Source organism: Undibacterium sp. RuTC16W, from assembly GCF_049339445.1.
Lineage (GTDB): Bacteria > Pseudomonadota > Gammaproteobacteria > Burkholderiales > Burkholderiaceae_D > Undibacterium.
Map to the genome: position 1 here is coordinate 288358 of NZ_JBMPPE010000006.1, position 41193 is coordinate 329550.

At 47.4% G+C, this 41193-nt stretch carries 35 protein-coding genes and 2 tRNA genes; 15 read left to right on the forward strand and 22 right to left on the reverse strand.

All coding sequences use genetic code 11. The features are described from left to right. Positions 1-9: 9 nt before the first annotated feature. The 4 genes from gltX to ACO0K4_RS13760 all read left to right on the forward strand — a co-directional run bounded on the left by gltX (position 10) and on the right by ACO0K4_RS13760 (position 2829). Entirely contained in the window at positions 10-1419 is a 1410-nt protein-coding gene (gene gltX, locus ACO0K4_RS13745; RefSeq protein ID WP_422957237.1) for a glutamate--tRNA ligase, read from the forward strand. Positions 1420-1491: 72 nt separating this feature from the next. Next, positions 1492-1567, forward strand: a tRNA-Ala gene (locus ACO0K4_RS13750). Positions 1568-1713: 146 nt separating this feature from the next. After that, positions 1714-1789 (forward strand) — tRNA-Glu (locus ACO0K4_RS13755). 488 nt (positions 1790-2277) lie between these two features. Continuing rightward, on the forward strand, positions 2278-2829 hold the full coding sequence (locus ACO0K4_RS13760; RefSeq protein ID WP_422957194.1) for a fasciclin domain-containing protein: 552 nt from the start codon (positions 2278-2280) through the stop codon (positions 2827-2829). Between the two features lie 126 nt (positions 2830-2955). Here the strand turns inward: ACO0K4_RS13760 and ACO0K4_RS13765 are convergent, their stop codons facing one another. From ACO0K4_RS13765 to cyoA, 7 genes are all read right to left on the reverse strand, one after another. Beyond that, entirely contained in the window at positions 2956-3492 is a 537-nt protein-coding gene (locus ACO0K4_RS13765) for a response regulator transcription factor (RefSeq protein ID WP_422957195.1), read from the reverse strand. A 17-nt stretch (positions 3493-3509) separates the two neighbouring features. Beyond that, positions 3510-4835, reverse strand: coding sequence for an ATP-binding protein (locus ACO0K4_RS13770; protein WP_422957196.1), 1326 nt, complete (start codon positions 4833-4835; stop codon positions 3510-3512). 54 nt (positions 4836-4889) lie between these two features. After that, entirely contained in the window at positions 4890-5762 is an 873-nt protein-coding gene (locus tag ACO0K4_RS13775) for an SURF1 family protein (protein ID WP_422957197.1), read from the reverse strand. Beyond that, positions 5759-6253: a cytochrome o ubiquinol oxidase subunit IV gene (gene cyoD / locus ACO0K4_RS13780; protein ID WP_422957238.1), complete on the reverse strand. Its 495-nt coding sequence runs from the start codon at positions 6251-6253 to the stop codon at positions 5759-5761. The genes ACO0K4_RS13775 and cyoD overlap by 4 nt, the downstream gene beginning before the upstream one ends. Before the next feature lie 17 nt (positions 6254-6270). Then, a complete protein-coding gene (gene cyoC, locus ACO0K4_RS13785; protein WP_422957239.1) occupies positions 6271-6867 on the reverse strand; it encodes a cytochrome o ubiquinol oxidase subunit III in 597 nt (198 codons plus the stop codon). Positions 6868-6940: 73 nt separating this feature from the next. Continuing rightward, positions 6941-8959: a cytochrome o ubiquinol oxidase subunit I gene (gene cyoB / locus ACO0K4_RS13790; protein WP_422957198.1), complete on the reverse strand. Its 2019-nt coding sequence runs from the start codon at positions 8957-8959 to the stop codon at positions 6941-6943. Positions 8960-8961: 2 nt separating this feature from the next. Beyond that, on the reverse strand, positions 8962-10014 hold the full coding sequence (cyoA, locus tag ACO0K4_RS13795) for a ubiquinol oxidase subunit II (RefSeq protein WP_422957199.1): 1053 nt from the start codon (positions 10012-10014) through the stop codon (positions 8962-8964). A 140-nt stretch (positions 10015-10154) separates the two neighbouring features. On the opposite strand from cyoA, the gene ACO0K4_RS13800 reads away from it, so the two are divergent. The 3 genes from ACO0K4_RS13800 (at position 10155) to ACO0K4_RS13810 (ending at position 14176) form a co-directional block, all read left to right on the forward strand. Continuing rightward, positions 10155-11498 (forward strand): MFS transporter, encoded by a 1344-nt coding sequence (locus ACO0K4_RS13800; protein ID WP_422957200.1) that lies wholly within the window; start codon positions 10155-10157, stop codon positions 11496-11498. A gap of 475 nt (positions 11499-11973) precedes the next feature. Continuing rightward, complete coding sequence (locus ACO0K4_RS13805) at positions 11974-12309, forward strand: energy transducer TonB (protein ID WP_422957240.1); 336 nt, start codon at positions 11974-11976, stop codon at positions 12307-12309. 235 nt (positions 12310-12544) lie between these two features. Then, positions 12545-14176: a thioredoxin family protein gene (locus ACO0K4_RS13810; RefSeq protein ID WP_422957201.1), complete on the forward strand. Its 1632-nt coding sequence runs from the start codon at positions 12545-12547 to the stop codon at positions 14174-14176. A 184-nt stretch (positions 14177-14360) separates the two neighbouring features. On the opposite strand, the gene ACO0K4_RS13815 is transcribed toward ACO0K4_RS13810, so the two are convergent. Together ACO0K4_RS13815 and ACO0K4_RS13820 are read right to left on the reverse strand one after the other, a co-directional pair. After that, the gene (locus ACO0K4_RS13815) at positions 14361-15167 is read right to left on the reverse strand and encodes a class II glutamine amidotransferase (protein ID WP_422957202.1); all 807 of its coding nucleotides are present in this window, start codon (positions 15165-15167) and stop codon (positions 14361-14363) included. 101 nt (positions 15168-15268) lie between these two features. Then, positions 15269-16852, reverse strand: coding sequence for an ABC transporter substrate-binding protein (locus ACO0K4_RS13820; protein ID WP_422957203.1), 1584 nt, complete (start codon positions 16850-16852; stop codon positions 15269-15271). Positions 16853-17185: 333 nt separating this feature from the next. On the opposite strand from ACO0K4_RS13820, the gene ACO0K4_RS13825 reads away from it, so the two are divergent. Beyond that, the gene (locus tag ACO0K4_RS13825) at positions 17186-17611 is read left to right on the forward strand and encodes a hypothetical protein (RefSeq protein WP_422957204.1); all 426 of its coding nucleotides are present in this window, start codon (positions 17186-17188) and stop codon (positions 17609-17611) included. Positions 17612-17704: 93 nt separating this feature from the next. Here ACO0K4_RS13825 and ACO0K4_RS13830 read toward each other — a convergent pair whose 3' ends face one another. From ACO0K4_RS13830 to gloB, 3 genes are all read right to left on the reverse strand, one after another. Next, complete coding sequence (locus tag ACO0K4_RS13830; protein WP_262838891.1) at positions 17705-18280, reverse strand: elongation factor P; 576 nt, start codon at positions 18278-18280, stop codon at positions 17705-17707. A 160-nt stretch (positions 18281-18440) separates the two neighbouring features. Beyond that, positions 18441-19607 (reverse strand): elongation factor P maturation arginine rhamnosyltransferase EarP, encoded by a 1167-nt coding sequence (gene earP / locus ACO0K4_RS13835; protein ID WP_422957205.1) that lies wholly within the window; start codon positions 19605-19607, stop codon positions 18441-18443. Positions 19608-19743: 136 nt separating this feature from the next. Continuing rightward, positions 19744-20592 carry a hydroxyacylglutathione hydrolase gene (gloB, locus tag ACO0K4_RS13840; RefSeq protein ID WP_422957206.1) on the reverse strand — a complete coding sequence of 283 codons (849 nt, stop codon included), beginning with the start codon at positions 20590-20592 and terminating at the stop codon, positions 19744-19746. A gap of 8 nt (positions 20593-20600) precedes the next feature. Here gloB and ACO0K4_RS13845 point away from each other — a divergent pair, with 8 nt between their 5' ends. From ACO0K4_RS13845 to ACO0K4_RS13855, 3 genes are all read left to right on the forward strand, one after another. Continuing rightward, positions 20601-21434, forward strand: a complete 834-nt coding sequence (locus ACO0K4_RS13845; RefSeq protein ID WP_422957207.1) for a class I SAM-dependent methyltransferase — start codon at positions 20601-20603, stop codon at positions 21432-21434. Further along, positions 21427-21864, forward strand: coding sequence for a ribonuclease HI (rnhA, locus tag ACO0K4_RS13850; protein WP_422957208.1), 438 nt, complete (start codon positions 21427-21429; stop codon positions 21862-21864). Before ACO0K4_RS13845 ends, rnhA begins: the two co-directional genes overlap by 8 nt. A gap of 113 nt (positions 21865-21977) precedes the next feature. Beyond that, entirely contained in the window at positions 21978-22574 is a 597-nt protein-coding gene (locus tag ACO0K4_RS13855; protein WP_422957209.1) for a HupE/UreJ family protein, read from the forward strand. Positions 22575-22752: 178 nt separating this feature from the next. Here the strand turns inward: ACO0K4_RS13855 and tal are convergent, their stop codons facing one another. From tal to bcsZ, 4 genes are all read right to left on the reverse strand, one after another. Beyond that, positions 22753-23688 carry a transaldolase gene (gene tal / locus ACO0K4_RS13860; RefSeq protein ID WP_422957210.1) on the reverse strand — a complete coding sequence of 312 codons (936 nt, stop codon included), beginning with the start codon at positions 23686-23688 and terminating at the stop codon, positions 22753-22755. Between the two features lie 102 nt (positions 23689-23790). Beyond that, entirely contained in the window at positions 23791-24846 is a 1056-nt protein-coding gene (gene selD, locus ACO0K4_RS13865; RefSeq protein ID WP_422957211.1) for a selenide, water dikinase SelD, read from the reverse strand. A gap of 191 nt (positions 24847-25037) precedes the next feature. Then, entirely contained in the window at positions 25038-26534 is a 1497-nt protein-coding gene (locus ACO0K4_RS13870; RefSeq protein WP_422957212.1) for a DEAD/DEAH box helicase, read from the reverse strand. A 345-nt stretch (positions 26535-26879) separates the two neighbouring features. After that, entirely contained in the window at positions 26880-27980 is a 1101-nt protein-coding gene (gene bcsZ, locus ACO0K4_RS13875; protein WP_422957213.1) for a cellulose synthase complex periplasmic endoglucanase BcsZ, read from the reverse strand. Between the two features lie 330 nt (positions 27981-28310). On the opposite strand from bcsZ, the gene modA reads away from it, so the two are divergent. From modA to ACO0K4_RS13895, 4 genes are read left to right on the forward strand one after another with little or no spacing between them, the layout of a single operon-like run. Next, positions 28311-29066, forward strand: coding sequence for a molybdate ABC transporter substrate-binding protein (gene modA, locus ACO0K4_RS13880; RefSeq protein WP_422957214.1), 756 nt, complete (start codon positions 28311-28313; stop codon positions 29064-29066). Next, positions 29063-29473, forward strand: a complete 411-nt coding sequence (locus ACO0K4_RS13885; protein ID WP_422957215.1) for a TOBE domain-containing protein — start codon at positions 29063-29065, stop codon at positions 29471-29473. The genes modA and ACO0K4_RS13885 overlap by 4 nt, the downstream gene beginning before the upstream one ends. Further along, positions 29470-30162 (forward strand): molybdate ABC transporter permease subunit, encoded by a 693-nt coding sequence (gene modB / locus ACO0K4_RS13890; protein ID WP_422957216.1) that lies wholly within the window; start codon positions 29470-29472, stop codon positions 30160-30162. The genes ACO0K4_RS13885 and modB overlap by 4 nt, the downstream gene beginning before the upstream one ends. Continuing rightward, complete coding sequence (locus ACO0K4_RS13895) at positions 30162-31043, forward strand: ABC transporter ATP-binding protein (RefSeq protein ID WP_422957217.1); 882 nt, start codon at positions 30162-30164, stop codon at positions 31041-31043. Before modB ends, ACO0K4_RS13895 begins: the two co-directional genes overlap by 1 nt. Positions 31044-31133: 90 nt before the next feature. Here the strand turns inward: ACO0K4_RS13895 and fabI are convergent, their stop codons facing one another. The 6 genes from fabI to ACO0K4_RS13925 form a co-directional block, all read right to left on the reverse strand. Beyond that, positions 31134-31916: an enoyl-ACP reductase FabI gene (gene fabI / locus ACO0K4_RS13900; RefSeq protein WP_422957218.1), complete on the reverse strand. Its 783-nt coding sequence runs from the start codon at positions 31914-31916 to the stop codon at positions 31134-31136. A 427-nt stretch (positions 31917-32343) separates the two neighbouring features. Continuing rightward, the gene (locus tag ACO0K4_RS13905) at positions 32344-34032 is read right to left on the reverse strand and encodes an ABC transporter ATP-binding protein (RefSeq protein WP_422957219.1); all 1689 of its coding nucleotides are present in this window, start codon (positions 34030-34032) and stop codon (positions 32344-32346) included. Positions 34033-34041: 9 nt separating this feature from the next. Next, the gene (locus tag ACO0K4_RS13910; RefSeq protein WP_422957220.1) at positions 34042-35148 is read right to left on the reverse strand and encodes an ABC transporter permease; all 1107 of its coding nucleotides are present in this window, start codon (positions 35146-35148) and stop codon (positions 34042-34044) included. 8 nt (positions 35149-35156) lie between these two features. Beyond that, a complete protein-coding gene (locus ACO0K4_RS13915) occupies positions 35157-36095 on the reverse strand; it encodes an ABC transporter permease (RefSeq protein ID WP_422957221.1) in 939 nt (312 codons plus the stop codon). A gap of 180 nt (positions 36096-36275) precedes the next feature. After that, positions 36276-38123, reverse strand: coding sequence for an ABC transporter substrate-binding protein (locus ACO0K4_RS13920; RefSeq protein WP_422957222.1), 1848 nt, complete (start codon positions 38121-38123; stop codon positions 36276-36278). Positions 38124-38386: 263 nt separating this feature from the next. Then, entirely contained in the window at positions 38387-40168 is a 1782-nt protein-coding gene (locus ACO0K4_RS13925) for an ABC transporter substrate-binding protein (protein ID WP_422957223.1), read from the reverse strand. Positions 40169-41193 lie beyond the last annotated feature (1025 nt).

Genomic DNA, 41193 nt, shown 5'->3' on the forward strand with positions numbered 1-41193 from the left:
CCCGTGTCAATTATTCCAAATACCTCCGCGCCCGTCCGCACCCGTTTTGCACCTAGCCCGACTGGCTATCTTCATGTAGGCGGTGCGCGCACAGCCTTGTTTAGCTGGGCTTTTGCCCGTCATTTTGGTGGTGTTTTTGTCTTGCGCATTGAGGATACGGATCTGGAACGATCGACGCCCGAGGCTGTGCAGGCAATTTTGGATGGCATGAACTGGTTGGGTTTGCAGCACGACGAAGGTCCGTTTTATCAAATGCGAAGAATGGATCGCTATCGCGAAGTGCTTGCGAAAATGTTGGCAGAGGGGACGGCTTATCATTGTTACTCGTCACCGGAAGAAGTCGAGGCTATGCGTGAGCGTCAACGTGCCAGTGGTGAGAAGCCGCGCTATGACGGCACCTGGCGTCCAGAGTCTGGCAAGACTTTGCCGGAGATCCCTGCAGATCGTAAGCCCGTTATTCGTTTCAAAAATCCTCTGGATGGCGAGGTAAGCTGGCTGGACGTCGTTAAGGGGCAAATCACTATTGGTAACCGCGAGCTTGACGATCTGGTCATCGCAAGACCTGATGGCACGCCGACGTATAATTTTTGTGTGGCGGTCGATGATTGGGATATGCAAATTACTCATGTGATTCGTGGTGATGATCATGTGAATAATACGCCACGTCAGATCAATATTCTGAACGCTTTGGGTGCGAGTCTGCCGCATTATGGCCACGTCCCGATGATTCTTGGTACGGACGGACAAAAGCTCTCAAAGCGCCGTGATGCCGTCAGCGTGATGGATTATCTGGATAAAGGTTATCTGCCGGAAGCGATATTGAATTATCTCGCGCGTCTTGGCTGGAGTCACGGCGACGATGAGATTTTTTCGATGGAGCAAATGTGTAGTTGGTTTGATCTGAACCACTTATCGAGTTCACCAGCACAATTCAATCCTGAGAAGCTGGCCTGGATTAATAATCACTACATCAAAGCCGCAGACAATACGCGTCTTGCAGATTTGGTTCGTGCACAAATGGAAAAAGATGGTGCTCAGTTTGAACATGCGCCTGAGCTGCCGGCGGTGATCGCTTTAATGAAAGAGCGGACCAATACGACGAATGAATTGGCAGAGGCGTCGATGCTGTTTTACCGCCAGCCCAATGCCGATGCCGCATTGCGTCAACAGCATATTACTGACGCAGTGTTGCCAGCACTCGCGCATTACGCTAGTGCGTGTAAAACGGTGGAATGGAATAAGGCAGCGTTGTCTGCAATGATGAAGGAAACTTTGGCTCAGTATTCCTTAAAGATGCCGCAACTCGCCATGCCTTTGCGTCTTCTGCTTACCGGGCAGTTGCAAACGCCTTCCATTGATGCCGTCGTAGAATTATTTGGACGCGATGTTGTACTTCAGCGCTTAAGTTCTGTCGCGTAGTAAAATTTAGAGAAGGAAATGAAAGGGGCTTTACATAGTATGGCCTTGCCCCTATAATCTCGTTTCTGTTCTGGGGGTGTAGCTCAGTTGGTAGAGCGCTTGCATGGCATGCAAGAGGTCAGCGGTTCGATTCCGCTCACCTCCACCAGCAATCGATTTTGAAGTAAGTTGGTTAGTGTGAAAAAATGCACTTGCCAAAATCAAGAAAAGTAGTATATGATCTTGGTCTTGCTTGATTGCGAAACAGTGAATTAAGTGAGAAGAAGTACAGGTCAGTAACAAGGACAGATCATTGTCCCCATCGTCTAGAGGCCTAGGACATCACCCTTTCACGGTGAGTACAGGGGTTCGAATCCCCTTGGGGACGCCAGCTTGAATTAACGAAACATCTATAGATGTTCGTTGATATAAAAATAAAATAAGCCGCTTAAAGCGGCTTATTTTATTTCCTCCGCTTTAATTCCCTCTCAAAATTTGCGTCTCTTTTTGCATTTCTTATCTGGCTTCGGATTATTTGATGCCTATCCAATGTCATCGTGCGAACGCTACTCAGCATTACTTCAATTTTAAATAAATTCTATTTGTATTACTCATCGCAACAAAGTTGTAAGTGCGAGGACAGGCCTGTTCAATTAGACGTCTGTATTTTCACTATTTTCTGAACAGATCTCACTAATACATGGCCTGAGGCTCAATAAAAACCAGCTCCAACTTACTTGATCCAGATGCATACCGATTCAAGCTGACCTCAAATGGATTTCGTGAAAGTGATCCTTTGGTTGATTTTCTTGAATCCGATGATCAAAAGTTCCCGTAGAAGATTGTGCGATCTCGCATTTACTTGATAAGGAAACGATCATGCGCAAATTCAATTACGCTTTTATCTTCGCGGCAGCACTGGCGGCAACTGCACTGAGCAATGCTGCTGATGTGATGGTAGGTGGCCAGAGTATGCTGGCAAGCAAGGACATCGTCGACAATGCGGTGAATTCTGCCGATCACACAACATTAGTTGCTGCAGTCAAAGCCGCAGGTCTGGTTGATACATTGAAGAGTAAAGGTCCGTTCACAGTGTTCGCACCGACGAATGCTGCATTTGCAAAGCTGCCAGCCGGGACGGTAGAAACTTTGGTGAAGCCGGAAAATAAGGCAACGCTGACTAAAATCCTGACCTACCATGTTGTACCAGGCAAGCATGATTTTATGAGTATTGCCGCTCAGATTAAAAAGCAAGGCGGCGTCGCAGAAATGGATACCGCAAGCGGTGGTAAATTGAAATTCATGATGAATGGTTCACATAATATTGCTGTCAAAGACGAGAGCGGCAATGTAGCTAACATCAGCACCTACGATGTATATCAGTCTAATGGTGTGATCAATGTTATTGATACCGTATTGATGCCGAAGTAATGTACTTTAGCTTGTAAGACCTCGTCGTTCAACAAAAAACACCGGATGATTTGTCCGGTGTTTTTACGTAGGCCCTCTATGCATTAAGGTATATTGTCATCGCTTTTTCACTGCAAATGTGCAAAATTATTTAACTCTTTGCTTTTCCAGCTTGCGTGCCAACGTGCGTCGATGCATGCCTAATCGTCTGGCTGTCTCGGAGATATTAAAATCAGTCTCTGCCAGAACCTCATGAATTCTTTCCCATTCCAGGTTTTTGATCGACGTAGAACGATTCGTCAGTTCCACTTCAGCTGCACCAGCAACATGGCCAAAGGCTGCTTCGATATCGTCAGTATTTGATGGCTTGGACAGATATTGACAAGCGCCTAGTTTGACAGCCTCAACAGCAGTCGCAATACTGGCAAATCCTGTGAGTACTACAATCAACATTGCAGGATTATGATTGTGTAATAGCTGAACGCAAGCCAGACCGGATGAATGGCCGTTAAGTTTGAGATCTACTACTGCATATGCCGGCATATGCTTTTTTAATAATTGTTCAGCATCCTCAAAACTGGTGGCATGCAGCACCATATACTGGCGTCGCTCAAACGAACGTGTCAGAGTTTTTGCGAATGCGGTATCGTCTTCAATAATGAGCAGTTGACGATTATCAGACATAAATTCTTCCAGTTTTTTTAAAGCATGATCGCTGAGAGCGGCAAGGTAAGTTCGACAACGGCACCTCCCTCGGTACGATTGTGTGCACGCATACTGCCACCTAATTTTCGTGCCACATTCGTCACAAAAAACAATCCTAATCCACTACCGGGTTGTGCTTTCGTTGATTGATAAGGCTCCCCGATTCTAGGTAGTATCGAAGACGAAAATCCATGGCCTGAATCGGTGACGATGAAGACCAGCATCTCGTGTTGCCGCTTAATTTCGAATCGTAGCCAATCTGGCGATGCTTCTAATGCGTTATCAAGCACGTTATAGAGCATTTGTTTTAACGCGGTATCAAAAACGATGGCGATATCGCTGCCAATATTGTTGAGAAATTCAAAACCGACAGGATGCCGGGTAGTCGTGAATTCCTGCACCAGTTCATTTAAAAAGGCCGTCATCGTGGTTTTGATCGCAGACTCTCCGCGTGCTTCGCCGGCAGAGAGCAAGATGCCGCTCACAATACTTTTACAGCGCTGCAACTGAGTTTGCATTTCGCTGATTTCTTCGATTAATTCCGTGTTTTTACTTAATTCAGGCATTCGTTTCCAGTCGCCGAGAATGACTGACAGAGTCGCGAGTGGCGTACCTAATTCATGAGCTGCGCCGGATGCTAATAACCCCATGCGGACAATATGGTTTTCTTCCGCCGATTGCTGACGCAGATCAGCGAGTTGAATATCCCGAGCCTGAAGATTGCGTGAAATGCGTTGAATAAAAAATACTAAAAGTGCGGCATTCAACACAAAACAAATAATCATGCCTGCGATATAGAGTTTTGACAGCCCGCCATTTTCTGCGATCGGGAGAGGCAGGGGAATAGAAAAAACAGAAAGGCCTGCCAGGCACGCGCTGGAGATCATCGCAATGATCCAGCTCGACCATGCTTCCAGCAAGACGGCACTTAATATGACTTGTAAGAGATATAGCAGGCAAAAAGGATTGGTCGTTCCACCGCTCAGATACAGTTGTGCGGTCAGACTGGCAACATCGACCAGCAACGCAAACAATAACTCACCGTTACTCACAATCGAGCGCTCATGCCAACGCAGATGACTGGCGATATTGAAAGCAATTAAGCAAATCAACACGAACAGCATTTTTAAAACCGGCAAATGGATATTGAATTCGACACTGACAATAAAAATAGTCGATAGTTGCCCCAATACTGCCATCCAGCGTAACTGGATGAGTTGCAGCATATTCTTATGACCCGCGGAGTTTTCGTACTCTTTGGCAATAGCTTGTTGAGTCTCCTTGACTCTTGGTTTTTCAGACAAGCCGATGTAATTGATCATGCAGATGATGCTCCACAGAGATTGGTTGTCGCCCGGCGGCATTCAGTGATTTTACTAGTTCAGCACTGAATCACCACGATTACTTTTCCTGCGGAGCAGGATGAAACAAGCGAAACAAGTCATTAGTGCCAGCAGATACCAGACGATTGCATAGACCAGATGGTTATTATTAAATTGAACGACAGTCAAACCACCCGCCGGAGTTGAACCCTGTACTGTATTAGCCGATGTTTTTGCCTGCGGCGTCCCATCCATGTCGATGAAATAAGGAGCAACATGGCCTATCGCAAACGAAGTCGCCATTGCTGCGACATCGCGGGAATACCAGCGATGTTCTGCCGGTTGATTTGCCTGTAAAAAAGTACCGCCCGGTTCGCTGATTCTCAGTAGTCCTGTGAGTACGATTTTATTTGCCGAGGAACTCTGGTCGCTTGCTGCCTTGACGGATGGCGAAGAACTTTCTACAGATGCCTGTTGCAAGATCGCAGCATTTTTTTCCGATACAAAACCACGATTGATAAGAACGATACATTCTTTACTGATCTCGAACGGTGTGATGACCCAATAGCCGCGACCGAGTTCTGTGGAGGCGAGTACCAGAATGTCGTGTGTTGTGTTTGAACTGATAAAGTTGCCGCTGACACGGACGTGCCGGTACTCGTCGGATTGTGCGGTGATCGTTGATGCAGTATTGCAGATAGGGGCATCTTGTGCAGGTGCATGCACGCGCTGTTCTACTCTCTGTATCAGGTCCAGTTTCCACTGCAAGCGGTATATCTGCCAAGTTCCTAGTGCTATAAATCCAAGTGTTATTACGACGAGGGTACATAAAGCCAAGCACTTTAAAGTGCCAGATGAAGACGACGGATTTTTCTTTACGATAAATCCGTCGCCTGTCATGACCGAAGGCGGCTCGATAACACTCATGGCATAGAGCGCATCGTCTTCATATCGTCAGCTGGCTGCTTAGGAATAACTGGTGGAGCTACTGGACTGACCACAGACTCTGGTTTAGTTTCTTGCATGGTGTCATGCATCATGCCGGGCATCATATTGTGATTTAAGTGGTACATCACCCAGAGCGAGCCACTCATCATAATGAACACCAGCATGCCTGTGAACAATAGCGCTAGCATAGACCATCCACCTTCGGACTTGGTATTCATATGCAGGAAATACACCATATGCACTACGATCTGTACTGCCGCAAATCCCAACAGAATAAATCCGGTCGTACTTGATTTATCAAAGACTTTGCCCATCACTAACCAGAATGGGATTGCCGTCAAAATCACTGCCAGAATAAATCCTGTGGCATAGGTTTTCAGGCTACCATGATCGGCATGCATATGACCGTGCTCATGGTGATCGTCATGATGACCGCCGTGTTGATCATTGTGGCCGTGCGCATGCGCCATGTGTTCTTGGTTTGCGCTCATGGCAAGACTCCCATCAAATAGACAAAGGTAAATACGCCAATCCACACCACATCAAGAAAGTGCCAGAACATTGACAGGCACATCAGTCTTCTACCGTTTTCGGGTGTAAGACCATGACGGCCAATCTGGAACATCAGTGTAATCAGCCAGATAATACCGAAAGTCACGTGCAAGCCATGTGTGCCGACTAAGGCAAAAAACGAAGTCAGAAAACCGCTGCGCTGAGGGCCTGCACCTTCATGTATCAGGTGCACAAACTCGTATAATTCAAAGCCAATAAAGCAGGCACCCAGCAAGCCGGTAATGGCGAGCCAGATCAAGGTAGCGGGAACACGCTTACGCTGCATTTCCAGCATGGCAAAGCCATAAGTGATCGATGATAACAACAGCAAGGACGTGTTAACCGCAACTAGCGGCAGGTCAAATAGTTCTGCGCCTGTAGGGCCACCTGCATAGTTACGACCGAGTACGGCATAGGTCGCAAACAGGCAGGCGAAGATAAGACAGTCGCTCATCAGGTAGAGCCAGAAGCCGAGCAAAGTGCCGTTTTCAGGATGATGCTCTTTGACATAAAAGTCACTGCTGGCATGCATGCCAGTATGTGAAGTTGCGCTGGTGTTCAAACTGGTAGTCAAGTTCGTATCCTCGTTTGGAAGAGTTAGAGTATTAGACATAGCTCGCACCTTGGCCAACACCTAACAGGCGGGTACGTTCGCCTTCTGTCGCAACGACATCAGCAGCAGGGATGTAGTAGTCACGTTTGTAATTGAAAGTGTGAATAATAATCGCCACCATCATTACGGCAAAGCCAAGGCCTGCCAGCAACCACATTTGCCAGATCAGGGCAAAACCACATACCGCACTCAACAGGGCGATGATGAAGCCAGCACCAGTATTCTTCGGCATGTGTATCGCCACAAAACCATCTTGTGGGCGAGCGTACTGGTTGCTCTTCATATCCGCCCAGGCATCGTTGTCATAGACTTTAGGTGTGAACGCAAAGTTATATGCTGGCGGCGGTGAAGATGTTGACCATTCCAGCGTGCGACCACCCCAAGGGTCACCAGTAAAGTCACGCAGAGAGCCACGACGCTTAAAGCTGACGTACAACTGAATGATGAAAGAGGCGATACCTAAGGCAATCAGGAAAGCACCGAATGCAGCGATCTGGAACCAGATTTGCAAAGAGGGATCTTCAAAATGGCTCAGGCGTCGTGTCACACCCATCAGGCCGAGTACATATAAGGGCATGAAAGCGAAGTAGAAACCGATCGTCCAGAACCAGAAGCAGCATTTGCCCCAGAAATCATCGAGTTTGTAACCAAACGCTTTTGGAAACCAGTAGTTAATTCCGGCGAACATACCGAACAAGACACCACCGATAATCACATTATGGAAGTGAGCGATCAGGAACAAACTGTTATGCAGAACGAAGTCTGCTGGCGGCACCGCTAACAACACGCCAGTCATGCCACCGATAACAAACGTGATCATAAAGCCGATGGTCCACAACATCGGTAATTCAAAACGGATACGGCCACGGTACATTGTGAACAACCAGTTAAATATTTTCGCTCCGGTCGGGATAGAAATAATCATGGTTGTAATGCCAAAGAATGAATTAACACTCGCACCAGAACCCATGGTGAAGAAATGATGCAGCCATACCAGGTAAGACAAAATCGTGATCACCACTGTCGCATAGACCATAGAGGTGTAGCCGAATAAACGCTTGCTGCAGAAGGTCGATACGATTTCAGAGAAAACACCGAATGCAGGCAAAACCAGAATATACACTTCAGGATGACCCCAAATCCAGATCAGGTTCACATACATCATGGCGTTGCCACCCATGTCGTTGGTGAAGAAGTTGGTGCCGACCATCCGATCCAGTGACAACATACCCAATACCGCGGTCAGCACAGGGAAGGCAGCAACGATGAGTACGTTGGTGCACAGTGCCGTCCATGTGAACACAGGCATTTTCATCATCGTCATGCCGGGTGCGCGCATTTTTACAATGGTCGCTATCAGGTTAATCCCTGAGAGTAAGGTGCCAACGCCAGCAATCTGTAGTGACCAGATATAATAATCAACGCCGACATCCGGGCTTGCCAGAATCCCGGACAGCGGCGGATAAGCCAACCAGCCGGTACGGGCAAACTCACCCACGAACAGCGACGCCATCACCAGGCCTCCACCGAATGCTGTCATCCAAAAACTAAAATTATTCAGAAAAGGGAAAGCCACATCGCGCGCACCGATCTGTAGTGGAACCACATAGTTCATCAAGCCAGTGACCAGAGGCATGGCGACGAAAAAAATCATGATGACACCATGTGCTGTAAAAATCTGGTCATAGTGATGGGGCGGCAAAAAGCCTGCAGAGTCACCAAATGCCAAGGCTTGTTGCAGCCGCATCATGATGGCGTCGGCAAAACCGCGCAACAGCATCACCAGTGCAAAAATCACATACATAATGCCGATTCTTTTGTGATCGATACTCGTGAACCAATCGCGCCATAGCATGCCCCACAAGCGGAAATAGGTAAGTGCGCCAAGAACAGCGGCACCGCCCAGACCGACCGCAATGAATGTCGCCAGCAGTATGGGTTCATGAAAAGGGATGGCATCCCAGGTGAGACGGCCGAAAATCAACTTTGTCAGATCGATGTGGTCTTGCATCTTTATTTTCCGGTGGTAAGAGGGGATGCGGAGCAGATGTCAGCATCTGTATTCAACGCGAGGCGCGACGCACTGTCTTGTCTTACGCGCTCAGCAAACATGTTGGTAAAACTGGTTTTGATGCCCGATGCGGCATACGCTTTTGCGTTTGCGCTGGCATTACTCATCATCATTTTGTCCATGCAGACCTCGCCGTCTGCAACACAGCGGTTCAGGATGGCGTGATATAAATCCGCGTCAACGGCGGCATAGCGGCGTATCGGGTCGCGCTGACTGGGCTTTTCCAGTTGCAGATAGTCGTTGCGAGCCAGTGTATTTCCTTGCGCCTTGTTTTTTTGTACCCAGAGATCAAAATCCTGTGCGCTTAAACCATGAAATTTGAACCGCATATCCGAAAATCCTGCACCACTGTAATTGGCGGAAAAACCGTCAAACTCACCTGCTTTATTGATCACGGCATTCAGCGAGGTTTCCATGCCTGGCATGGCGTAGATCTGACCCGCCAAGGCAGGAATAAAAAAGGAGTTCATGACCGTGGATGCGGTGATTTTGAAATGCACCGGAACATCAACAGGCGCTGCCAGTTCATTCACTGTCGCGATACCGAGGTCGGGGTAGATGAATAACCATTTCCAGTCCAAAGCGACCACTTCCACATTCAGCGTTTTGGTACCCGCAGGGATGGGCTTGTTTTCACTGATGCGTGACAATTTGCGGTAAGGGTCTAATGTATGAGTGCTAATCCAGGTGATCAGTCCCAGCGCAATAATGATCAGCAGAGGAGCACCCCAAATCACGAGTTCCAGTTGGGTAGAGTGATCCCAGTCTGGTTCATACGTGGCAGCAGTGTTATTTTTTCTATATCGCCATGCAAATAAAAATGTCAAAATGATCACGGGAACAATGATCAGTAACATCAGCATGGTAGATACCCAGATAAGATGGCTTTGCTGAGCCGCGATATCGCCGGAAGGATTCATTACAACGGTGTTGCAGCCTGCGAGCAAGACCGTTGGTAATAAAACCAACATGAACCGAATTATTAGTGAAGTCATTTTTGAGCTATATCAATACTAAAAAAATTTATGCTACTGTACTTGTAGTGACGGACATTGACGATTGGACGTTTTGTCCTACCCTAACCATACAGACATGAGTAACCACAGAGTTACCGGCAAACACGACAGAGACGACTATGACGACGACCAGCAGCAGCGAAAAACATTCAGACTTCACTATAGATTCTTCTGCTAAGAACACCAGAAATGCCAAAGCCGATCACGGGTCAATTGCACCCGGAGAGATTGCCATCGGCGTTGTAATAGGACGTGCATCGGAATACTTTGATTTTTTCGTGTACGCCATTGCATCGGTGCTGGTTTTTCCAGAGGTGTTTTTCCCTTTTGAGCAAAGACTCGAGGGCACGCTATACGCTTTTGTTATTTTTTCATTCGCGTTCCTGGCGCGTCCTTTTGGGACGATTGCTTTTATGGAGATACAGCGCCGCCTTGGGCGTGAAGCGAAGTTGACGATCGCCTTATTTTTGTTAGGCATTTCTACTGCGGGTATCGCATTTTTGCCGACATTTAGCCACCTTGGCGTGACGTCGATTGTTTTGTTATCTGCGCTGAGAATAGGGCAGGGGCTTGCTTTGGGCGGTTCATGGGATGGCTTGCCGTCCTTGCTTGCCTTGAATGCACCTCAGAACAAACGTGGCTGGTATGCGATGCTAGGGCAACTGGGTGCGCCCGTTGGTTTTATGATCGCGGCGGGATTGTTTGCCTATCTTCTGGCGAATCTGTCGGCCGCCGATTTTCTCGATTGGGGATGGCGTTATCCTTTCTATGTCGCATTTGCCATCAACGTGGTAGCGCTGTTTGCCAGATTGAGACTGGTTTCCACCAATGAATACACGCATTTGCTGGATGAAAAAGAGCTGGAGCCAACCAATATCGTAGAAATGGCGGGTTCTCAAGGACGTAATTTGTTGATCGGCGCGCTGGCTGCCCTGGCAAGTTATGCCTTATTTCATCTGGTGACCGTATTTCCACTTTCCTGGATTACCTTGTATTCACAACGTGACCTGAGCCATTTTTTAATCATACAAATGATTGGCGCCGCATTGATGGCAGGTGGCGTGATTGTCTCCGGCCTGATTGCGGATCGTATCGGACGTCGTAAATTATTGGGCTCACTCGCGTTGATGATTGCGGTGTTGAGCGGATTTGTGCCGACGCTGTTGGGTGGCAGCGAGCTGGGGCAAAATATCTTTATATTGCTGGGATTTAGTGTGCTGGGCTTGTCTTATGGCCAGGCAGCGGGAGCCGTAACCGCTAATTTTTTACCTAAATATCGCTACACCGGCGCTGCGTTAACTTCGGATATCTCCTGGCTGGTCGGCGCGGGATTTGCGCCTTTAGTGGCGCTGGGCTTGTCGTCGCATTTTGGTCTGGAGTACGTCAGCTTGTACTTGTTGTCTGGTGCCGCATGTTCCATGGCAGCCCTGAGTTTGAACCGCGCGCTTGAGATAAAAAATTGATGGTTCCATGGAATCGCTGACTTCTGCCTTTTCTCAGTGGCCAAGTGTCCCTGTGGTGAGCGGTTTTAGTTTTTGCATCATTCCTGTAAATATCTGATCATTGATTAATTCGACAACTGAATCCGCAGCACTGATGCGCCTTCTGGAGTGAAATGCCTCTGGGAGCCGCATCTAGCGTGCGGATTCAATCCAGGGAATTTCTAAAAATTTCATCTCTGGCATATCGCCTCGTTTTATCGCAAATCTTGAAGGCCGCAATGCCGACTACCGGTGTATGACGGCATCGGATTCAGTCATCTGGCGAGACGCTGTTATGTCTGGGTCAAAGCGTGAGCGAAGTTACGCATCCTCAAAGAATAAAATATTTTCATATGGAAATAATTGCCACATGGAAATTAAAAAGTTACACTATCTGCCTTTGCTTTTGGCGAGTGGTGTCGGAGCAAATCCCCATTTTTTAATTTCCGGTGTAATGATGACAAAATTTCTGATCGCATCTCTCGTCTTAATTTCTGCTTCTTCTGCGTTTGCTTCTGAAAGTGCGCCTGTTCTCGAGAAGCAATCCTGTGAGAAACCAGCCTATCCAAAAGCATCTTTGATGAATGAAGAATCTGGTACGGTTGTGTTCTCAGTCCTGGTCGGTCCTGATGGTGCCGTAATGGACTCTAAAGTTGATAAATCCAGTGGCTCCAAAACTCTGGATAAGGCAGCCTTGAAAACTTATACCGCATGCAAATTCAAGCCAGCGACAAAAGACGGCAAACCTCAGCAAGCCTGGACAAAAATTGAATACGTATGGAGCCTGACCTGATCATCAATCTGGCCGCTCATTTGTACTTCGCTGTCAAAACTATCCGCTACTGATTTCCCCCGCTCAATCAAGACAATACAATGCAGCACTTGATTGGTTCTGGCTAAAGCAGATCAACGCATAAGCATGCGTGAAAATGTTCTGCTTTAACCGGGAGTGTCGCGAACCCTGGCCGCTGATATATTTGCTAAACTAAAGAACTCACCACTTCTGGTTTTTGCAAATCATCCGATCTATGAAAATTCAATCTGCTTTATCTGCCAGCACTGCACGCACATTGCCAGGTGTACTGGTGACTTCTATTGCCGGTCTGGTTTTATGTGCGGCTAACCCCGTTTTTGCAGTGGACAAACCTGCGATATCAGCTGTCTCGGCAGCATCATCTGTAGCCGCATCAACTGGTCATAACGACGCGGGCGGTATCGATTGGCGCAAAGATAATGATGTGGATGCCGCATTTGCACAGGCAAAGGCATCGAAGAAACCTATGTTTTTATATTGGGGCGCCGTCTGGTGTCCGCCTTGCAACCAAGTCAAGGCAACCATTTTTAATCGTCAGGATTTTATTGATCGCTCACGTCATTTCATCCCGGTCTATCTGGATGGTGATACACCAAGCGCGCAAAAACTGGCTGCCCGCTTTAAAGTACGCGGGTATCCGACCATGATCTTGTTCAAGCCGGACGGTTCTGAAATCACGCGTTTACCTGGTGAGGTTGATGCTGAGCGATATTTGCAAGTATTGGTATCGGCAATGAACAGTAGTTTGTCAGTGCAAGACAGTCTGAAGCTTGCTTTAGCCGGAAGTAAAAAAGTCAACGCAGAGGACTGGAGTTTGTTAGCAGATTATTCCTGGGACGATCCTGAGCAAAAGCTGGTCAATAACAAAGAGGTTGCAAGCACTTTGTTCCGTCTGGCTGAACTTTGTCCTGCCGGCCCCAATGCGACTCGCTTGTATTTAAAAGCCTTGTCGGTGAGTGCAACGACACCGCCGGGCCAGAACGGTATTGATAAGACCGTGGCGGTAGAGAAGGTGATTAAGGCATTGGGGGACAGCCATCTCGCCAGAGATAATATGGACATCGTCACAGGCAGTCCCGCTGAATTACTCGATTATCTCAGCGCACCTAAAACCGATACCCGAGGCAAGTTGATCGTGGCGTTGAATGCTGCTTTGCTTAAACTCGCCGATGACACAACCTTGTCAAAAACGGATCGTTTGGGTGCCGTCAATGGTTTAGCGACGCTGGCTAAATTAGATAACGCCAAACCTGAATCTAGTTTTCTGAAAGATATTCAAAAGCGTGTAACGCAGATTGAGCAGGCGACGACAGATGCGTATGAGCGTCAATCGGTCGTGAATGCTGCCGCACATGCGTACGGCTCTGCGGGAATGCTGGATGAGTCTGATAATCTGCTGAGGGCAGAATTAAAGCGCTCACATTCTCCGTATTACTTCATGTCCAGCTTAGCCTCGAATGCCAAGAAGCGCGGTGATAAAGCTGCCGCCGTGAACTGGTATGAGCAAGCCTATAACGCTGCCAAAGGCCCTGCAACGCGTTTGCAGTGGGGTTCCAGTTATGTCAGTGGCTTGACAGAATTGGCGCCATCGGAAGATGCACGCATAGAAAAAGCAGTGCAGAGCGTACTGGCAGAAATTGGCACTACCGAAAACGCATTTTATGAGCGTAACCGCGCCTATCTGGATCGCATGGGAAAGAAGCTATTAGAATGGAATAAGGACGGTAAACATCAAGCCTCTTTCCAAAAAATTCGCACACAACTCGACGGTATTTGTGCAAAATTGCCGGCAAATGATCCGCAACGGGCAGCATGCCAGGCTGTTTTGAGTAACGCTAAGTCTTGAGACTCCAGATAAAAAACACCTCACACGCTGAAAAGCATGTGAGGTGTTTTTTATCTTCAGGCAAGTGCTGACTGCACCACTTAGCGTTGTTCATACTCTAGTGCTGTTCAGACCCGGGCATGTTGTGGTTTTTGATGTGCATAACTGAAATAAGATTCAATGCTTAAACTAATTCTGGAATTGGTTAACTGATAGCAGATGCAACAACGACACCTTTCGCCGGATGGCCTGCAAGGAACATCTTCAGTTCACCCGGGTGGAAGGCGGACCATGCTTCATCGGATGTGAGTGGTTTGGTCGCAATCACGGCGATTTTATCGTCAGGTTTATTAAATTGACTAAAATCGATGCTCTTGTCGCAATCGATCAATGCTGCGGTAGAGAATGGATACTCACGCACGACATAATGTAAGTTAGTAGAGCAGTGTGCAAAAAGAGCGTCGCCGTTGGACAGCATAAAGTTGAATACACCGTGCGATGCGATTTCCCGCGTGATATCGGTGATTGCATCGAACAAGACACCTGACTCTGGAATGGCCTGTGCGCTGGCATCTGGAAAGCGCGTGCGCAGGCCTTCCATCAGATAGCAGAACGCCAATTCACTATCGGTTTCGCCAACGGGATGGTAGAGGCCTTGCAATTCAGGATGGAAATTTTTCAGATCACCATTGTGAGCGAAGATCCAGTATCGTCCCCAGAGCTCACGCATGAAGGGATGATTATTTTCCAGAATGATTGTGCCCTGAGTTGCTTTTCGTATATGAGCAATAACGTTGCAGGATTTGATGGGATTGCGTTTGATCATCTCGGCCAGAGGCGAGGTGATAGACGACAGGTGATCAGTGAATAAGCGGCAACCAGAGCCGTGATAAAAAGCGATACCCCAGCCATCCTTATGCTCATCCGTCAGACCGCCACGCGCCGAAAATCCCTCAAACGAGAAAGTGATCTCTGCGGGGTTATTGCAATTCATTCCAAGTAACTGACACATCGCCTGCTATCCTGACACTAAAAACAAGGTACTACGCCTAAAATACTCTTGCTGTGGAGTAAGGTGTAAATTATTTACACTTAATTGCAAATATTTTTCATTTATTCGGCTTTGAAGTTCTGTGCGAAGGTGAATTCGTCGGTTCTAGCCGTATATTTGAGGCCTTTTCGCAACGCCCAGGTTGCGTACTGGTGATGTAGTGGAATCACTGCATAGTCCCTCATTGCCAGGCCCATGGCCTTTTTTGCGAAGTCACGGCGCTTGCTGTCCTCAACAGACCCCAGCGAGTTGCGAATGAGATCATCTACAGCGGTATTGCTATATTTCCCCCAATTCCAGCTTCCCCAGCCAGTTTCTGGATTCACTGTCCCGGTAATCGTCCGCAGTGCAAAATCGCCTGCCAGAGTACCCCAGCCGAGTAACGACATGCTGAGCTCACTTTTGGCGGCTCTTGGCAGATATACGGTCATTGGTAAGGTTTCAATTTTGGTTTGAATACCGATTTTGCTCAGGAATTGAGCGACAGTCTGTACCACTTGCTCATCGTTGATGTAGCGATTGTTCGGGCCATGCAGTGTCAGGGCGAAACCGTTTGGGTAGCCAGCTTCTGCGAGTAATTTTTTTGCGCCTTCCGGATCGTAGGTGTCGATCTTTAAGCTGTCGTCGTAGCCAAGGATGCCCGGTGCCACGATATTCGATGCGGGTACGGCAAGGCCTTCTAAGATGCGATCGCTTAAGGCCCGACGATTGATTGCTTTGGAAATCGCTTTACGCACGCGGATATCATGAAAGGGATTATTCGGCAGAGGTTTGCCAGCCTTATCCGTTATGTAAGGTGATGCGTGCGCCTGTTGGTCCAGATGCCAGAAAATCGTCCGCCAGGAAATCTTTTGTTCTAACTTGATTTTAGTGTTTGTCTTTAGCTTTGGGAGGTCTGCAGGAGGCACGCCGTCTATGGCGTCTACATCCCCCGCCAGCAAGGCGGCAACGCGTGGCGCGCCGCTGGTCAGTATGCGAAAAGTTACTTTGTCCCAAGTGGATTTTTCACCCCAATACTGATCATTACGAATCAGCTCAATACTCTCGCCACGCTTGGCTTTGACGAATTTAAACGGGCCGGTGCCGATCATCGCTTTGCCGCTATTGAAATCATCAGTGCTCGCTGTTTGTGTAATTTTTTTTGAGACGATAAAAATCGAATTTACATCCAACGGCAGCGGACCATAAGGCGTTGCTGTTTTTAAACGGATGGTATAGGCATCGACGGCTTGCTTACCGACGATTTGTCTGGTGTAGCTGGTGAAAGGGCCGGGGCTAGTGAGCAGCGTTGCAGGTCGATCCAGTGAAAAAATGACGTCAGCGGACGTTAGCTCCGATCCGTCGTGAAATTTTACGCCATGACGTAATTTGAATTCCCAGGTTAATGGATCGATCGCCTTCCACGATGTCGCTAATCCAGGCACGAGATTGCCATTGGCGTCGACATTGACTAATGCATCGAATACATGAAAGGCAAAAGAATTATTTGGCCCGCTATTAACGTAGTGCGGATCAAATGAAGTTACATCAGCCGATAAGCCTATACGCAAATCAGCGGCCTCGCTATGGTTTGTCCAGATTGCGCCAAATAGCATTGCGCTGGCGGTGCTTAATGCGATCAATGTAGTGCGTGCGAATAAACGCATGGTATTACTCCGAATCTTAAAAATACCTGAACGTATCTTTGGGTCATGCTGCGTTCAAAAAAGCGATAGTAGGTCTTGCTCAGCATAAAGTAAAAGAATCAATGCGTCTGCTTATATGCTGTAAGGGTATAAGGGATGGGCGAGTTGGTACGAAAAACTGGAGCGGCATTCCTTATTCATCCTCTTTGAATTATGTTAATCTGACAATCTTGTCGATTATGTTCAATCGGCTTCGGTTTCATTTTATGTGGAGACGTTATGCCTGTATTTGTTCAATCTGGACTCCAGCGAATTTTTCAAGGTATTCGCCAGGGCCAAACTTCAATGACTGCTATGTCGATACTGCTGGCATCAGGACTGATGATGAGTGCCTGCGCTGCAAAACCTCCGGAGAAAATTGCGATGGCTGATCAGGAACCACAAGTGATCTCGCTTGCTTATCATCAGTCAGTGACTTCTGCAGACGGGGTGCTAAAACTCGAAGTGACAGATGTCAGCGATAGTCGTTGCCCTGTTAATACACGCTGCGTTTGGGCAGGGCAAGCAACAGTGAGTGTAAAAGTCAGTATGAACGGTAAAGCCGAAGAAAAACTGGTGATTGGGACATTCGCACCGCCCGCGATGAATTTGCCAGGTGATGCTAGCTACGGCGCTTATCGTTTTTCTTTAGTCAGCGTAAGTCCGGCTAAGGCAAGTCCTGACGCCATCGCACCAGAGGCTTACACATTTGGAATCAAGATAGTCAAATCCGGTAGTTAGCATTATCAAATGAATGGACGAAAAAAAGCTGCCGGCCTGATTAACAGGTACGGCAGCTTTTTTATTCCGCTATTCCGGCAAATAAAACGAGTATTAGTTACGGACTACGCGTTTGTATTCGTTGGTACGTGTATCGATTTCGATTACATCGTCCTGGCTCACAAACAGTGGCACTTGAACTGTGTGGCAATGCGCTTCGATTGCATTTTCAATCTTTGCTTCTTTCAATACGTTGCCTGATGTGTTGCCTTTAACTGCTGGCTCAGAGTAAATGACCTGACGTGCGATCGTCGTTGGCAATTCAACAGAGATTGCTTTGCCATCATAGAAAATCGCTTCGCATTCCATGCCATCTTTCAGGTAGTGCAATGCATCGCCCAGATTTTCTTCTTCAATTTCGTACTGCTCGTAGTCAGCATCCATGAATACAAACAAAGGGTCTGCAAAGTAAGAATAAGTAACCGGTTTTTTGTCCAGTACAACGACGTCGAATTTGTCATCGCCGCGGAATACGTTTTCTTGCGGGCTGTTTGTCAGCAGATTCTTCATCTTCCACTTGTAGGTGAAGCCCGTGCGGCTGGAGCCATTGACGTCAGAACGCAAAACGATCATAGGCTTGCTGTCGACCATAATAATGTTGCCAACACGAATTTCTTTTGCAGGTTTCATAGTGAATATACGTAAAAAGGTGGTTGCATAAAAATCATCTGTCACCTACTGGCTACTTTGGGTAGTGAGCCTTGCAAGCCTACGTCTGATTGAATTAGATAAGTCGTTTTCAAATACGTCAAAAATTAACCGCACATTTTACCTCATTTTTATCGGCTATTTACTTAAGTGAGCGGGCAAACCTGAGTAAATTGCTACTTAAATCACCATTTTCGTGCAATCTCGCTTGCCAATTGATAGAGCGGTTCGTAATTTTTTGTATATCTGCCAGAAACGATGGCCAGATAGAGGACCAATCAACTAGATCTTCATGATTAAGGGCGCCGTTCCAGGCTAAGGAGAATGCGTCGGCGCTGGCAATGTCCGGTGAGTAACGCTGTAAAAATGCTTTTAACTTAACGTGATGCAGGTTTTCGTCTTGTGGATAAATATGCCAGATGAATGGCTTACCTGCCCACTGAGCGCGGACGAAAGAATCTTCTCCGCGTACAAAATTGAGATCGCATGCCCATAATAGTTTGTCGTAGTCTGGTTGAGGTACAAAAGGCAGCACGCGAACTGTCAATGCGCCCTTAGTTGACGAGATACCGGCAAGGGCTTCTTCGCCGAGAAACATTCTGACTGCCGATGAGGCGACGCCTTCTGGCACCAGGCAAGTGACAGGGATGTCGCTCTCTTCCCAAGCTTGGAATAATGCGGTTACAGCTGCTTGCGGATAGCAAAATAAAGAGACTTTGAATGCGGTCATTTCCGATGACGTAACGCCTAATTGCGCAAGAAAATTCTCGACTTCAACGGGATCGGATTGAAAGGCTTGGCGCTTTTGCTCCAGCTCGGCCTCAAGTAATAAGCCACCGGTTTTGCTGGTAAATCCGGGGAAGAAAAAATGCTTTGTCAGCGGCAGTCGGGGATGTGGCGATGGTAAGGTATGGCAACCTTCCACCCATTCCTCTGCAGTCAGGCCTTCGAGATTTAACCAGACCGGACGCGGCACGCACATCGCCATTGCCGTAATGTAGGCTGGCGGAATATCACAGGCAAAAAACTCAATCACAATGTCCGCAATTTCATCGGGAGTGAACTGTGCATCCTGATTACGCCAATGTTTAATAACGACATTCGCGAGCTGTTGTTCATCACAATGAATATTAACGTCAGGGCAAATTCGTTGAAAGCTGCGCAAATCGTCTACCCATAAGGTGACGGCGATCTGATGTTCTTGTTCCAGTTGCCTGGCCAGACGCCAGCAAATGCCGATGTCGCCATAGTTATCTACAACTTTGCAAAAAATTGCGAGCGATGTTGTCGGCGGGTTTTCTACATGCATAGTAAGTCGTTCAGATTGTACGATTTGCAATCAGCATTGCCATGAATGAATGTGATAAAGAGTGTGATAAAGAACATGAGAAGTAATGCATGCCTTACTGCATCCTGATCTGTTGGTATATGCCTTAAGGCATCGTTTAACGGTAATTATTTTTCCATTCACGCAAAGCGCCAAAGTTGCTCGCGTCACTTTGATTTGCCAAAATTTTACCACCGTCGATTAAGCGACGAATGACGGCAGCTTCCCGGATGCGCAAAAATGGATTGGTTTGTTTTTCCAGTCCGATTTGGCTCGGCACGGTCGGGATACCTTCGTCACGCTTTTTTTGTTCGGCAACGATACGCGTCAGTAGCGCTTGATTATCCGGCTCTATCTCTCTGGCAAAGCGCAAATTGGACATCGTATATTCATGGGCACAGTACACTTCGGTATCCTCAGGTAACGCTGCCAGACGATCCAGTGACTGCAGCATTTGCGCAGGTGTGCCTTCAAATAAACGTCCACAGCCACCGGCAAATAAGGTGTCGCCACAAAACAGCCAATGCTGCTCAGGGGCGAAGTAGGCGATATGACCTGAGGTATGACCTGGCACTGCCAGCACATTCAGTGTTAATCCGATTTCTGACAATGTCACTTCCTCATCTTGATGTAAAGGATGAGTTACAGCGGCGATACCATCATTCTCCGGGCCGTATACTGGGATCTCCGGAACTTTATAGCGTTGTAATAATGAGGGAACACCACCTGTATGATCGTTATGATGGTGTGTGAGTAAAATAGCTGTTAAGCGTAACTGATGCAGACCCAGTGTTGCGATGATGGCATTGGGATCTCCCGGGTCAACAACGACGGCATCAACGCCATTATGAATCAGCCACAGATAGTTGTCGTCAAATGCGGGTACAGTCAATATACTGAGCACAGCTTTTTTGCTACCCTGATGCTGGGCTGAAAACGCATTTGGCGAGTTGTCCGGACTAATCATAATTTGATATGAATACAGATAAAAGTCCCATTATAGACCTCGGTGCATGGTTGGCTCAGCCAGCAGGCAGTTATATTCTCGAATGGGAGCAGACATTACTCGATCAGCTCACTGTGGACATTTTTGGCTTTAACGCAGTACAAATCGGCTTGCCACAAATTGATGCCTTGAGAGCGAATCGTATGCCTAATAAATGGCGGACGAATAATAGCTTACCAGCATCGCCTGCTAAACGGCGTGACATGTTGTCTGTGTCAGATTTATCTGATGCAGCCGGTATGGCCGATAGCGTGAATCCAGTTTTGCCGCCTATCGTGCTTTGTCACGATTTTTGTGAACTGCCGTTTGATTCACATAGTATTGATCTCGTTGTCTTGCCGCATATATTAGAATTCGCTGAAGAACCCCATCAGATTTTACGTGAGGTAGAGCGGATTTTGATTCCTGAAGGTCGCGTGATTATTTGCGGATTTAATCGTGCAAGTTTGTGGGGTGCCCGGCAAGCGGCAGGGCGTCTTGCCGGAAATTATTTTTTACCGAAAGAAGGTGATTTCATCAGCGTGCCGAGGATGAAAGACTGGCTCAAGCTTTTGAATATGGAAGTGAATCACACCGACTTTGGTTGTTATGCGCCACCGTTCCGGACGGAAAAATGGTTAAAGCGCAGTGGTTTGATGGAAAATGCGGGATCGAGGTGGTGGCCTTATTTCGGCGCGACTTACACTATACAAGCAATTAAACGAATTAAAGGAATGCATTTAATTGGTCCGGCATGGAAGCATAAGCGTGCAGCGCGCGGTAATGCTGTGCCCGTGACCAATCGCAATAAGAATCATGGATAAGATAGAAATTTTTACAGATGGTGCTTGCAAAGGTAATCCTGGCGTGGGTGGCTGGGGCGCCTTGTTGATTGCAGGTGAGAACAAAAAAGAAATGTTTGGCGGTGAAAAAGATACGACCAACAACCGCATGGAATTGATGGCCGTGATCCAGGCTTTGTCGGTGCTTAAGCGACCTTGCCATATCACTTTGCATTCGGATAGCCAGTATGTTTTAAAAGGGATTACCGAATGGATACAGGGATGGAAGGCCAAAGGCTGGAAAACGGCATCCAAAGCACCCGTAAAGAACGTCGATTTATGGCAGCAACTCGATCAGGCTCAGGCTACTCATCATATTGAATGGAAATGGGTGAAGGGTCATGCCGGACATCCGGGCAATGAACGGGCGGATCAATTGGCGAATCGCGGCGTTGAATCCATATTGCCGTAAGCGGTTAAGTCCGATGAGGCCAGGCGAAGCAAACGAAAGGCATACTTTTTGCTGAGGATAAATACTATTGAAGATTTGCGCCAAATAAGTGCGCTTTTATAGGAGAGAATAAAGTGCGTATCAGCGAAAAAACCTTATACCGGACTGTTATTGGCGGCCTCTTATCTGTGTATGCCTTGTCCGCTTTCGCGCATGATGGTGTGCATAGAGAGGTGATGGGTTTTGCCGATGGGTTTGCGCATCCGTTTTCCGGGCTGGATCATATTCTGGCGATGGTCGCGATAGGTTTATGGGCTGCACAAAATAAGCGCTCAGCTTTATGGGTATTGCCTGTTTGTTTCCCGCTGATGATGGTGGCAGGTGCCGTGTTTGCCCGCTCCGGTTATTCACTACCGCAAGTTGAATCTGGTATAGCAAGCTCGTTAGCGGTGCTTGGCCTGTTAATCGCTTTTGCCGTCAAAATGCCATTATGGTTTGCAACGCTCATCGTATCTGTATTTGGCGCTTTGCATGGGTATGCGCACGGGCGGGAAATATCCGCGAACTCCTCAATATTACTGGCGGGTGCCGGTTTCGTCGTTGCAACACTATTGCTGCATACCTGTGGTTTAGGTCTGTCCTGGTTCGCGAGGAATTCTAGATTGAGGTCCTTGATACAGCTTGGTGGCGTTGGAATTGCTTGTACAGGTTTGTACAGTATGCTGGCATGATTTGAATTCTGTTACTACTCAAATAATTACCTGCATCACCATTTTGTGTTTTGACATGAGCGCGTCTCTGGATGCAAATATTGACCAGCGCTGGTTTTCAATAAAAAAGGCACATTTTGTGCCTTTTTTACTTTATACCAATTCTTTGTAATCGAATCAGAAGTACAAACTTAGGAACTTAGCTTAGGCTCGTAATTAATTCCTCAAGCTTCACAGTATCCGCACAGAAAAGACGTATGCCTTCAGATAGCTTTTCGGTTGCCATCGGATCTTCGTTCAGCTGGAAACGGAAGGCTTTTTCGTCGAGACTGATTTTTTGCATGTCAGATGCCAGAGCCGATTCTTTATTGAGTTTTGCCGATACGCTTGTCGTTGAGTCAGCTAGTTTTTGCAGCAGATCCGGGCTGATCGTTAATAGATCACAGCCCGCTAACTCAAGGATTTGTGATGTATTGCGGAAGCTGGCGCCCATGATTTCGGTGTCGTAGCCAAACTTACGGTAGTAGGTATAAATCTTTTTTACGGATAAAACGCCTGGATCATCTGCGCCGAATATTTCTTGTCCTGTTTGCTTTTTATACCAGTCATAAATACGACCGACGAATGGTGAGATGAGTTGCGCGCCAGCTTCTGCGCAGGCAACTGCTTGCGGCAGGCAGAACAGCAATGTCATATTGCAGCGGATACCTTCTTTTTCGAGAATCTCAGCCGCACGGATGCCTTCCCATGTAGATGCGATTTTGATGAGGATACGGTCACGCGCAATGCCTGCGGCTTCATACAGGGCGATGAGTTTGCGACCTTTTGCAACTGTCGCCGCCGTATCAAAGGACAGGCGTGCGTCCGTTTCCGTTGATACGCGACCCGGAACAATTTTCAAAATTTCTAAGCCAAACGCAACCAGCAAATGATCGATGATGTCATCGATAGATTTACCTGCATGAGTGGTAATAATTGCCTCTAACATAGGGCGATATTCCGGTTTTTGGACCGCCTTCAGAATCAGCGACGGGTTCGTTGTCGCGTCTTGCGGAGCGTAAGCTCTCATCGCCTGGAAATCGCCGGTATCAGCAACGACAGTCGTGTATTTTTTGAGTTGTTCTAATTGATTCATGATGTACTTAAATGAAGGTAAATAGTGAGTCAGTAAAATTGAACGGAGTCAACGTGTGGTATTGAGGCAGAGTATAAATGTTAGTGTAACGATGATATGGCTTCAGGCGCCAACATGGATAACTGGCGAACCTGCAATAATTTCCCCGATTACCGCTGCCTCCGAAAAATGTTCCGCCTGGAATAGCGCCAGCACTGCCGGGACATCATCAGCGGCACAGGCGACGAGTAAGCCTCCCGATGTTTGCGGATCGCTTAGCAAAGCTTGTTGAGTTGCTGTGATTTTTTGATCGAGTACAACATCTGCGCCATAGGCTGCCCAGTTTCGCCCTGATGCTCCGGTGATATATCCGGCCTCGGCCAATGCCAGAACATGTGGCAGCAGGGGAATCTCGGCCATATTTAATGTTGCGGCGACGCCTGCACCTCTGCACATTTCCAATAAATGACCTAATAAACCAAAGCCAGTAACATCGGTTAGCGCATGCACGCCTGTCATGTTGGATAAAGCGATTCCGGGACGATTGAGTTTGGTGGTGTTGTTGATCATGCTGGCATAACCGGCATCGTCTAAAGCTTGTTTTTTTAGCGCGGCAGATAATATTCCTACGCCCAGCGGCTTACCCAGTATCAGTTTATCGCCGACTTTGGCGCCTGCATTGCGTTTGACTTTGGATGGATGTACCAAACCCAGCACGACTAAGCCATAAATAGGTTCAACAGAATCGATGGTGTGTCCACCTGCAATTGGTATCCCGGCTTCAGCACAAATCGATTCGCCGCCCTGAATAACCTTTCCAATTACATCAATGGGTAACTGATTGACGGGCATGCCAACCAGGGCTAAGGCCATAATCGGTGTACCGCCCATTGCATAGACATCAGAAATCGCATTGGTTGCTGCGATCCGCCCGAAATCGAAGGGGTCATCAACAATCGGCATAAAGAAGTCAGTTGTTGCAATCAGCGCCTGTTCTTCATTGAGCTTATATACGGCAGCATCATCGGCGGTTTCTATCCCCACCATCAAAGCAGCAGGAACGGGGAATCCCGTCGATTTTTTTAAAATCTCAGACAATACGCCAGGCGCTATTTTGCAACCGCAGCCGCCGCCATGAGAAAAAGAAGTTAATCGAACGGGTGCTGTACTTGAGGTCATCTTGAGGCTTGAGGGGGTAAGGTAATTTGCTGAATAATTCTGTTATCGTCTAATCGCCTAGTGTAAACGAGATAACTGCCCTATGTATCAGTCTCTGTCGTGATAGCCAATATAAAAAAAGCGACCACATAAAGTGATCGCTTTTATTTTTGCTTACAACGGAAGTTTTTTATTGCCTGCTGACCAGTCGATTAACGATCGCCGAAAGAGCGACGTGCACCGGTATCGCCAGAACGAGTGCCTTTGTAGCCGCCGCTACCTTCTTTGCGTGGCGCGCCAGCAGTGCTGCCAGCTGGCTTGCTGAAAGTGCGTTGGCCTGGCTTGCTCGCTCCGTAGCCTGTGCCTTCACTGCGGTTGCCATTTGCTGCATTATTGCCGCGATAGCCGCCGCCAGTGCCTGTGTTAGCACTACGGCTGTCGCCTGGACGCCAGCCACTTGGCTTACGTGCCGCGCTACGTGCAGGTGAGGCAGTTTTCTTCGGTTCAAAGCCTTCAATCACATCGACAGGGATCAATTGCTTGGTGAAGCGCTCGATACGTTTGACGTTGATGCCTTCAGCGTGATTTACCAGAGAAACTGCCACACCATTGCGGCCTGCACGACCGGTACGGCCGATACGGTGGACGTAATCTTCAGGGAATTTCGGTAAATCGTAGTTGAATACGTGAGTAATTGCCGGAACGTCAATACCACGTGCAGCTACGTCTGTTGCTACCAGAACGCGAACCTGACCGCGGCGCAATGCGTCGAGTGTGCGGTTGCGTGCGCCTTGATGCATATCGCCATGCAACGCAGCTGCTGCGAAACCAGCGATATTCAGACGATCGGCGATGGTATCTGCATCACGCTTGGTGGCGGTGAAGATAACTGCCTGATCCACTGTTTCGTCGCGCAGCAAATGATCCAGCAAACGATTTTTGTGAGACAGATCATCCACGAAATGGACTTTCTGCTGAATATTTTCATGCTTGGATGCCGACCCGGCGATCTGGATGATCATCGGATCTTTAGTGATACGACGAGCCATATTGCCAACAACGCCGTCCAGTGTTGCTGAGAACAGCATGGTTTGACGTGATTCTGGTGTAGCAGCGACGATTTTTTCGATATCGTCAATGAAACCCATGTCCAGCATACGGTCTGCTTCATCCAGAACCAGAATTTCTAGTTCGGAGAAATCGATTTTGCCGGATTCCATGTGATCGATCAAACGACCAGGTGTTGCTACCAGAATCTCTGGATTGCGTGACAGCAATTGCATTTGTTTCGGATAAGGCATGCCACCCAAGATGGAGACAGCTTTGACGCGACGCATGTAAGCGCAGTATTTATCTGTTGCCGTTGTTACTTGCAAAGCAAGTTCACGTGTTGGTGTCAATACCAGCATTTTTGGTTTTGCTGCAACGAAACGCGGACGATCACCACGGGCACGTGCTGACTGTTGTGCTTGATTGGGTGTTTTGCCAGGGGATTCTAATGCGGTTTCTGCTGCAGTCGCAAATTTATGCAACGCTGGCAACATGAAGGCGGCAGTTTTGCCTGAGCCTGTTTGTGAGGATACTAATAAATCACGGCCGCTGATCGCAGCCGGAACAGCTTGTTCTTGAACACCGGTTGGCTTGGTATAGCCAGCATCAGTGAGGGCGCGGATAACGGACGTGTGTAAGCCTAATGCTTCAAAAGTCATTCTAATCTTTCGTTAAAAATCAGCGCAAAGCAAACGCAGATACGATTGCAATACGCGTAAAAAAGCAACGCCAACCAAACGAAATGAACAAAGGATACCAATAAGGAAACGATGAAATTTCGGCACAAAAAGCTTTGCGCCGGGATGATGTCCAAGATGTGTTACTGGACATACAGGGCGGGAGGGCTTTTACATTGCACTATTTGTGTCATCACAAATATGCAGGGTTTGCGGTGCTGCAAGGTACTTTTACTCACTGCAAATTTATATTGCAGTGCAAAAACGGGATGATACAGTATTTTTCAGGAAAAAGCAGCTATTTATCTGAAATCCGCCGGCACATGACTATTTGCTACAAGTGGATTTCCATTTTAGCAAGACGTTGCCTTTGCCGTTAAATTGATAACGTTGCTCTTGCCAGCCTTGGGCATATAAGGCGAGGACTTGATCGTAATACGCATCGGCTTTGATGGTCTGGGCTTGCATCCGTAAATTCTGTTCTTCATAAGCTTTGTGCGCGCCAGATGATTTTAAAAAAGGTAAAACTGCTGCAGAAAACCCGCTGGATGCCGGTTTATTAAATTCACCCGTATTGATGTTGATTAATTCCGGTGGATAGCCTTTGCTTTCGATCAGGGTCGCCATGGGTTTGAGTGCTGTGAGTATATCTTTGCGATATCGCTCCTGTTCTGACAGCATGCCAGCCCAGAGATAAACGCGAATCGCGTTATAGCCGCCATTCCCTTTTTCTGCACCTTGCAAGTCGGGAATGAACGCTTGTCTGCCATTGGTCGCATCAAAAATAGTCCAATCCGGACTATAGCCTCTGATGGCAGACTGAGTGATGACCGAGACCGATGAGTTAATTAATTTGTCCCAGCGATCATCATCATTGTGACCAGCAAACCAGCGCAGAATCTGAATCGGCATATAGCTTGGGTTTAATTTCCAGCTCGTTGCGCTAGGAGTGAAGCCGCTCGGTGCTGGCAATAAAGTCAGTCCGAGTTTAGGGAGTGTTGCGGTCTCTTCACGCAAGATGCGTTTTGCGATCAGCGTTGAGAGCGCCGCATACCGTTTGTCATTCCACACATTTGCCGCTTCGCCTAAGGTATAGGCGAGCCAAAGATCTGCATCTGAAGCGGGATTTTTATCAATGACACCCCAGCTAGCATCATCTTTTTTACCCCATAGCCAGGCCGGCAGGCGTGCGGTCAAGTCACCTTCTGCGAGATTCGCTTCAGTCCAGCTCAACAGTAAATTAAAGCTTTTACGATCATTCGCAACAAGAGCGAAAAATAAAGCGTACGCTTGCCCCTCAGAGGTACTCTGAAGGCGCGGAGTGCTCGCATCAATGACGCGACCACCTTCATTGATAAAATTCTTTTTAAATGCGTCCCATTCAGGCCAGTTCTTGTCACAAATAGTCGCTGCCCTGGCATCACTCATGAATAATCCCAGACATAGCATTGATATCGTTATTATTGTTGTCGACAGCGATGCAGGTTTATCCGGAAAGGTCATTGTTTTAGGCTTAAGTCGAAATTGTCGGAATTCGTCAAAGACGTACATGGAATTTGTTTGTAAAATCCGGAGCGTGTCAGGAATTATTATTCAATTAAACAAGAGATACAGCGCCCGTCAAAAATTATTCTCGCCACGTGCAGTGATACGACAGTACACATCGCATGCATGGTACGCAATAGAGCGGTAACATTGACGTAGGGGGGCTAAGCTCTATTCACAGACATACATAGTTTATCGTCAATAAGGATTGAAATGAAAATACCTGCATTTATTTTTCTTGTGTTGTCCGGCATTCTGGCCCCTGTTGTACATGCTGAGACGATTGCGGTCGCTGTTGCTGCTAATGTGCAGTATGTATTTGAAGACTTGAAAACCGAGTTTAAAAAAGAAACCGGGCATGACGTACAGGCTAGTTTCAGTTCCTCCGGTAAGTTCGTGACACAGATCATGAATGGCGCGCCGTTTGATGTGTTTCTTTCGGCAGATATGGAATTTCCGGATAAGCTGCATAAAGAAGGTTTTAGCGCCTCGCCACCGAAGGTATATGCCCGTGGTGCGCTTGTGTTGTGGACACTCAAAGACGTGGATCTGCGTGACTGGCAATCACTGCTTGCTGGCACCGCTATCGATAAAATCGCTGTCGCTAACCCCAAGACTTCACCTTATGGCCGGGAGGCGATGAACAGCCTGCAATATTACAAACTTGCCGCGCCGCTTCAAGCAAAGCTCGTTTTCGGTGAGAGTATTTCGCAAACCAATCAATACATCCACTCGCGCGCGGCCGACATTGGGTTTACCGCCAAGTCGGTTGTGTTATCCGCTGAGATGAAAGGGCAGGGAAAATGGATTGATGTGCCAGCGGCGAGTTATCAGTCGATTGCGCAAGGCGCGATCATTCTCAACTACGGTAAAGAACATCATCCTAAAATTGCACAGCAATTTTTTGATTTTATCTACTCCGCTAAAGCCCGTGCAATTTTTGAGCGTTACGGTTATTTGCTTCCATGAATAAATTCTCAGGGAAGATCGCTGCGATCGACGCCTACGGTAGTGTCGCGGTTGTTGATGTGATGGTCGGATCGCATTGCTTTACTGCGACCTTAATGGGGGCGGCTGATCAGCTTGAGGTGTGGAGGAGCGGGCAGGCGGTGAACCTCTTATTTAAAGAAACAGAAGTCGCACTCGCGAAAAATTTGTCTGGTCAGATCAGCCTTCGTAATCGCATGCCGTCCATCATTACCTCGATCGAATATGGTCAGTTATTGACGCGCGTAGTGATGAGAATGGATGGTCTTGATCTTAGCTCGGTGATCACGACCAGATCTGCGCGCAGTTTGACATTAGCAGTCGGTGATCAGGTTGAGGGATTGGTCAAATCAAATGAAATGAGTTTATTCGCAGGAGATGTTTTATGAGCTGGCTAGGAAACTGGATTGGACACGATTTGCAGCCACTCTGGTTGACGTTTCAGTTGGCTGGATTGACGACTTGTATTCTGTTGGTGATAGGTATTCCGCTCGCGTATTGGTTGGCATATACCCCCAACCGTTTTAAACCAGTATTAGAAACTTTGGTCAGTATGCCTTTAGTCTTGCCGCCATCGGTATTGGGGTTTTATTTGCTGCTGGCGTTTAGTCCACAGAATGCATTTGGTCATTGGCTAGAAAATTTTTTTGGTCTGAAATTGGTATTTAGTTTTGCTGGTTTGGTCGTTGGTTCAGTAATTTTTAGTTTGTCTTTTATGGTGCATCCTTTGCAATCTGGTTTGCAGAATTTACCTATATCGTTGATCCAAGCGTCACGTACTTTAGGTAAATCTGATTTATATGCGTTATTTCGAGTTTTACTACCGAACTGTCGCGCAGCTTTGTTATCTGGAATTGTGTTGAGCTTTGCCCATACTGTTGGTGAATTTGGTTTGGTCTTAATGATAGGTGGCAATATTCCTGGTCTAACTAAAGTTGCTTCTATCGCTATTTATGATGAGGTTGAGAGCTTAAATTATGCAGCAGCACATTTCTATGCAATGATTTTATTCGTTATCAGCTTTGCGATTTTGCTACTCGTTTATGTTAATAACAAAAGAATGTTAAAGATGCTGTGATGATTGACATTAACCTACAAAAGCAGTTGCACAGCGCTGATGGTCAGATACAGCTGGATGTAAATATCAATATCAAGCGCGGTGATTTAGTCAGTCTGTTCGGCGTGTCCGGGGCTGGTAAAACTACCTTATTACGGATGCTGGCCGGGTTGACTTTGCCTGACAGCGGTAGTCTGATTGTGGATGGTATAACTTGGTTCGACTCGCGTAAAAAAATATGTTTGTCACCGCAGCAGCGGGAGATTGGTTTTGTCTTCCAGGACTATGCTTTATTTCCCAACCTGAGTGTACGCGCTAATGTTGCTTATGCTGTGACGACGCAGCAAACAGCATGGGTCGACCAATTATTAGCAATGACCGGTTTGATTGAATTGCAAGATAGATTGCCGAGTGTTTTATCCGGTGGCCAAAAGCAACGGGTTGCTCTAGCGCGTTCTTTAGCGAGAAAGCCTAAACTCTTATTGCTGGACGAACCTTTATCTGCCCTAGATGCAGACATGCGTACGCAATTACAGGATGAACTTGCGACTTTGCATCATCAGTCTGGATTGACAACGATCTTGGTTAGTCATGACATGGGTGAAGTATTTAAATTGGCGCAACAAGTACATGTGATAGAGCGGGGAGTGGTAACGCAATCAGGTTCGCCAGTACAAGTATTTTTAAAGCAGAAACTGGCAGGGAGGTTAAATTTACGTGCTCAGGTTCTAGCGATCCGGCGCGAAGAAGTGGTTTTTATTTTGTCTTTACTGGTGGGGCAGGATATCGTTGAAATTATTGCGTCTCAAGATGAGATTGGTGATATAAAAATCGGTGAGTACATTTCTATTTCGACCAAGGCTTTCAGCCCTTTGATTTTTAAATCTCATGACTACTCCTGACATTTTATTCATCATGGCCGGATACAAAAAAAGCGCTCCATATACAGAGCGCTTTTTCATTGGAAAATGCAGATTTTAGAGATCCAGATTTTAGTCTTGCGTAATACCCATGACGTGAGAAAAACCGCCATCCACATAGGTAATCTCGCCCGTAATGCCAGCGGATAAATGCGACAGCAAGAACGCCGCAGTATTGCCTACATCATCAATTGTTACGTTGCGACGCAAAGGCGCATTTGTCGCAACAAAGCCGAGCAATTTACTAAAATCCTTGATGCCGCTCGCTGCCAGCGTCTTGATCGGGCCGGCAGAGATACCGTTGACGCGCACACCGCGTTTGCCCAAGGATTCTGCCAGATAGCGCACGGAGGCTTCCAGCGACGCTTTTGCCAGACCCATGGTGTTGTAGTTAGGAATAGCTTTTATCGCACCCAGGTAGGACAAGGTTAGTAGCGCTGAATCCTGACGCAACATTGGTAAGGCTGCTTTTGCCAGCGCTGGGAAACTATAGGCGGAGATATCATGCGCAATCTTGAAGGATTCACGTGATAAACCATCTAGGAAATCGCCAGCAATCGCCTCACGTGGTGCAAAACCGATCGCATGTACCAGACCGTCAAGGCCATCCCAGGATTTGGCCAGATCCGCAAATACGGCATTAATTTGTTCATCGCTGCCAACGTCGCAATCAAACACCAGTTTGCTATCGAATTCTTCGGCGAATTCGGTAATTCTGTCTTTAAAGCGCTCACCGACATAAGTGAATGCGAGCTCGGCACCTTCGCGTTTGCATGCCTTGGCGATGCCGTAAGCGATAGAACGGTTTGACAACAAACCTGTGATCAAAATCTTTTTGCCTTGCAGAAATCCCATATTAACTCCTATGCTACCGTAATATCTATGCGGTCTACAGGCCAAAAAGCCTTGGAACGGCGCATAAACAGTGCGGTATTGGTTTGTGGTGCGTTGTAGTGATGTAATGAATTGAGGTAATTCAGCGCGTTGTCGTCTTAATTGCCAAAACTTATCCGGTACTCATCCAGCGGTACTCTGCCGAAATAATCCTGAACAAAATCTTACTGCCGCCAATTAGAGGAATCCCTCAGCCGCACGGAATTGTAGATGCAAGACGCCCCGTCGGCAAATATTTCCACACGAGGTATTAAGCAATATCTGGCTGAGAATCCTAAGTGCCTGGCTATTTCGCTCGTTTTAATGCGTTCTGCCATTAAAAAGAGCGAAGTAGAAGTGAAATAGAGCCGACACAGAAGCGATGCAGAAGCAAAACTAAAGCGCTTGACTAAGAATGCAAGCCACGCGGAATCGCATTGAGCAAGGTCTTGGTGTAAGCCTGCGTCGGATTCAGATACAAGTCATCTGAATTTGCCAGCTCAACGACTTTGCCTTTGTTCATCACCATCACCTGGTCGGCAATATATTTGACGACGGCCAAATCATGCGAAATGAAAATATAAGACAAGCCAAACTCTTCCTGCAAATCCTGTAACAGGTTCAAAACCTGAGCTTGCACCGACACATCGAGCGCAGAGACTGATTCGTCACACACCAGCACTTCCGGTTTCATAGTCAGGCAACGTGCAATCGCAATACGCTGACGCTGGCCACCGGAGAATTCATGCGGGTAGCGGTGAAAAGCCACCGCAGGCAGACCGACTTTCTCCAGTAAGGTGTAAGCCATTTGTGAGCGCTCGGTGTCATTGGCGCCGATCTGATGTATCTGCATCGGCTCCATCAGAATCTGGCCTACCGTAAAGCGCGGATTCAGTGAGGCGTAGGGATTCTGGAAAATGATTTGAATTCGACGCTTATATTGCAGGAAATCTTTATTCGACATAGATAAGATGTCCTTGCCATCAAAGATAGCCTCACCTGAAGTTGCCTGATGCAAGCGCATCAGTGTCAGACCCACCGTCGTCTTACCGGAACCAGATTCGCCGACCACGCCCAGTGTCTTACCACGTGCCAGTTTGAATGACACGCCTTCGACAGCCTTGAATTCTTTCTTCCCGAAAAAACCTTCACGGCTATAAAAACTCTTACCCAGATTACGCACGTCGAGGACGATATCTTCATCCCCTTTGAGCCCGCGGGGACGTTCTTTATGATCGATGGTGGTGCCTTGGTTATTCATAAAATCGGCGATCACCGGCAAACGCCACGGGCGCGAATCCAGAGTAGGGCGGCAGTGCAGCAAAGCCTGTGTGTAGGTATCTTTTGGCTGCTCGAATATCTGTTTCACATCACCGGCCTCACGTACCTCGCCATTGCGCATGACGATCACCTGATCGGCAATTTCACCAACCAATGCGAGATCATGTGTAATAAAGAGCACGGACATTTTATGTTTTGCACGCAGAGCTTCGATCAGATCAATAATCTGTTTTTGTATCGTGACGTCGAGCGCAGTTGTCGGCTCATCGGCGATTAATAGTTTTGGCTCGCAGGCAATCGCCATCGCGATCATTACCCGTTGCTGCTGACCGCCAGACATTTGGCTCGGATACGCATCAATCTTTGTTGCAGGATCAGGAATGCCAACTTCTTCAAGCAAGGCAATCGCTCTGGCACGCGCTTGTTTGGCGTTCATCCCCATATGCAATTGCAATACTTCGCCGATCTGAAATCCCACGGTAAATACCGGATTCAGGGATGTCATCGGTTCCTGAAAAATCATCGAGATATCTTTGCCGCATAACTGGCGACGTTCAGCCAGGCTGAGGTCAAGCAAGCTACGACCTTCAAACGTGATCTTGCTTTCTTTCGCAATACTCGAAGTATCTGGCGGAAGTAAGCCCATGATTGCGAGCGAACTGACCGATTTACCGCTACCGGATTCACCGACCAGGGCCACGGTTGAATTACGCGGAATCTCGAAAGAAATACCTTTAACAGTTTCTACGCTCTCTTTTTTATTAATGCGGAAAGAGACACGCAAATTCTCAACTTTTAATAATGATTCTTGGCTCATGGTCTGTCCTTATTTGAGCTTGGGGTCGAGCGCATCACGCAGGGCATCGGTGAACAATGAGAAGGCAGTGACTAATACAGCCATTCCCGCCGTCGCGGCGACCAGTTGCCACCACTTGCCCAGAATCAGTTCGTTCTGTGCTTCATTCAACATACTGCCCCAGGACACCACGCCAACGGGTACACCAAAACCAAGGAAGCTCAAAATGACTTCTGATTTGATAAAGCCGACGACCAGAATCGATACCTGAACTAAGGCGACATGGCTGACATTCGGAAAAATATGAATAAACATTTTGCGGAAATCCGATGCACCGATTGCGTCAGCAGCCCAGACATATTCGCGGTTTTTATGCTTCATGTATTCCGCACGGATCAGGCGGAATGGGCCTGTCCAGCCAGTAAACGCAAGGATCAGAATAATCGTAGTCACGCCTTTTTGCTGTAATACGGCGGCGACTGACAGAATCAATAACAGGTAGGGAATCGAGGTGAAGATGCTGTAAAACCAGTTAAAAAAATCATCGACACGATTGCCGAAGTAACCTGCCAGTGCGCCAAACAGTGTGCCCAGCAGGGTTGCCAGGAAGGCGGCAACCAGACCAACGATGATCGAGGTTTCTGCTCCCTTGATCGTTTTTTTGATGATGTCATGTCCCCATTTATCCGCGCCAAACGGCAGGGTATCGAGCTTGGCTGCAACGGTCGCTTTACCTACCTTGGCCAGCTCTGTGTAGATCTCGCTCATTTCTTTAGCGAGCGGATCAGGTACGCCATACTCATTGGTAATAATCACTTGCTGACTCGCAGGCGCTTTACGCAATTCACGCAGGACATCGGCTAAAGGGTCCAGTGGATTATCAGGTAAAGGTTCTTCTGCTACTTTGGCAATTGACATTGAGGAGTCCGCGCCAATGAAGTGTGGTGGCGCATAACTGGCGCCAATCTCTTGTTCCCAGTCTGCAGCAATCAGGCCGGAGGCTGATAAGACCAGAACCACCAAAAAGGCGATGACGACAGACATCGCTGACATCGCAATTGTGTCGGCGCGCAGCCGGCGCCATGCTAGTGCCCACAACCCAGGCGAGGCAGTATGATTTGTTTGTAACGTTGACATGGGAAACCTTATTTCAACTGAACTCGTGGATCAACCGCTTGGTACAACAGGTCGGTCAACAGATTAAAGAACATCGTTGCGGCGGCAACATAGACAGTGATTGCTTTGATGACAGGGAAGTCGCTACGCTCTACCGCCAGGATGACTTCACGACCGATGCCGGGAATAGAGAAGAAGCGCTCAATCAGGAACGCACCGATCAGCAATGCCGGCAAATTCGACATGACGTGCGTAATGATAGGGATTGAGGCGTTGCGTAGTACATGGACCCATTTGACCCGGCCCTCGGACACACCTTTAGCGCGTGCAGTACGTACATAGTCTTGATTCACCTCGTCAAGTACAAACGTGCGGAACAGGCGCAGATTGGGAGCGACACCGACAGCGAGAGCAATCAGGATGGGCAGAGCAGAATATTTAAACAGATTTTCGGCAAAGCTATTACCCCAGCCCTGAACCGGAAACAATCCCAGTTTATAAGCAAAGAAATACTGTCCCACGATGATGTAGACCAGAATACTGATGGACATGCCGAAGGTACAGGCAATCATAACGCCACGATCGGTCAGACTGCCACGACGGAATGCAATCGCCAGTGCCAGCGCAATCGCAATCAGTGTTTCGATGATAGTCAAGGGCACCAACACCGTGAGTGATGGCCCAAGGCGCGTGCCGATGATGGAGGACACGGCCTCACCGGTGCTCCAGCTGGTGCCGAAATTGAAGGTAAGAATTTGCTTGATGAAAATCCCTAGCTGGACATAGTAAGGCTGGTCAATGCCAAGCTGGGTGCGGATATTCGCAATCTGCTCAGCGTTTGACATTTTGCCTGCCAGAATATAAGCGGGATCCCCGCCTACCCAGTTAAATAAAAAGAACACCAGCAAAATCACCCCCAGCATCGTGGGTGCCATTTGCCATAAGCGGCGCAATATATAGGCGGTCATGGAGTACTTTCAACTAAGTTAATTACGCGATTGTTGGTATGCAGGACTCAGGCAAAACATTCCGGCGGCGTCGCAGCACCTTATCGTTTTTGGTATTGATACGGTGTTGCTTGCTGCACCTTGCCGAAGTCATTTTGCTTGAACCCTAAGATAGATAAAATTCGATCACGATCTCAGGGCTTATTTATTTTTCTCAACATCAAAGAACATCCATTCGCCATAGATAATCGGATGTTTTTTATAGCCGATGACTCTGGGTTGTGCCAGCATGTTTCTATAGCGGGCAAAGCCAGTTCTTTGTGCTGTATTGACTTCCATAATGCGTGTCATCTTGTGATACAGCGCATCACGTTCTGCACCAGGTGGTAGTTTCTGTGACTTTACGTACAGAGCGTCATATTCTGGAATCTTGACGCAGCCATTATTCGTTGAGCCGGTATTGGGGCCATAGAATAATTGCATGAAGTTGTCCCCATCAGGATAATCGGCAATCCACGGTGCATTGCGTGTTTGTAACTGGCAGTTTTTTTCTGCCTTTAGCATTTCGGAAAACTGCACTAGATCTTCTTTCATGCGGATGCCGATTGAGTCGTAGGTTTTTTTCCAGACCTCGGTCTGCAGCTTGCCGATCGGGCCGGTGCGTGCGGTGTAGCGGATTTCCAGCGGTTTACCGTCGGGCAGGGTGCGAAAACCATCGGCTCCTTTTTTGTAGCCAAATTTGTCTAACAGCATATTGGCGGCGGCCGGATTGTATTGAATGCTGCTTTTATAATTAGGGTCGTGACCGACTACGCCCGGTGGGATAGGGTAGTCAAGCGGAATGGCGTTGCCGTTATAAACAATATTGATTTCCTCTGTGACGTTGTGTGCCATCGCAACGGCGCGGCGCAATGCAATTTTGTCTTTCGTCAGTCCACCCCATACCGGATCCTGCATATTCCAGTAATACACAGTGAGTTCAGGGTCAGGTATACGTGAGAGCAAGATGCCTTTTTTCTGTAACGCGGGTTTTAGTTTGCCGTTGTCCAGCGCCTGCGGAGCGAGCGGTCCTTCCAGCTCAAAAATATCAACTTCGCCACCCTGGAAAGCGAGCCAGCGCGATTGATCTTCGATCATGACATTGATTTCGATGCGACCAATCTGTGGCATGCGTTTGCCCTTCATTACCGCCATGATTTTTTGATCATCAGGGCTGCTGCCTTGATGATTCCAGACGTCGCCACGATAGTCGGGATTTGCCACCAGAATGATTTTAGATCCACGCACCCATTCATCGGGCACCAGCATGTATGGACCAGTTCCGACAGGATTCGACATGACCTGACCCTGAATGTCCTGGTATTTCTCGATGACTTCGCGTGCAACGGCGCCAGTCGGGTTGTGCGCCAGAATCAGGCCGAGATTAAAATCCGGTTCGTTCAGATGAATGCGCAAGGTGTATTTATCAACGACTTCCAGGCCGGGGATTTTGGCATCGTAGTCGAATTTATTGGTTTTTTTTGCCTGGGTTGCCAAGGCGTCCAGGCCCACAATTTTTCCGGCGATCAGCCAGGAGTGCGGCGAGGATAGTTTTGGATCCATCAGCCGCTTTAATGTGTAGACGTAATCCGCAGCGGTCAGCTCGCGTTTCTTTCCTTTGAATGCCTCATCCGGCGTAAAGAAAATGCCTTTCTTGATTTTAATCGTATATGTTTTTGCGTCGGCAGAGACCTCAGGCATGCTCTCTGCCACACGCGGAATCAGTTTGACCGGGCTGGCGAGGTAATCATAGGAATATAGTGTTTCAAAGATGACGTAGTTAACGCCGTTTGAATATAAATCTTTTGCCGCACCCGGATCGAAACCGGTCTCCGCAACGTTGAATACCCACTTCAATACTTTGTCAGGATCTGCCGGACTGGTCGCGGCGTCTGCATTGGACACCGGGAGGGAGGTGAGGCTGGTGAATATACCGATGGCAAGTGCGAGTGCGGAGACTTTTGGTCGATGCGAAACGAATAGCTTGTGCAGAATAGATGATGACTTCATTGCGAGTGGGTCTCCTTGTTAAAGCGACCTGGATAAAAATGCTTGTTTAACTATACGGACAAAAATATTGACAATGCGCAGACAATATATAAACAAATGTACACGGGCAAATGTACACGAAGACGCCGAGCCTCAGTTGATGCTTTTACGTCTTAGTGTTTTCACTTTATTCGCGTGTTTATTTGTATATCTATTTGTGTCTATATTTGTTCCAAACTGTTGTGAGTTGTCCTACTTGTTTTGATACTGATCGATGAGCAATTTTAATGCTTCTCAACGTCGAGATATTGCCAGTCTGCGTGCAGGATAGGGTGCTTTTTGTAACCTTGTATCCATGGCCGTATCAGCCAGCTGCGGATACGTGTTGAGTGCAATGCCCATGGCGTATCTGCTTCGATCTGACGACTCATCTGCGAATAAATTTTATTTCTTTCTTCGCCGGATGGGAGTGACATAGCTTTTCTATACATCGCGTCGTAAGCCGGTGATTCGTAGCAGGCGTGATTGCCTTGACCTGCTTTAGGGCCGTACAGTAATTGCAGGAAATTTTCGCCGTCAGGATAATCCGCATTCCAGGCACCGCTCCACATCGCGAGCTGGCAGGCACTGGCGGCCTTCAGATTGTCGGCGAAGTTACTGACCACGAAGTCGATGCGAATACCGAGTTGATCTAGTCCACGCTTAAAAATCTCTGCTTGTACCTTATAGATATTGGCCGCTTCCATCGTTTTTTTAATCACCAGCGGTGAGCCGTCAGGCTTTGTACGGTAGCCATCCGCGCCACGCTGATAACCGAAACGATCAAGTAGTTTGTTGGCGAGCCCGATATCGTAAGGAATGCTGCTGCGGTATTTAGGATCGTATCCGACCACACCTGGCGGTATCATGCTCTCGGCACGAATCGCTTGTCCAAGCCGCATCTGAGCGACTTCGTCCGCATTGCTATAAGCCATGACGATAGCACGGCGTAGCGCGATTTTTTCTTTGGTATAACCGCCAACAACGGGGTCCCGCATATTGAACATGGAGAAAGTCAGACCTGCGTCAGCGACTCTGTCCATTTTGATACCTTCTGCGACAAAGGAGGCTTTGAGTTTGTCACCATCAAGTACAGCAGGTGCGGCAATCTGAGGCAGTTTATCTATATCAATCTGTTTATCCTGGAACGCCAGCCAGCGGGACTGTTCTTCTTCTATGATGCTGATCTCAACTTTGCCGACTTGCGGCATTTTTTTACCCTTCATGACTTTGACGATCTGATCATCCCAGGCACTGCCGGAGGACTGGAAGTCCCAGATGTAGCCACGGTATTCCGGATTTGCCTTGAGAAAAATTTTACTGCGAGGCAGATATTTTTCCATCATGTAGGGGCCTGTGCCGACTGGATGCAGACCAGTTTGCTCTCCATAGGTGTCAATCACTTCTTTCGCGACCGCACCAAATGCAGAATAGGCCATCACGTACAGGAAGTTATAGTCGGTATCCCGGAGTTCGATTCTGAGTGTGTATTTGTCGAGTGCTTTTAAGCCTGCAACGGGCATGTCGTAATCGAATTTACCGGTTTTCTTTGCCTTTGCCTGGACCTCGGACATGCCGGCAATTTTGCCGTCAATGAAACTTGCGTGAGGAGAGCGGTTGACCGGATCGAGTATGCGCTTAAACGTATATATATAGTCTTGCGCGGTCAGCTCGTGTTTTTTACCCTTAAATGCATCATCTGGGGCGAAGTAGATGCCCGGCTTAATTTTGAAAATAAAGACCTTGCCCGCATCACTGACTTCCGGCATCGCCTCTATCGTACCTGGAATCAGTTTTGCCGGACGTGCTAGGTAATCGTAGGTGAGCAGCGGTTCGAAAATAGCATTCACGACCCAGCCTGAATAGTGATTGGATGTTTTCGCCATATCAAAGCCATCATCCGCACCTTCAAATGCTTGCCTGACGATTTTGTTCGGGTCTGCCGGATTCTCTGCCAGAGTGGTCGTCGCGCCCGATATCAGGATCAGACCAAACGCAATGAGCTTTAATTTAAGTGAACCCAACATTACTCAACACCTCTTCATTTTTCTGACCTTGTTTTGAGCTTCCTTCATATAGATGAGGGCTCAGGGCAGGCAGGGGGCTAAAAAAGCCGTAACCATAACGCAAGTCAATACGGTACAGCACAAAAGTAAAATTTATTTTTCTTATTTATTTGCACCAAGATGGCGCGATATTTTTTGGCTTGCAAAAAACACCATCTATCTATTTGTATGAATAGCAAGAGTCATGCTGTTCTGCACCAAAATGCATAATGTGAGATGCATAATATTCAGCCGAATACGTGATGATTTTGAGATGAAAAAAAATTTTATTCTGGATGTTCACGTCTGCGGCAAAATAAAAGTAACTTCGGTGATAAATGTTATATCTACGCACTATTTATTTGCTGCAAAGCACAAATGGAATGCATGGCAATTATCTGTTTTTCTCTCTGAAAAATTGGCTGTTGTTTTTTTGTGAAATGTGAAATGGCGAGTATTGACAGGGCGTGCTCAGAAGTGGTTCCATGCGCCATCGAAAATTTTTTGATGCTTTCATTTTCATTTCTTATGTGAGAAAACGCTTTTTTTTACATAAATCTTTAGCTGTAAATACGGTCAAGTTATTCACTGATTTCACTCATATACACGATGTGATAGGGGTGAAAATAAATTCATTTAAAATCGGATTTATTTTGTATTTACAAAAAATTGAGTGAAAGAATGGGTACGCAATCGGTTGCTTCGCCATATAATTCATTTTTTGGCGAAACACGCTTTGTCGTTCTGCGCTATGCATGAAGTTTGCTTAAGCCAGATTGGCACCCAATGTGCGTGCCACCTTTTATTGGTTATCCGGTTCAGTATTTGTTGAAACGGGTATGCCTGTTAGCAATATGTCGTGGTATTCGGAGGAAAGTAGGTATGGATTTTTCAAATCGCCAGCAAGAGCCGGGCAAGAAGTTGCTAGGGATAGGGCTGGTCGTTGCATTTCACGTCGTACTCGTGTACGCCCTGATCAACGGATTAGGGGTCAAAGTAGTCGAGTT

Excerpts from the sequence above, each read along its gene's own strand:
- ACO0K4_RS13760 (WP_422957194.1), top strand. The coding sequence starts at position 2,278 with ATGCGCAAATTCAATTACGCTTTTATCTTCGCGGCAGCACTGGCGGCA.
- ACO0K4_RS13765 (WP_422957195.1), bottom strand. The coding sequence starts at position 3,492 with ATGTCTGATAATCGTCAACTGCTCATTATTGAAGACGATACCGCATTC.
- ACO0K4_RS13770 (WP_422957196.1), bottom strand. The coding sequence starts at position 4,835 with ATGATCAATTACATCGGCTTGTCTGAAAAACCAAGAGTCAAGGAGACT.
- ACO0K4_RS13775 (WP_422957197.1), bottom strand. The coding sequence starts at position 5,762 with ATGAGTGTTATCGAGCCGCCTTCGGTCATGACAGGCGACGGATTTATC.
- cyoD (WP_422957238.1), bottom strand. The coding sequence starts at position 6,253 with ATGGCGCATGCGCACGGCCACAATGATCAACACGGCGGTCATCATGAC.
- cyoC (WP_422957239.1), bottom strand. The coding sequence starts at position 6,867 with ATGCATGCCAGCAGTGACTTTTATGTCAAAGAGCATCATCCTGAAAAC.
- cyoB (WP_422957198.1), bottom strand. The coding sequence starts at position 8,959 with ATGCAAGACCACATCGATCTGACAAAGTTGATTTTCGGCCGTCTCACC.
- cyoA (WP_422957199.1), bottom strand. The coding sequence starts at position 10,014 with ATGACTTCACTAATAATTCGGTTCATGTTGGTTTTATTACCAACGGTC.
- ACO0K4_RS13800 (WP_422957200.1), top strand. The coding sequence starts at position 10,155 with ATGACGACGACCAGCAGCAGCGAAAAACATTCAGACTTCACTATAGAT.
- ACO0K4_RS13805 (WP_422957240.1), top strand. The coding sequence starts at position 11,974 with ATGACAAAATTTCTGATCGCATCTCTCGTCTTAATTTCTGCTTCTTCT.
- ACO0K4_RS13810 (WP_422957201.1), top strand. The coding sequence starts at position 12,545 with ATGAAAATTCAATCTGCTTTATCTGCCAGCACTGCACGCACATTGCCA.
- ACO0K4_RS13815 (WP_422957202.1), bottom strand. The coding sequence starts at position 15,167 with ATGTGTCAGTTACTTGGAATGAATTGCAATAACCCCGCAGAGATCACT.
- ACO0K4_RS13820 (WP_422957203.1), bottom strand. The coding sequence starts at position 16,852 with ATGCGTTTATTCGCACGCACTACATTGATCGCATTAAGCACCGCCAGC.
- ACO0K4_RS13825 (WP_422957204.1), top strand. The coding sequence starts at position 17,186 with ATGTCGATACTGCTGGCATCAGGACTGATGATGAGTGCCTGCGCTGCA.
- ACO0K4_RS13830 (WP_262838891.1), bottom strand. The coding sequence starts at position 18,280 with ATGAAACCTGCAAAAGAAATTCGTGTTGGCAACATTATTATGGTCGAC.
- earP (WP_422957205.1), bottom strand. The coding sequence starts at position 19,607 with ATGCATGTAGAAAACCCGCCGACAACATCGCTCGCAATTTTTTGCAAA.
- gloB (WP_422957206.1), bottom strand. The coding sequence starts at position 20,592 with ATGATTAGTCCGGACAACTCGCCAAATGCGTTTTCAGCCCAGCATCAG.
- ACO0K4_RS13845 (WP_422957207.1), top strand. The coding sequence starts at position 20,601 with ATGAATACAGATAAAAGTCCCATTATAGACCTCGGTGCATGGTTGGCT.
- rnhA (WP_422957208.1), top strand. The coding sequence starts at position 21,427 with ATGGATAAGATAGAAATTTTTACAGATGGTGCTTGCAAAGGTAATCCT.
- tal (WP_422957210.1), bottom strand. The coding sequence starts at position 23,688 with ATGAATCAATTAGAACAACTCAAAAAATACACGACTGTCGTTGCTGAT.
- selD (WP_422957211.1), bottom strand. The coding sequence starts at position 24,846 with ATGACCTCAAGTACAGCACCCGTTCGATTAACTTCTTTTTCTCATGGC.
- ACO0K4_RS13870 (WP_422957212.1), bottom strand. The coding sequence starts at position 26,534 with ATGACTTTTGAAGCATTAGGCTTACACACGTCCGTTATCCGCGCCCTC.
- bcsZ (WP_422957213.1), bottom strand. The coding sequence starts at position 27,980 with ATGAGTGATGCCAGGGCAGCGACTATTTGTGACAAGAACTGGCCTGAA.
- modA (WP_422957214.1), top strand. The coding sequence starts at position 28,311 with ATGAAAATACCTGCATTTATTTTTCTTGTGTTGTCCGGCATTCTGGCC.
- ACO0K4_RS13885 (WP_422957215.1), top strand. The coding sequence starts at position 29,063 with ATGAATAAATTCTCAGGGAAGATCGCTGCGATCGACGCCTACGGTAGT.
- modB (WP_422957216.1), top strand. The coding sequence starts at position 29,470 with ATGAGCTGGCTAGGAAACTGGATTGGACACGATTTGCAGCCACTCTGG.
- ACO0K4_RS13895 (WP_422957217.1), top strand. The coding sequence starts at position 30,162 with ATGATTGACATTAACCTACAAAAGCAGTTGCACAGCGCTGATGGTCAG.
- fabI (WP_422957218.1), bottom strand. The coding sequence starts at position 31,916 with ATGGGATTTCTGCAAGGCAAAAAGATTTTGATCACAGGTTTGTTGTCA.
- ACO0K4_RS13905 (WP_422957219.1), bottom strand. The coding sequence starts at position 34,032 with ATGAGCCAAGAATCATTATTAAAAGTTGAGAATTTGCGTGTCTCTTTC.
- ACO0K4_RS13910 (WP_422957220.1), bottom strand. The coding sequence starts at position 35,148 with ATGTCAACGTTACAAACAAATCATACTGCCTCGCCTGGGTTGTGGGCA.
- ACO0K4_RS13915 (WP_422957221.1), bottom strand. The coding sequence starts at position 36,095 with ATGACCGCCTATATATTGCGCCGCTTATGGCAAATGGCACCCACGATG.
- ACO0K4_RS13920 (WP_422957222.1), bottom strand. The coding sequence starts at position 38,123 with ATGAAGTCATCATCTATTCTGCACAAGCTATTCGTTTCGCATCGACCA.
- ACO0K4_RS13925 (WP_422957223.1), bottom strand. The coding sequence starts at position 40,168 with ATGTTGGGTTCACTTAAATTAAAGCTCATTGCGTTTGGTCTGATCCTG.